The organism is Microbacterium sp. SORGH_AS_1204 (assembly GCF_030818935.1).
Taxonomy (GTDB): Bacteria; Actinomycetota; Actinomycetes; order Actinomycetales; family Microbacteriaceae; genus Microbacterium.
The window spans coordinates 1-57671 of record NZ_JAUTBD010000001.1; the positions used below are offsets into that span (position 1 = coordinate 1).

Here is a 57671-nt window from a genome sequence, read left to right on the forward strand (position 1 = left end):
GCCGCCCGCACCCTCAAGCTCGCCCGCTTCGGCGACAACATGCGCTTCGTCGCGGTCACCGAGGGCGACAAGACCGAGGCCGAGCTGCGTTTCGGCGTGCAGGTCAACACGTGGGGCGTCAACGAACTGGTCGAGGCCGTCGAAGCGGCATCGGATGCCGACATCGATGCGCTCGTGCAGGAGTACGTCGACAGCTACGACGTCGTCGATGAGCTGCTCCCCGGCGGTGCGCGTCACCAGTCGCTGCGCGACGGCGCGGCGATCGAGCTGGGCCTGCGCTCGTTCCTCGAGGAGGGCGGCTTCGGCGCCTTCACCACGTCGTTCGAAGACCTCGGCGCCCTCAAGCAGCTGCCCGGTCTCGCGGTGCAGCGGCTCATGGCCGAGGGCTACGGCTTCGGCGCCGAGGGCGACTGGAAGACGGCGGTCCTCGTGCGCGTCGCGAACGTCATGGGTTCGGGCCTGCCCGGCGGCGCCTCGCTCATGGAGGACTACACCTACGACCTCGTGCCCGGACAGGAGCGCATCCTCGGCGCGCACATGCTCGAGGTCTCTCCCTCGCTCACGACGAAGAAGCCGCGCCTCGAGATCCACGAGCTCGGCATCGGCGGCAAGGACGACCCGGTGCGCCTGGTCTTCACCGCCGACCCCGGTCCCGCCCTCGTCGTCGCGATGAGCGACATGCGCGATCGTTTCCGCCTGACCGCGAACGTCGTCGAGAACGTCGAGGCGCCCGACCTGCCGAAGCTGCCCGTGGGCCGCGCGGTGTGGAAGCCCGCCCCCGACTTCGCCACCTCGGCCGCCTGCTGGCTCGCCGCGGGAGCCGCGCACCACACCGTCATGACGACGGCCGTGGGCATCGAGGTGTTCCGCGACTTCGCCGAGATCGCCAAGACCGAGCTCGTCGTCATCGACGACGACACCACGGTCCGCGGTTTCCAGAGCGAGCTGCGCTGGAACCAGGCCTACTACCGCCTGGCCCAGGGCCTGTAAGAACCCGTCGCCCCGGGCGCCGCACTGCCCCGGGGCGATGCGGCACTCGCGCGTTCCGTTCGCTCGGGACGCGTGCCGTGCGGAGGCGGCAGCCGACGCACGGATCGTGCCCCGGACTCGTGGTGGCGGTGGGCCGCCACAGAGTCTGGGGCACATCTGCGTCCGGGGGCGGGGTTCGCGGCTCGGCCAGTGGTTCGGGGCGGGGTCTGCGGCTCGGGCAGCCGTTTTGGGGCGGGGTCTGCGGCTCGGGCAGCCGTTTGGGGCGGGATTCGCCGTTCGGGGCGCATTTTTCTCGCCCCAAACGGCGGAACTCGCCCCAAACTGCGGGAGGACCTCCGGGTGGAGCGGCGGGGGGCTGCGGCGCAGTGAGAGCGCCTCTCGCCGATGTGGGTTGCAGGGTGCTGCCGTCTCGTCGGGTGGATGCCGTTTCGCGGCGGCGTGGGCGGCTGCGGCGTGCTGAGGCCCGCGGCGCGGGGCGGGCGCTCGGCGCGGGTCGCGAGCCGAGGGGAAGACCCCCGCAGCGGCCCCGGCGAAGGACACAGCCGTCGGCGCCGGGCGCCGCGGCACAGCGCACGACACCGGCACACGCGCGCCGACGCACGGCACCGGCACGCGCGCCGGCACACGACACACGCCGCAAAATGACACAGGCCCCGGTGGAGGGGGATTCCACCGGGGCCTGGGCCGTCACTCGAAGGCGACGGATCGGGGGTCAGCCGCAGGACCTGGCGGCGTAGGCCGCCGTGACCGTCCCCGTCGCCGAACCCTGGGTCACTGCCACCTTCGCCTCGCCGGCCGGAACCGACGCGGAGCGGGTGGCGAAGACCGCGGAGGTGGTGGCGCCCGCGGCGAGGGTCGCGTTCTTCGACCCGTAGGCCGAGGTCATCGCGAGCGAGGCCGAGGCGTCACCCGTGTTGGTCGCCTTGACCGCCAGCTGCACCTTGCCCGCGATGCAGCGGGCCTCGGCCGTGAAGGTCACCTTGACGAGCGAGCGCACGGTGACGGTGGCCTCGACCGGCATGCGCGAGTCGTCCTGCGCGGTGCCCGACACCGTGAAGGTGCCCGGGGTGTTGTACTTCGCGGCATCCACGGCATCCCACTTCACGTCGACCGTCTGCACCGAACCGTCGACCTTGGTCAGGCGGGCCTGGGGCAGCACGGGCGCGGTGCCGGCGTCGGTGGCGACGTCGATGGCATCCACGGTCTTCACCGCGATGTTCGGCGCGTACGCCTCGAGCACCTTCTGGTACTCGGCGCGCGTGACGGGGATCACGGTGCCGTGACGCGGCTTGCCGCCGTCGGCGTTCTGCGGCAGACCCTGACGGAGCTTGCTGCCCAGCGCCTGCCAGCTGCCGGCCTTGTCGAGGTCGTTGGTCCCGAACGGCACGTAGTGGTTGGGTCCGCCGTGGTAGTTGGGCTGGTCGATGAAGAGGAACCAGTCGAGGTCGTTCACGTCGCCCTCATTGGCCGCGAAGATGTTCGCGCCCTCACCGCTGGAGTAGGTGCCACCCGGCTCGCCGTTGGGCAGGCCGCTGGCGACGCGCTCCTCGACGAGGGTCCACTGGTCGGCCGGTCCCGAGGTGCCGGGCAGCGTGCCCGAGATCGTCGCGAGCAGGTCGGTGGACTTCTCGTGGCGGATCGTCATGCTCGCCTCGTCCTTGGTGAAGCGGTGGTAGACACCGTCCTTCTTCGCCACGGTCGAGTCGATGAGGCCCAGGCCGTTGCCGCGACGCACGTCGCTCCACACCTTCGCGTCGGAGAAGGTGACGAAGTCGTCGGTGGTGGCGTACATCATGCGGTTGTAGGTGACACCCGTGCGGTCGGCCACGTTGGTGGTCGGGTAGAGGTTCGACGCCCAGAACACCACGAAGGTGTCGAGCTCCTCGTCCCAGTACGCCTCGGGCGCCCAGGTGTTGCCGGCGAAGTCCGACGACACCTTGACGTGTCGCTGCTCAGACCAGTTGACGAGGTCGTCGGACTCCCAGACCTCGATGTACTTCGAGCCCGAGATCTGCGCTGTGGTGAAGCCGCCGGCGAGTCCCGCGACCTTGAGGTCGGTGGCGATCATGTAGAACTTGTCGCCGTGCGGGGCGCGGATGATGAACGGGTCGCGAAGACCCTCGGTGCCGACGGTGGAGCTAAAGATCGGCTTGCCCTGGTTGAGGGTGTTCCAGCTCAGTGCGTCGTTGCCCTTCGAGGCCGCGATGCTGACGCGCTCGGCGCCGTCGCCCTCGCCGGTGAAGAACGTCCAGAAGTACGCCTCGGTCTCCTGCGATCCTCCCGGCATGGGCTGGATGCGAGCGGTGAAGGTGCGGCTCGAGGTCGCCGAGCCGTTGGTGGCGGTGGCGGTGAGCTCGATGTCGACGGCGGGGGAGCCCGCTGCCGGACGCTTGACCTCGACGGTGCGCGAGTCGTCGCGGACGCCCGCGCGCAGCTCCGCGTTGGCCGCGCCCGCCGGAGCGATCGACCAGGCGATGCTCGAGCCCTCGGCGCCGGTGGTGGGCACCGAGAAGTTGCCGCGGATGTTGTCGAGGTTGCCGATCGACACGGCGGCGAGGTCGCGCGACACCTTCTCGGCGTCGGAGAGCTGCTGCGTGACGAGTACGGGGTAGGTCTGCGTGCGGGTCTCGGAGCCGACGGTGAAGGTCGCGGTGAGGGTCACCGCGGCGTCACCCGCACCGGCGGCCGGACGCGTCACCGTGGCGGTGCCGCCCGTGATGGCGATCGCGGCGTTGTTCGAGGTCCAGCTGACGGTCGCACCGGCGCTGGTGGTGGGAACGGTGAAGTCGGTGAGGGCCGAGGTGGGCACGGTGACGCCGGCGACGGCGCGGTCGAGCGCCTGCGCGCTGTAGAGCGCCTTGACGTCGCTCTCGCTGAGGGCCGAGGCGTAGACGGCGTAGTCGTCGACCAGGCCGTTCCAGCCCGGGTCGTTGTAGGTGGAGCGGCCGAGGTACGACACGAGCGACGACCCGAACGACGAGACGTCGCGCGCGATGGCGTTCTGCGCGATGCGCGTGCCGTTGATGTAGACGCTCAGCTGGCCGGTGGTGCCGCTGATCACCGTCGTGTACAGGCTCAGCCCGGCCGGGGTGCGAGCGCCCGACGTCGCGGCGTTCGTCGCGCCGGGGCCGACCTCGGTGCCCCAGGGGGCGCCCGCGTTGACGGAGTTGGTGACGACCGACTTGACGTAGCCGCTGGGGTTGGCGGGGTTGAGCAGCCAGTAGCCCGACGAGAAGCTCGCGCCCGAGGCGACGGGGGCGCCGATGAAGGCCGCCGCGACGTTGCCGTTGCCCGAGCGCGGCGAGAGCCACGTCGAGATGGTGAGGTCTTTCTTGCCGACGAGGCCCGCGGTGGGGATCTCGAGGTAGGCCGCGGTGCCGCCCGAACCGCCGGGCAGCGACAGGGCGCCGCCCGCGACGGAGCCGCCGCTCTGGCGGAGGGTGGCGGTGTACCCGTTGCCGCTGGAGTCGGTGGTCGTTCCGTCGTCGAAGGAGTAGTGGATGAGCGGCTGCGGCCCGTCGGCCGCGTGGGCGGCCGTGGCGGTCGCGCCCAATCCGGTGAGGGAGACGGCCAGCGCGGCCGTGGTGGCCAGGCCCTTTCTCCACAGGGGCGAACGTGTGCGCGTGCGCATAGGGCGTCCTTGCTCTCGGGTCACGCGATGGAGCGTTCCCGATCCCGGACGGCGACGTCTGGAGCGCCGGGGCACGCGTCTTCGCGGTGTGCTGGTGACCGGTTGTTCGGTCGGAGTGCGCTCATGTTACCGAGAACATTCAGCGCCGACAAGGATCGGCGGGCCCGACGACCCCCGTCATCCGCGAAGCGCAGAACAGGGCTCGAGAACGAAAAGGGTGCGCCCGGACCGCACCGGACGCACCCCTCTTCGCCGACGCTGCTAGCCGCAGCTGCGCGCGGCGTAGTCGGCCGTCACGGCCCCGCCGGAGCCGGCGGCCGTCGCCGTCACCGACCCGGCCGTCAGGGTCGGCGTGCGGGTGGCGAAGGTGACCGACTTCGTCTTGCCCACGGCCAGGCCGGTGACATCCGTGCTGCCGAAGGGGGACGAGACCTTGGCGTCCAGCGCGGCGGTGCCCGTGTTCGTCACCGTCGCGACCAGCGTCGCCTTGCCCGCGATGCACCGGCTCGACGCCGTCAGCTGCACGGTCGGCTTCACGGGTGCGGTGACGGTGACCGTCGCGGTCACCGTACGGTTGGCCGCAGCGAGCCACTCGGCATCCGTCATGTCGAGGATGGGCGTGTCGTCCTGGCGGAAGTAGACCATGCGGATGCCGGAGTCGCGGCTGCCGTTCTGCGTCGCCTTGGCGTGGAAGACGTTGAGCAGGTTGCCGTCGTCGTCGTAGGTGTACGAGTTGTGGCCGGGACCCCAGTTGTTCGCGAAGGCGCCTTCGTAGCTCCAGATCGTGCTGTTGCGGAGGTTCCACGCCGCGGGGTCGAGCAGGTTCGCGCCGGAGGCGGCGGTGAGCAGGCCCACGCCGTACGTCCAGTCGACGCCCGACCCCGAGAAGGTGATCATGACCTTGCCGTCGCGCTGGATGACGAAGGGGCCCTCCACCACCGGGGTGGTGTTGGTCGACCAGCCCTTGTCGGGGAACGCGACCGTCGACCGCTCGCTGGCGAGCTGCCAGCTTCCGGACGCCTTCGTCGTGACCTTCGCGATCTTGAGCACGGCCGGCCCCGTCGAGGGCGCGACCACGCGCTCCGACCACATGACGTAGTCGGTGCCGCCGTCTTCGAAGTGGGTCATGTCGAGCGTGATGCCCTGGCCGTAGGTGGTGAGCGGCTGTCCGGCCTGGTCGACGACGCGCTGCGGGGCCTCCCAGTCGGCGCGCGTCAGCGGGTCACCGCCCGGCTTGAGACGCATCGTGTAGGCCTGCACGCCGGCCCACCAGTTGGCGCTCTCGGCGTTGGCGGCGAACATGATGTACAGGTCGCCGTCGATGACGTGCAGCTCGGGTGCCCACAGCTGCGCGTTGACGCTGTTGCCCGAGAGGCCGGGGCCGAGGATGCGGTTGTCGGCCGCGCTCGAGATCCCGCCGATGGTGTCGGACCGGCGGATGAAGAACTCGTCTTGACCGGCGTCGTCGGTGGCGATGTACAGCCACGTCTTCTGCCCGTTCGGCAGCGTGTAGCGCAACACGTGCGGGTCGGCACGGTTGGCCACGAGCGGGAAGTTGGTGTCGGTGCGCTGCAGCGTTCCGGTGGCCGTATATGTGCCGGGCTTGCTGGTGTCGACCGCCGAGGTGTCCCACGTGACGCCGAAGTCGTGTGTGCCGCCGTCGGAGTAGTCGGCGGTGACCTTCTCGGGCAGTGTCAGCGTGTCGCCGGCGGTGAGGCCGACCGCCTCGGGGGCGCGCACGCCGGTGTTGTGCACGCGTCCGAGCAGATCGGATGCCGAGCGGGCCTCGGCCGCGGTGACCGGGATGGCCGTCGCGTTCTCGGCGTAGGCGACGCCGGTGGTCGCGGAGCGTCCGCCGGGCTGCTGTCCGGCGCCCTGCGCGGTGACGCTCTGGAACGCGGTGGTGGTTCCGGTCAGGGCGGAGCCGGCCGCGCTCGTCCACACCACGCGGTAGGCGTTGACGCGGGCGTCCCATTCGGCCGACACGGCACCGGTCGTGCCCTGACCGGGCAGCGGCAGGAGGCCGCGCTCGGTCCAGGTGACGAGGTCGGGCGAGGTGAACACGAGCGCCCCCGCGGCGTCGGCCGCGCCGGCTGCGTTCGTGCGCCGGGCGATGAGGCCGTACCCCTGGTCGCCTTCGAGACGGAACAGGTAGGGCGACCCGAGGTAGCGGGTCGTGCCGTTGGACTGCTCGGTCATTCCCGTCGAGGTCGCGTAGACGATGCCCGCGCCGCTGTTGAGCGGCGTGTACGTGGTGCCGTCGCTGCTGAGCGCGAGGTGACCGCTTCGGGTGACCTCGGGGTCGTCGCCGCCGCGGGTGTTGCGCGAGGTCGTGTAGGCGGCCAGGCGCGAGGCGCCGGCCTCGGCGATGCGCACCGGGATCTCGGTCGTGGCGGCGTCCGGTCCCGAGCCGACGACGGCCTTGAGAGTGGCGGCGGCGAGACCGGTGGCGGGGGCCGAGGCGATCGCGCCGTTCGCGACCGAGCCGGCGCCCGACACGTGCGACCACGCCACGGGCAGGCCCTGCGCGGTCGTCGGCAGCACATAGCCGTTCTCGAGCACCGATGGCAGCACGAGGGCGGCGGCGGCCTTCGCGGCCTGCTCGGCGGCGCTCGCCGGGGGCAGCACGGTGACGGTGAAGGTGCGGGTGGCGGTCTTGCCGCGCACGGTGGCGGTGGCGGTGAGCGTGACGTCGGTGCGGGTGGCGGGTCGGGTGACCTTGCCGTCCGCGGCGACGATGCCCGAGGGTGACGAGGTCCAGCTCACGCCGCCCGTCGTGGGCAGCGACAGGTCGGTCTCGACGGCCGACAGGTTCTGCGCGTTCGCGCCGGCCAGGTCGATGGATGCCACGACCTCCGACGCCGTGGCGGTGGCATCCGTCGCCGAAGCCGCGGCGATGTCGGTGGCCGACAGGGCCTGGTTGTACACGCGGAACGACGAGACGCCGCCCTGGTAGAGCGAGTCGTCGGTGTAGGCGCTGCGGCCGATGTAGTTCATCGTGTGCGTCGTGAGGTCGCTCAACGCGGTGGTCGAGTCGGTCTTCTGCGCGACGAGGGCACCGTCGATGTAGAGCCTGAGCGTCGAGGTGGCGGCGCCGGCGTTCTTCTCGATGGTGGCCGCCACCGACTGCCAGCGCCCCTCGGCGAGCCTCGTCGACGAGGTGACGGTCTGCTCGCCCGCCCAGTTCGTTTTCGAGATCGCCACGCGGGGCGCGACGGGCTGGATGAAGAACTGGCCCGTCGCGGCGTTGCCGGACCCGCCGATGTTCCACAGGAACTTCGCGCCCGAGAGGGCGGTGGGGCTGGTCTCGATGATGATGGTCGCCGCGCTCTGCCCGGCGAGCAGGCCGTCGGGCAGCTTCACGTGGTTGGCGCCGGTGAACTCCATCGATCCGCCGCGCCACGCGACGCCGCCGACGACCGCGGCGTCGCGGCCGGCGCCGGACGCATCGCGCACGACGGTGCCGCTGGTCTCGGAGAAGTCGTACGAGGCCACGAGCGACGCGGGCTCGGCGGCGCTCGCCGCCGAGACCCCGACGCCGCTGACGACGAGGGCGAAGCCGAGCGCGCTGGAGATCACCCCCGCGCAGCGTCTGCGGAAGGCGCCGCGGGCGGGCGCGCTGGTCTTTCGGTTCACGTCAGTGTCTCCTCTTCGTCGAGATGAGTCGTTCGGTCACTTGCACGAGGTGGCGCGATAGTCGGCGGTCACCGGGGTGGAGGCGCCCTGCACGGTCAGCGTGACGCGGCCCGCGTCGACGGATGCCGCACGGGTGGCGACGGTCTTGGTCACCGACTTGCCGCTCGCGACGCTGCCGGTGCCGACGGTGCCGAAGGCGCTCGACAGGGTCGCGGTGAGCGGTGCGCTCCCGGTGTTGGTGACCGTCGCGAACAGCGACACCTTGCCGGCGACGCAGCGGGTCGTGACGGCCAGCTGCGCGGCCGTCGGGGCGGCCGCCACGACGATGCGCGCGGTCACGGTGCGGTGCGCCGGGGCGACCTCCTGCGCCGCCGTGAGCGAGAGGTCGAGCATGCCGTTGGCGCGGACGTTGACGGCCTTGAACCAGGTGTTGCGGTCGGGGTCGAACAGACCGCCCGCGGCGCTGCCGGTGTGCGGCTCGGGGTACGGACGCGCGTGGTAGGCGAGCACGAGGTTGCCGGCCGGGTCGGTCGCGAAGGAGTTGTGGCCGGGACCGGCCTGGCCCGCGCCGCCGATGCGTCCGTCGGCGGTGTCGGTCGTGGTGAGCACCGGGGAGGGCACCTGCGTCCAGCTCGCGCGGTCCTTCAGGTCGGCGTTCTTCGGGGCACGCAGCATGCCGAGGTCGTAGTACTTGTCGACCGTGCCGCCGGAGTAGGTGAGGTAGATGTAGTCGCCCTGCTCGACCATGAAGGGCGCTTCGACGATGCCCTGGTCGGATCCCTCGTTCGTGTCGGAGGGAGTGGGGGCCTGCTTGCCGTACTCCCACGGCTGGCTGAGCGCGTAGATCTCATTCAGCCCGCCGTCGATCAGCGGCACCGTGCCTTTCGCGCCCATCTTCGCCTTGCCGACCAGCAGTCGGCCGCCGTTGGGCATGACCCAGTAGCCCTGGGTGATGCCGTTCTCCTGACGCTCGAGGTACGACACGTCGAAGGCGGCGCCGTCGAGGATGGTGGGCTCGCCCCAGTTGGCCTGGTCGACGAGTCCGCCGGCTCGCAGGGACTCTTCGGTCCCGATGTAGGGGATGAGCACGGTGTTGTCGCACCAGCCGCCGGTGGGGGCGTAGCCCCGGTTCATGCCGGCGACGATCCACCACTGGCCGTTGATCTTGTGGAACTCCTGGGCCCAGATGTAGCCGCCCCAGCCGTAGAACGTGTTCGGGTACTGGCCCTGCTTGCCTGGGGTGCCGGCGTCGGGATCGATGACGATCTGTTCGGGCGCGTCCTTCAGGCCGGCGATGGTCTTCGCGCGCTTGAGTCCGATCTTGCGGTAGGCGTTGGCGTCGATGAGCTGGCTGTCGGGGGCGTTCGAGGGGATCGAGTAGTGCGAGCCGGTGAGGTACCAGTAGCCGTCGTCCTCATTGAAGAACAGGTGCGGATCGGCCCGTGCGTCGTTGACCATCTGCTCGGCGGTCTGCTGCACCGTACCGGTCACCTCGTACGTGCCGGGCGTGCGCGAGTCGACGGATGCCAGGTCGGCGGCATCCCATGTCACCGGGAGGTTCTTGGTGGAGCCGTCGTTGTAGTCGAGGGTGACGGTGGCGGGGAGGGTGGTGGCATCCACCTTCGCGCCGTTGTCGACCGTGACGTCGCCGATGGCGCGCACCCCGGTGTTGCGGAGGTCGACGTAGTTCTTGTAGAACACGTCGAACTCGGCCTTCGACAGCGAGAACGAGCTCGCCTGCGTCTGTGCGGCGAAGCCGGGCAGGCCCGTGCCGCTCACGCCCAGCGTGCGGGCGTCGGCCTTCGTCGCGGCCGACGGGCTGCTGGTGCCGGTGAGCCCGTCGAGCTGGGCGACGCGGCCCTCGCCGGTGAGGTCGTCGGTCCAGTACGCCTTGTACTTCTGGATCGCGGCGTCGAACTCGATGCGCGGGTTCTTCACGACCGATCCGTCGGAGGCGATCTTGACCGTGCGCTGGTTGCGGAAGGTCGCGCCGTCGGGGGCGTCCCAGACGTAGACGGAGTCGGTGGCGTTGTTCTGCGCCGCGACGGCACCGAGGCTGCCGTCGGCGAAGCGCACCAGGGTGGGGGAGCCGACCTGCGCGTTCGGGTTGGCGGACTGCGAGCCGTTCCACGTCGCGTAGAGGATGGCCTGGGAGCGGTTCAGCGGCTCCCACGCGGTGGCGCCGGACGGGCGGGCCGAGACGTAGAGGGCGTCCGCGCGGCGGTCGTCGTCGTAGGCGAGGGGGTCGTCCTTGACGCCGTTGGTGGTGGTGACCGTTTTGACGTAGGTGGCGATGTCGCCGCCGGCGTCGAGGATCTGCGCCGACGCGGTGACGGGCTGCGCGACGCCGGCGATCGTGGCGGTCAACTCGACCTGGACGGGACCGGATGCCGGGCGCGTGACCTTTCCGTCGGCGGAGACGAGTCCCGCCCCGGCGCCCGTGGCCGACCAGGTCACCGCGTTGCCGAGGACCGATGAGGGCAGATCGCCGGTGATGCGGGAGGGGATGCCGAGGGCGGCGGCCAGATCGCTGGCCGCGGTCGCGAGTCCCAGCTCCGCGGGGGTGAGCGCGCGGTTGTAGATACGCAGGTTGTCGAGCAGGCCCGAGAAGTACTCGCCGCCGCCCCAGTTGGCCTTGCCCAGCTGCAGCACGCCCCCGGAGGCACCGAGGATCTGCGAGAGCGCCGGGCCCGTGGTGTTGGTCGAGACCAGCTTCTTGTCGACGAACAGGCGCGCGGTGGCGCCGGAGATGACGAGGTCGACGTGCTTCCACGCCGCGTTGGCGGCGGTGGAGGCGAGGTTGCCGGCGCTGTCACGGCTGCCGGCGTTGTCGTAGCGCTCGACGATGATGCCGCTGGTGCGGTCGAGGAAGCCGAGGTAGTGCTCCTGCGCGTAGGCCTGCGTCGCGGCGCTGCGCGCGGCGAAGACCGTCCACCCGGTGTTGGCGGTGGAGTCGGGCTTGCTGTCGTACGAGATGGTGACGTCGTCGAGTCCGGCCAGCAGCGGCGAGCCGTTGGTCTTGGCCACGTTCAGCCAGAAGCCGCTGCCGAGCTGCGCCGCGTTGCCGCTGACGCCCGGCACGAGCCCGGCCGTGCCCTGCGTCGTGGCCGTGGCGCCGGCGCCGGTGAAGCTGGTCGTGCCGCTGTCGAACGTGAAGTCGGCGATGAGCGCGTCGTCGGCCCCGGCCGCGTGGGCGGCGCCGGGGGTCAGCAGACTCGCGCACAGCGCGGCCGCGGTGAGGGCGCTCCACGCGGTCGCCGCTCGGCGGCGGGTCTTCGCGGAGTCGGGCGAGGTCGTGAACGGCGTCTCGGCGGGGGCGAGGCGCGTCGAAGGGGCTGCGAAAGGCAGGCGCATGAACCACTCTCCATCGGGTCACCGGCCTCCATTGGCGCAGTGTTATCGCTCACATTATCCGCGCGAATCGGTCTGTGCCAAGAGTCGTGTCGTGATCGTGATCAACCGCGAGCGCGCGGGCCGGCTGCGCGATGCGTTCTTGTCACGCTCGATAGTGAGCGGTAACATCCTCGGAGTCACGCTCTGCGGAGCTTGATCGTCCAGGCAAAGGAGCTCGGAGATGACCGAACGTTTCACCGCCCGCACCGCACCGGCATCCCGGCCCCTGCGGCACCGGCTGCGCACCATTGTGGGAGCAGTCACGGGCACCGCCCTTCTCGTCGGCGGTCTCGTGCCCCTCGCGGCGACCTCCGCCGCCGCCGAGACCGCCGTTCCCACAGCCGGCCTCCGGGCGGAGTACGTCTTCGACGAGACCACCGGCTCGAGCGTCCCCAACAGCGCCTCCACCTCGCTGGGTGCTGCCAGCGTCGTCAACGGCACCGATGCGCTGTGGACCGGATCGTCGCTGGTGTTCACCGGCGGCGACAAGACCAGCCCGACCGCCAGCTGGGTGCGCCTGCCCAACGACGTGCTCGCGGGCGCCCGCTCGGCGACGGTCACGATCGAGACGAAGCTCGACGCCTCGATGAAGAACAACTGGAACTTCCTCTGGAACATCGGCAGCGACTCCCCGACGCGCTCCTACTTCGCCTCCGTGCGCGACAATCCGCGCACCGTCATCACGACGAACGGCGGCGGTGGCGAGGTCAACGCCCGCTCCGGGTCGGCCCTGTCGGCCGACCGGTGGTACAGCCTGACCTCGGTGATCGACGGCGGACGCCTCACCTTCTACGTCGACGGCGAGCAGGTGGCATCCACCCCCACGACGCTGACACCCGCCGACATCACGGATCAGTCGTTCAACGCGATCGGCCGAGCGCCCTACCCCGACCCGATGTACAAGGGCGAGGTGTCGACGTTCCGCGTGTACGACCGGGCGCTGTCGGCGACCGAGGTCGCGAGCGTGTCGACCGCGGACGCCTCGATCCACGCCGCTGCGCACCGCAGTGCCGCTCAGGGCGTGGTCGACGGGCTCGCGGCGGTCACGATCGATGAGACCACCACGACCCTGCCCACCGCGGGCGGCCGCGTGTCGTGGAGCTCGACCGACGCCGGCATCACCGTCGCCGGTGACGGCAAGACGGTCACCACGACGCTGCCCGCCGTCGGGTCCGCGCCCCGGAGCACCACGCTGACGGCGACCGCCACGGTGCGCGGTGTCTCCGCGACGCGGGCTGTGCCCGTCACCATCGAGCCGGCCCGCGCCGCCGACGATGCCTTCGGCTACGCGATGGTGCACTTCGTCGAAGATGCCAACGGCTACGCCGAGAAGATCTACCTCGACGTCTCGCGCGGCGACGACCCCGAGGCGTGGGACCCGCTCAACGGCGGGCAGCCCATCCTGGCCTCGCAGCTGGGCACCACCGGCGTGCGTGACCCGTACCTGACCTACAACCCCGAGACGAAGACGTACTACATCATCGCCACCGACCTGCGCGTGTTCGGCGGCGACCGCGGCACGGGCAGCTGCACCGACTGGTGCTACTGGCAGACGCAGGGCAGCACCAAGCTCAACGTCTGGGAGTCGAAAGACCTGGTCACCTGGAGCGACCTGCGACAGTTCGACGTCGCGCAGTCGCCCGCCGGCAGCAAGGTCGCCGAGCTCGGCATGGCCTGGGCACCCGAAGCGACGTGGGTCCCCGGCTACAACGCCGACGGAAGCGGCGCGTTCGTCCTCTACTGGTCGTCGACGATGTACGACAACACCGCGCACACGGGTTCCAGCTACTCGCGCGTGCTGTGGGGCGCGACCACCGACTTCACGCAGCAGACCTACCGCTACGGCGGCACCATGATCGACACCGGCGGCAACGCCATCGACACCACCGTCATCCAGAACGACGGCAAGACCTACCGCGTCACGAAGGACAACGCGTTCGGTCGCGGCATCTACATGGAGTCGACCACAGCGGCGGACTGGTGGAAGCCGACGACGGCGTGGACGACCGTGCAGGAGCGCATCGGCGCGAACTACGCCGGTGGCAACGCCGGCGGCGTCGAGGGCCCCGCGGGCTTCCAGCGCCACGGTGAAGACGAGTGGTACCTCTACGTCGACGTGATCCCCTCCATCGGGTACCGCCCCATGCAGACGACGAACCTCGACGCCGGGTTCACCCCGCTGGTGTCCGACACGTTCTCGATGGCGCCCAGCACCAAGCACGGCGGGATCGTCCCGCTGACGTTCGGCCAGTACGACGGGATCCGCAAGGCGGATGCGGCGGCGGTCGTCGCGACCGACCTCGGCGACGCCACCGTGACGCAGGGCGCGACCGCCGCCTCCATCACGGCGGCGCTGCCCCGCGAGGCCCAGGTGACACTGGCGTACGGCCGCGGCACGGCCGCCCAGCCGGTGACGTGGAAGCTCGACGGCGTGGATGCCACCCGCCCGGGCACCTACCCGGTCACCGGCACGGTGCGCACGATCGGCGCGAACCTTAACCAGTGGGTGGGCGCGGGCGGATCCACGGCCTGGAACGCCGGCGACCGCCGTCTGTTCAGCTCCACCGTCCTCACCGTCACCGCCGACGTCGTCGTGACCGCCCCGGCGCTCACCGTCACGGCCACCGCCGAGACGCGCTGCGTCGCGGGCAAGCCCATCATCGCCGCGCGCGTCGCGAACGGCGGCACCGAGGCCGTCGCGCTCACGATCGCCTCCCCGCACGGCTCGAAGTCGATCGCCTCGCTGGCGGCGGGCAAGACCGCGAGCGCGACCTTCACCGCGCGGACCACCGCCCTCGCCGCGGGCGAGGTCACCGTCACGGCGAAGGCCGGTTCGGCGACCACCACGGTGACCGCCCCCTACACCGCGACGACCTGCCGCTGACCCGACGAGGCCACCGGGGTCGCCCCCGCCCGCGCGGTGGGCGGCCCCGGGGCACCGAGAATCCCTCACCGATGATCGGTCACCGATGACCAGTCACCGACCACCCCTCCCTGACGATCCCTCACCGCCGAGAAAGAAGTCCATGGTGAAACCGAAAGCCCCTCTTGCGATCCTGGTGGCCGCGAGCCTGACGGCGGGAGCGCTCACGATGGGCGCCGCCCCCGCCGCCGCCGCGATCCCCAGCCCCATCCTGTCGTACGACTTCTCGACCTCTGCGGGCATCGGCTCCGGCGTCGCCGCGGGAGGCGTGATCGCCGACAACGCCGGCACGCACGCCGGAACCGTGCGCGGAGCCGGAGCGACCGTGGTGGCCGGCCCGCGAGGTTCCAGCGACAAGGCACTGCGCCTTCCGGGCGGATCGGCGGGCTCCACGGCGGCGTTCGTCGAGATCGCGCCGGGTCTGACCACGGCCGCCACCACCGACGTGACGATGTCGGCGTGGATGCGCTGGGAGGGCAACCAGAGCTGCGCCTGGGCGTACACGCTGGGCCAGTCGTCCGACCGCTATCTCTTCAGCACCCCCGAGTGCGGCGGCCGGCTGTTCGGCGCCGTCAAAGCCGGCAGCGAGCAGCGCGCCGTCGACGACGCTCCGGCCGCCGTCGGGCGGTGGACGCACGTCGCCGTCGTTCTGCGCAGCGGGGTGAGCGTCTCGACCTATGTCGACGGCGAACTGGCCCAGACCACTCCGACGGGTGCGACCGGGGCCGCGACCGTGGGCACCTCGACGTTCTCGGGTCTGCTCGGCAAGTCGTTCTACGGTCCCGACCCGTTCTTCATCGGCGCGCTCGATGACGTGCACGTCTACGACCAGGCGCTGACCGCCGCGCAGGTGAAGGAAGACGCCGCGCCCGCCGCGGCCGCCATCGCGCGCGCCGACGCCGACGCCGCGCGCCCGCCGGTCTCGGGCACCGTCACCTCCGACATCGCCCTGCCCACCAGGGGCGCGGGCGGATCGACGCTCACCTGGGCCAGCAGCAACCCGGCCGTGATCGACGCCACCGGCAAGGTGACGCGTCCCGCGGCCGGCTCTCCCGACGCCACGGTCACCCTGACGCCCACGGCCGCCTTCGCGGGTGCCACGGCCACCGGTGCGACCGCAACCCTCACCGTGCGCGCCGACAGCGACACCGACGCCGCCGAGCGCCTGCGCGCAGCCCTCGTGGTGCCGCCCGTCGTCGCGTCGGGCACGAGCCTGCCCGAGGCGAGCGGCTACAGCATCCAGTGGAGCGCCGACGGGGCGGACCTCGCGTCGCCCGTGCTCACGAACACCACGGCCTCCGATCAGGTGCGCCAGGTCACGGCGCGCGTGAGCGTGGGGGCGAGCACCGTCGAGAAGACCTTCACGGTGACGGTGCTCAGCGCATCGACCGGCCGCCAGCTGGTCTCGTACACCCGCAACGCCACGGGCGAGCACGACGCCAACCATGACTCGGTGGCGCACAGCCTGCACCTGGCGCTGGGCACGTCGGTCGACGACGCGGCGCCGTTGTACAAGAACGGCGGCGTGGTCTTCGCCGAGGGCGAGTTCTTCGCGGTCGACCGCATCGACCACCGCGGCATCTCGAATCCGTCGCTGTTCACGTTCGCCGACGGAACCATCGGCGTCATCGCGACGCGCGTGCTGCAGGGGGGAGGAGCCGACGGCACCGAATCTTCGAGCGCTCTCGTGTTCAAGGCGCGCGACGCCTCCGCCACCGACTTCGACGAGCTCGGCCTGATCGATCTGGGAACCACCGGCGGCGTCGTCGCCCCTCGCGCGGTCTACGACTCCGCCGAGAAGCGTTACCTCGTCTCGTGGACGGATGCCACGGGCGCGGCGAAGTCGACCACCGTCACCGACCTCGCCCGCACCGAGATGCGCACCGCGCCGTTCTGGCCGGAAGACGGGGGCAAGCGCTCCTGGGTCGTCACCGAGGGCAACCGGGGCGAGGTGCGCTCCGGCAATGCCCTGACCGTGGCATCCCCCGACCTCTCCGGTTTCGCCGGCCGTGTCGCCGACGCCCGGCCCGCCGGCACGCTGGCCGTGTCCGCCGCGACGGCGAAGTCGCTGACCGACCGGCTCGGTCGTGTCGTCAACACGGGAGTGACCGTCGACCCGCAGACCATCGCGCCGGGGGGCACGGCCGCGCTCGCGAAGACGAAGGCGAAGCTGGCGTACTCCGACGGCTCGACGGGACAGCTCGGCATCGACTGGAACAAGGAGCAACTCGACCGTCTCGCCACGGCCGGCCCCGGCACCTACACCCTGTCCGGGACCGTGCGCCAGCGTCAGTACGCGGAGCCCTTCGCCTACAACCGGGCCGACCCGACGATCTACCGGTACGAGCGCGACGGCAAGACGCGCTACCTGTTCATCGCGACCGATGACACCAACAACAACAACATCGCGTCTGCCCACCTGCCGATCCGCGTCGCCGACACGATCGATCAGCTGGCCGACGACAACGGCGGACGCGACCGTGAGGTCGATCTGCTCAACCGCTACACGCGCGGCGACCGCACCACCGACGGTCGTGTGATCGCCGGATGCTACTGGGCCCCGGAGATCCACGAGATCGGCGGCAAGCTGTCGATCCTCTTCGCGCCGTGCTTCAACCCGTCCAACTCGCAGTCGAACGAGGGTGGGCAGTGGTACACGGTGCAGGCGCACATCATGCAGCTGCGCGACGGCGGCGACCCCGGCAACCCCGCCGACTGGTCGAAGCCGGCTGCCATCCTGAAGTCCGACGGCTCGGCGCTGGGCCGCGCGGAGTTCGGGCGCAACATCAGCCTCGACATGACGTACTTCGAGTCGGGTGGCACCGCGTACTACGCGTGGTCGCAGCGGTACACCCCCGAGGGGGCGCCGCTCAGCGACCCGGCGACCTGGATCGCGAAGGTCGACCCGGCCGACCCGACCCGCGTCATCGGCACCCCCGTGCCGATCATCGTGCCGAGCATGTCGTTCGAGGAACGCCTGGCCGAGGGGGCCTTCGCCATCCAGCGCAACGGCCGTATCACCCTGGTCTACTCGAGCGACGGGGTCAGCCCGAAGTACATCGTGGGCGGCGCCTGGGCGGACGAGTCCAGCGACCTGACCGACATCGACAGCTGGCACAAGTACGACATGCCCCTGCTCAAGAGCGAGGCGATGCCGGCGGGCGTGTGGGACTACCGCACCTACGAGCAGGGTCCGGGCCACGGAGCGGTCACGACCGACGAGGACGGCAACGACCTGTACGTCTACCACACGTGGGGCGACGGCGTCGGCGGCAACGGACGCGACACACGCATCACCCGCATCCACTACGCGGCGGGCGACCGACCGATCTTCGACATGACCCGCGACGAAGAGGTGCTGCCCTCCCTGCGCACCGTCACGACGACGGTCACGGTGACCGCCCCGCTGAGCGTCGCGGCCACCGCGGCGACGCGCTGCATCGCGGGGAAGGTGACGCTCGTGACGACCGTGAAGAACACCAGCTCGGTCGGCGTCGATGTCACGCTCGACACGGCCTGGGGCAAGAGGGCGGTGGGTTCCGTCGCCGCCGGTGCCACGACGTCGGTCGCCGTCGCCACCCGTTCCGCCTCGATTGGCGCCGGATCGGTTCGCGTCTCGGCCACGGGTGTGGTCGACGGCGCGTCCGTGTCGACGCAGGCGTCCCCCGCCTACGCGGCGCGAACCTGCGGCTAGGCGGTGAACGGGGAGGGCGGGCGCGATGGTCTTCGCGCCGTCCTCCCCGAGCCGCGCCGTCGCACCGCCCCGAGTGAACCCGCGTCCCGCGCCCGTCCGCCTCGTCTGGGGCGGGCGGGCGCGGCCACGTGGGGAGACAGACTCTGGGCGAGTGCATAGTTAGCGGGAACATCGCCGAGCTAAAATGGAACGAGAACCCCGCCCGTCGGCACAGCTGACGGACACGCACAGGGCTGACGACGTCGTCAGCCCTCCGGAAGGACCCCCCGATGGCCGGACGCCAGATCCTCACACTCCTCGCCCATGGGCTGCTCGCCACTTCGGCCGTCGCCCCCGCGGGCGTGGCTGCGTGGCAGCACCTCGACCTCGACCTCGACAACAGCGCCGTCTCGCTGATCGCCGAGGGCGAGCCCGACCTGCTGTATATCAACGGTCGCGCTTTCGTCATCGAATGACGTCGTACGGCCACGGCCGAAGGGTCGCGACCGACCGCTGCTGATCAGCCCGCACCCCCGCCGCGCTGACCATGCTTCGCGCAGGGCGACGAGCCCTGTTCCGTCGGGCGTCGCGCCTCCGACCATGCTTCGCGCCGGGCGGCGAGCCCTGTTCCGTCGGGCGTCGCGCCTCCGACCATGCTTCGCGCCGGGCGGCGAGCCCTGCTCCGTCGGGCGTCGCGCCCCGGACCCCCGAACTCCCGCGCGCTCGAACCCTGAGCCCTCGAGGCGAGCGTCCGTCCCCCGCTCATCCCGGCCCTCGTGCTCCCACGCCCGCCACCGGTCCGGTGCACTCGATGATCGCGCCTCGCCGCCGAGAACCGCCGCCCGCGGCGCACGAAGAACACCCCGAGACATCCGGGGATGCCTCGGGGCGTTCGGGATTGGATGCCGTGGGCGGCCGCGCGTTCGCGTCAGCCGCCCACGGGCGTCTCAGCTGCAGCTGCGGGCGTCGTACCCCGCCTTCTGCGTCGTGGTGACCGTCTTGCCGTCGACCTGACCGGTCGCCGTCACCGAGACCTCCCCGGCGGGCATCTGCGCCTGCCGCACCGTGAAGGCCTGCGCGGTGCTCTTGCCCGGGGCGACGGACGCGACGGTCTTCTGGCCGTGCGGTGTGGAGATGGCCATCGACACCGTGACCGCGCTGGTGTTCTTCGCCGTGACGGCGAGGGTCACGCGGCCCGCGACGCACCGCGACGTGGCCGACACCTCGGTGGTGAGCGTCGGGGGAGCCGCGGCCCGCACGATCTGGATGCGATACGTCTTGGCCGTCGTGTGGTCCTGCGCCAGCGAACGCAGCGTCAGCGTCGTGGGCGCCCCGTCCGCCGACAGGGACACCGTGCGCTTCTGCGTGTCGTCGATGAGGATGTCGCCGACGTAGACCAGGCCGCTGGGGGTGGCCGGGTCGGCGTCGAACGTCGCCGTCGTGGCATCCCGAGGAACCGTCACGGTGTAGTCGTACGTCCCGTCAGCCAGCTTCGGGCTGAGGGTGCCGCCGTCGAAGGTGAGCGCGTTCAGGTCGGCATCGGTGGCGTAGGTGGTGGTCGTGGTCGTGTAGACCCCGAACACACCGCCGACGTAGCTGGTGCCGTTGCCCTGGAAGCGCACGGTGATGATGGGGATCTTGTTCCCCTTCTCATCGAGCACGTAGTTGCCGGCCTGGTCGCGCTTGTAGCGGTCCTTCGCGGCGATGTCGGCCAGCGCCGAGGCGGGGATCTCGTCGTACTGCACGTAGAACGAGTTCGCCCCGTTGGCGTTGGTGACGCGCTCGGACTTGAACTTCACGTCGTTGATGTAGACGTCGAACGTGCGGCCGTTGTCACCGCCGAAGTACCGCACGCCGAGGTAGTTCTTCGCTGCCGACTGGTCGACGGCCATGTCGTACTGGAAGAACGCCTCGGTCGACATCTCACCGTCGCGGTACTGCTGTCCGAGCCACGTCCCCACCGAGGAGCGGTTGAACTTGTAGTTCTTCCCCGCCTCGCTGTTGTTGTTGTCGAACGAGGTGAGGGCGTCCGTCGTCATCTCGTCGATGCGGAGCTTCTCCTTGTCGCTCTTGATGAGCGCCTGCGCCGCCGCGGAGTCGGGCTGGATGAGGTTCATGTACAGCGCGTACCGGGCGTTGTACATGCTGTAGTACGGCTCGAAGGTCAGCGCAGCGGAGGCGGCGTCGACGTTCTGCAGTGTGAACTTCATCACGGTGCGACCGTTGTTGTCGGCGCCGTTGGCCTGACGGACGAGGTTCTTCTCGATGTCCTTCTTGAAGGCCTCGACGTCGGCCACGCGGACGCTGTTGGTGACCGACTTGTCGGCCACGCTGGTGCGCACCAGGATGCCGGCGGGCGAGGTCGCCTCGACGTTGGTGCGGTTCAGCTCGGCCGAGAGCACGACCGGTCCATAGCGGAACGCGACCCAGTTGGGGTCTTCGGTGCCGGCCTCGACCTGCACCTTGGCGGGGAGCGTGTACGCGATCTCGTCGCCGGCCGAGACCGGCACCACCACGTAGCCCTTGTCGGTGGCGGCGGCGACGTCACGCGTCTGGCCGTTCACCGTGAGGGTGGGGTTCGGCGACCACGACGGCACGCGCAGGCGCAGGGTGGTGCCCTCCGCCAACGTCCCCCCATCGAGAGCGGCGACGGTGAAGGTGGCCGTGTCGGTGTTCGGGATGTCCGCCGTCTGCGTCAGCTTCAGGTTCTGCGGCTTCGACGAGAACTCCGTCGAGCGGAACATGTTCACGTACACCGACTGACCCTTGCGGAAGTAGATCGAGTCACCGAGCTTGGTGAAGCTCTCGGTGGCCGTGCCGTGGTCGCACCAGAACTCGTCCTCTTTGCGACCGAACACCTTGGCGTACCCGGCGGTCTGCGGCTGGAAGTACGTCATCATGCCCGTCTCGGGGTTCTGCGACGCGAGGATGGTGTTGATGTAGGTGTTCTCGTAGTAGTCGGCGTACTTCACGTCGGGGCTCACGCGGAACAGGCCGTGCGTGAGCTTGAGCATGTTGTACTCGTTGCACCCCTCGACCGTCGACTGCTCGCCGTAGCCGGTGGTGATGCCGTTCGTGGCGAACTCGTGCAGGGTCCCGGGCTGCTGGAAGTGCTCCGAGTAGCTGTTGCCGCCGCCGATGTACGAGTGGTCGTTCACCACCATCTGCCAGAAATTCTCGGCCGCCCGACGGTACATGTCGAGGTTCGACTTCTCGGCATCCGTCAGACGGGCGTAGAGCGTCGGGTTGTCGGTGAGGACGGTGTAACGCTTGAGGGCGCCCACGAGCTTCGGGATCGTGGTGTTGGCGTGCTTTCCGGCCAGCACGTCCTGGTTCGCAGCGAGCTGCTGGAACAGCGAGACCTCGTCGAAGAGCTCGGCGGCCTTCTTGTGCTGGTCGTTCTCGGTGATGCTGTACAGCTCGTACAGCGCCTCGTTCATGCCGCCGTACTCGGTGCTGAGCAGCGCGCTGGGGTTGGCCTGACGCGAACCCCAGACGTTCAGCCACGAACCGAAGCCGCTCGCGACCGACAGGGCCTTGTCGGAGACGTCTTTCGGCGCGTACTGGTAAGCGTCGATGAGGCCGGCGAGCACCTTGTGCAGGTTGTAGAACGGCACGATGAGACCATCGGCGCCGTGCGGCAGGTACGACACCGGGAAGGGTGCGACGTACCCGCTGTTGGACGGGTCCTTCTGCGCGTAGGCGGCTTGCGCGGCGGCCAGGCCGTCGACCGCGGTGGTGAGCTTCGCCAGCAGCTGGGCCTTTCGACCCTCGTCGGTCTCGGTCGAGTACGCCTGCGACAGCGCCGACACGAAGTGGCCGAAGAAGTGTCCCTGGAAGCGTGCACCGGTGGTGCGCTCCCACCCGCCGTAGGGCTGTGCGGTGGTGGGGATGCCGGCCAGCTGATCGAACGAGTAGAGGAAGCGCTTCGGGTCGAGGGTGAGCAGCCAGTCCACCATCTTGGCGTTGCTGTTCTGCAGGTAGGGGTCGGTGACGAGGACCTCGTTGAGGTCGGTGTCGTCGACGTAGATCGATGTCGACACGCCCTCCTTCGCGACCTCGACCTGGAAGGTCTTGGTGCGCGGGGTGCTTCCGGCATAGGTCGCCGTGGCGGTGAGGGTGACGGTGGTCGTCGCATCCTTCGGGCGCGTCACCGTCGCCTGGCCGCCGTTGACGGCGATCACGGCGGGAGTCGACGAGGTCCACGTGAAGGCCGTGCCGTTGGAGGCGGCCGTGGTCAGGCCGAAGCTCGCCGAGGCGCTGCCGGGCACCGACAGCTGGTCGAGACCGCGCTGCGCCACCTCGGCCGGGTCGAAGGCGGGGTTGTTGGTCTTCGTGAGGGCGACGACATCGGATGCCGAGGCGACGGCGTTGTAGAGCGTGTAGTCGTCGAGCGCGCCGCGGACGAACGACCCGCCGTAACCCGGGCCGTTGAAGCCGATCGACTTCGTGGTCGTGCTCTCGGAGGTCAGCGCGCCCGTGGCATCCCCACCGGTGGGGACGACGATGGAGGAGACCTGCTGCTCGCCGTTGCGGTAGAAGGTGACCGCCTTGGTGGCCTGGTCGTAGGTGACGGCGACGTGCGTCCACTGACCCGCGGGGAAGAAGGCGTCGCGAGAACCGTTGACGGCGACCTTGTAGGGCTGCCCGCTGGCGGGGCCGATCGACAGGGCCAGCGGGGTGTTCGCGTTCTCCGCGGTGAGGTACCACCCGGCGGAGTTGTAGACGCCCTTGTTCCAGGTGAACACCTGCTCACCGGTGCCCATGGCGCCGTCGGGCTTGAACCAGAACGACAGCGTCAGGTTCTCGGGCTGCAGCAGAGCGCTCGTGCCGAGGCCGACGGCGTCGCCGCCGCGCAGGCTCAGGGCGCGCCCGTGGATGCCGTCGACATAGGCGGCCGATCCGCGCAGCATCGAGGTGGGGATCTTGTGGGGGCCGGCATCGGTGAGCGTGTCGTCGAAGGGCAGGTCGAGGACCTTCGCGGAGTCGAGGGTGGCCGCGCCGGCTGCGGTGTGGGTGATCACCGCCGATCCACTGGCGATGATCATCGCGGTCGCGCCGATGGCGACCGCCTTTCGGAACAGGGGCATCATGGTTCCTTTCTGCGGCACTGCAGAACGTGGGGTGAGCGGCGGCTCGTCCCTCGTCGCCGGGAGTCGGCGACGAGGTCGAGAGCCAGAACTGAATGTTATCGGTAACAGGTGGAAAAGGCGACAGGTTCTCTGCGCAGGACCGCCTGAGATCGAGGCCGCGGCACAGCGTTCACTCCACGGGGAGGAAGACGCGCATGGTGGTCGGCCACCGCTGCGCCCACCGGTGGTAGGGGATCACCGAGACGGGGATCCGCTTGCGGGCGATCGTCGCGCTCGGGGCTCCGTACGGCACCTGGCCGGGAGGGATGGCTCGTGTCATGCGCACACGGACGTCGATCTGGGCGCCGTCCCCGTGGATCCTCGGCGCAGACGTCGTGTCGATCGCGATGTCGTGCAGGTCGATGCCCGGGGGCAGGTCGGTCTGCTCGACGCACAGCACCAGTGGTCCCCGTTCGACCGCCACGCTCGCCCGAACGGCGTCGATGCGGGGGTCCGGCCAGGTGAGGCGCGGTGAGACATCGAGGTGGAGCTCGACGACATCCCCCGCCTCCAGGTCGTCGATGTGCGTCCAGCCGGGGCGCACCTCCCGCGTGCTCCTGCCCGAGACCGCGAGGGACGCCGTGGCACTCCACGGCGGTACCCGCAGGCGCAGCCGTCCGCTCGTCGGTGCCGTCACGACGGTGATGCGGATCCGTCCGTCGACGGGGTACTGCGTGTCGACGTCCATCGTGAATCCGGCGACCGTCACGCGCCCCGCCATGTATTGCAGGAGCACCGCGTCGCCGTCGTCGTCGGCCGCGGAGTACCCGGCCAGACTGGCGAATGTCCGCGCCACGTTGGTGGGGCAGCACGACACGTCGAACCACGGCGCACGGCTGCCGCCTTCCGCCCGGGAGTTCACTCCGTCGGTGGGCTCCGCACCGCGCTCGCGCTGGTGCAGGGGGTTGGCGTAGAAGAAGGCCCGGCCGTCTTCGCTCGGCGAGGTCGCGATGACGTTGAAGAGGGTGCGTTCGATGAGATCGGGATAGCGCACGTCGCCGGTCGCCAGATAGAGCCGCCACGCGAACATCACGGATCCGACCCCGGCGCAGGTCTCGCAGTAGGCCCTGTCGGCGGGCAGCTCGAAATCGTCGCCGAACCCCTCGTCCTGGTGGCGCGATCCCATGCCGCCGGTCAGATAGGTGCGGCGTTCGACGGTGCGCGCCCACTGGGCTTCGAGCGCGTCGACGAAGTCGGGATCGTCGTCGTCGACAGCGGCGTCGACGGCCGCGGCGGAGAGGTAGAGCGCCCGCACGGCGTGTCCGCGCAGGACGGTCGCCGATCTGACGGGCAGATCGTCTTGGAAGTACTCGGCCGACAGCAGCGGACGCACGGGGAGGATGCCGTGACCTCGCCGTTCGAGGAAGAGCGCGGCCTGCCGCACGTACCGGTCGTCTCCCGTGGCGCGCCCGAACTCGATCAGCCCGACCTCGATCTCGGGGTGACCGCAGATCGACGGGCGCCCGTACTCGCCGAACTCCGCCCAGACGTGGTCGGCGGCCTTCTTCGCCGTCTCGACGAGCGCGTCCGTTCCGTGCGTGCGCAGCCGGGCGACGGCGGCCTGCAGGAGGTGCCCGATGTTGTAGAGCTCGTGGCCCATGGCCATGTCGCTGTACCGCGCGGGGAGGCCGGGGTGCCCGAAAGCCGTGTTCAGGTAGCCGTCGGCATCCTGTGCCGCACTCACGCGCTCCACGAGGGCGTCGTAGGTCTGCTGGAGGTCGTCGTCGGGCAGACGCCCGAGCTCCCAGGCCATCGCTTCGAGCAGCTTGTAGACCTCGGAGTCGGAGAACTGCCAGCCGGGGCGGTCGGTGGTGCGCTCGCCGCGGGCGACGCGGTCGAAGTTTTCCACCCATCCCAGCCGCTCCATCCACGACAGGCAGTGCTCCAACGTGGCGCGGCGATTGATGTGCTGCCTGTGTCCCCAGAACCCGGACGGGTCGAGGTGCACCTCGTCGATGCCGACTCCCGCACGGCGCGATCGTGGCGGGACGACCGGTGCCGCGGCATCCCGAGGGTGCGACGTGTGGACGGTGCGATCCGCCCGGGGGCCGGTGATGGTCATGTCAGTCCTTCACTGCTCCAGCGGTGACGCCGGCCGCGACGTAGCGCTGTGCCATCACGAGGAGGATCGCAGCGGGGATGGAGGCGACGACCGCGGTGGCCATGATGGCGTTCCATTGGGTGGTGTTGTTGCCGATGAAGTTGTAGATGCCGAGGGTGATGGGGCGCAGCTGGCTGTTGCGGGCGAGGGTGGAGGCGAAGACGAAGTCCGACCACGCCCAGAGGAACGCGAAGAGCGAGACCGTGAGCACGCTGTTGCGACTCATGGGGAGCACGACCGCGGTGAATGTGCGCCACGCACTCGCGCCGTCGACGCGTGCGGCCTGGAGCAGTTCTCTCGGCAGGCCGCTCATGAAGGCCGTGAACAGCAGCACTCCGAAGGGCACCGCGACGGTGGAGTCGGCGAGGATCAGACCCCAGACGCTGTTGAGCAGTCCGACGCGCACGTAGATGGCGTAGAAACCCATCGCCATCACCACGCCCGGGATCATCTGCGCGACGAGCAGGACGAAGTTCAGCGTGCGGCCGCCGCGCAGGTTCAGCAGCGCGATGGCGTAGGCCGCCGGCGCGGCGATCACGACGGTGAGCACGACGCACCCGAATCCGATGAGCATGCTCGTCGCCAGGTTGGGGAGCTGCGTGCGGAAGACGGCGTCGAAGCCCTCGAATGTGGGGTCGAGGGGGATGACGTGGGGCGGGCTGTCGCGCAGGTCCTGGGTCTTGGTCAGCGAGACGTTGACCATCCAGTAGACGGGGAACAGCATGACGGCGGTGAAGAGGATGCCGAGGGCGACTTTCCACGCCGGGCGTCGGGAGTTCATGAGGTCACCTCGCGGCGCTGGATGCGCAGGTAGAAGAAGCCGAAGACCAACGCGATGAGGATGAGCAGGTTGCCCACGGCCGCGGCGGGGGAGAGGTCGGGCTGGCCGGTGCCGAAGGCCTCGCGGTAGGACCAGATCGCCAGGGTGGTGGACGAGTTGGCGGGCCCGCCGGTGGTCATGATCCAGATGATGTCGACGACCTTCAGGGTGTAGACGAGGCCGAGCAGCAGCGTGATGGCCGACACCGGACGCAACAGCGGGAAGGTGATGCTCCAGAACTGACGCCACGAACCGGCACCGTCGAGGGACGCGGCCTCGTACACATCGGCGGGGATGTTCTGCAGACCCGCGTAGAGGATCACCAGGTTGAAGGGGATCCCGAGCCAGATGTTGGCGATGATGACCGAGGTGAGGGCGGTGTCGGGCGAGGTCAGCCAGTTGATCTGCGGACCGCCGAACGCGGTGATGACCGAGTTGACGATCCCGTTGTCGCTGTTCAGCATCCACGACCAGGTGGAGGCCGAGACGATGAGCGGGAGCAGCCAGGGGACGAGGAAGAGTCCGCGGAGGATGCCCGAGAGGGGGAAGGCGCCGCGGAAGAACACGGCGAGTCCCAGGCCCAGCACGTATTGGAAGAGCAGGGAGATCGCGACAAAGGCAGCGGTGTTCCCCAGCGCCTGGGTGAACAGCGGGGAGCCGATCACGTCGATGTAGTTCTGCAGACCCACGAAGGCGGCGTTGCCCTGCACGAATGCGCGCACGGTGTAGTCGTGCAGGCTCAGATCGACGCTGCGCACCAGGGGGAACGCGTAGAAGATCAAGAGGTACACGATGAGGGGAGCCGCGAACCCGACGGCGATCCAGCGCGAGCCGAGCAGGCCCGACGGCGGTCGCTTCCGCCGGGAAGGGACGGTGACCGAGACGGTGTCGGTCGTGGGGGCGGTGTGGCGGCTGAGCGAAATGGTCATGGAGTGTCCCCTCGGGCCCGGGGCGGGAGCGACGGCTCCCGCCCCGGGCGCTCGGTGGTGGAGTGTTACTTTCCGGTTTCCGCGGCCGCCGCGGTCTGCGCGGCCTCGAGGGCGGCTTCGGGGGTCGCCGCGCCCGACAGGGCACTCTGCACGGCGGTCCACAGCTGCTCGGAGATCAGCGGGTACGTCGTTCCGAGGTTGTCGCTGGTGCGTCCCTTGGCGGCCTGCACGGCCGACACCCAGGTCTCGAGGTCGGGGTGCTCCTCGAGGAGGGCTTCCTGGCCTTCCGCGGTCGGCGGGATGTAGTACGCGAACGTGTTCGCGGTCTCGACGAATCCTTCCGGCGTCGTCATGCACTCGATGATCTGGCGGGTGATGTCGTAGCGGGCGGTGTCCTGCTGGACGGGAGCGATGATGAACTCGCCGCCGTTGGGCGCAGCTGCCGCGCCGCCGTTCTTGGCGGGCAGGGTGATGACACCGGTCTGGAAGGGGGCCTCGGCCGCGCTGTTGACCTGCCAGGTGCCGTTCTCGGCGAAGGCGAACTCGCCGGTCAGGAATTCCTCCCAGACCGTGTTCTGCGAGTTGGTGATGACGGAGTTGGGTGCGTAGCCGCCGTCGACCCAGCCCTTCCACAGCGTGAGGGCCTCGATGGCCTCCGGCGAGTCGAGCTGCGAGAGCTCGGCGCCGGCGCCCCAGAACCAGGGGAGGAACTGGAACGACCCCTCTTCGGTGTTCAGGGCCGAGAAGGTGATACCTCGCTTGCCCGTGCTGGAGACCTTCGCGAGCGCGGCGTCGAGCGAGGCCCAGTCGGTGATGGACGCGGGGTCGACCCCCGCGGCGGCGAGGAGGTCGGCGTTGTAGTAGAGGGCGAGGGTGTTGGCGCCGACGGGGATGCCGTAGGTCTGCCCGTCGAGTTCGCCCGCGGCGAGGAGGTTCGCATCGATGCTCGAGACATCGAGCCCCAGCTCATCGACGGTCGAGACCATGCCCGTCTCCGCGAGGGTGGACACCGCCGGGTTGTCGAGCAGGATGACGTCGGGGGAATTGTTCTCCTGCGCGGCCAGCAGCGCCTGGTTGGTGAGCGCGGTGGTGTCGTACGCCGTGCGCTGGATCGTCACGCCGGCGGCGTCGCCGCAGGCTTGAACGCGGTTGGCCCAGTCCGAACCCTCCTCGTGCTGCGGGTACGGGTCCCACCAGGTGTAGGTGCCGGATTCGGCGTTCGAGTCGCCACCGGAAGGGGTGCTGGAGCAGCCGGCGAGAGCGCCGACGGCGGCGAGGGTGGTGACGAGCGCGATGGGCGCGCGCAGGGATCTGGCGATCATGGTGTTCCTCCTTGAACGGGGTGACTGGTGTCGTGCAGTCGGGGTGACGGCGTCAGCGGACGTCGTGAGGGGGCGGTGGTGCGCCGACGGATCCGCGCTCGGTGATGACGGGCGGGATCAGTTCGACGACGTGGTCGGACGTGTGGTTCTCGATGTGACGGACGAGCTGTTCGACCGCGCGGCGCCCCAGTTCGGCGGCTGCGCTTTCGACAGCGGAATAGGGGAGCGAGAAAGTGCGGGCGAAATCGTCGGAGTACCGGCCGATGACGGAGAGGTCGTCGGGCGCTCGGAGATGACGCGAATGAAGGACACTGGGCAGGGCGGCCGCGGCGGCTTCGTTGTTCACCAGCAGACCCGTGGCGTTCGGGTGCGCGTCGAGGATGCGGTGCAGATCGGCGCCGATCTCGGGTTGAGCGGATGCGCCGCAGTACGCGTGCAGCCGAACCCCGAGCTCCTGCGCGCGAGAGCGTGCGGCGTTCGCGAGACGCCAGACGTAGGCGCCCCCGCGTTCCACGACGTGCTGCGGCTGCGAGACGAGCACCATCTCCCGGTGGCCCAGACCGTAGAGACGGTCGACCATGAGCCGGCCGGCAGCAGCGAAGTCGAGGTCGAAGACGTCGAGACCGTGCGGATCGCTCGGCAGGCCGATCAGCGCTCCCGGTTGGACGGCGCCACGCAACAGCTCCAGCCGCTCGTCGTGTTCGGCCACGTTGAGAAGCACGAAGCCATCGACCATCCGCGAGTCGGAGATGCGCTTGAGCGCCTTCACGCCGTCTTCCTCGGTGACCATCAGGGTGTCGTACCCCAGCTCGCGCGCCCGGTCGGTCACGCCCAGGATGTACTGCAGCATGGCGGGGGCGAACTCGTCGGCGAGGAACTGAGCGAACAACGCGATGACGTTCGTCTGCGACGTGGCCAGGGCGCGCGCGCCGGCGTTCGGCGTGAAGTTCAGGGAGCGGATGACGGCCTCGACCCGCTCGCGCACCTCGGGGGAGATGGACCTTTTCCCCGACAGGGCGTAGGACACGGTGCTGCGCGAGACACCGGCCGCCTTCGCGACATCACGGATGGTGGCCATGCGAACCCCTCTCCGTCGAACCGGTTCTCCTGCGAACCGGTTCGACAATAGGTCACGTGCGTAGGTGCCGCAAGAGATACGTGTCGCGGATGCGTGACGTCGCCGAAGGGGACGTCGACGGAGCGGACCCGTCCGGTGGCGCACTCGCCGGCGGCCCGCGCGGCGAGCCACGTGCGAAAGCGGTCCGTCCCGCAGGAAGCGCTGCCGGTGGAACCGATAGTAGGCTCATCGAACCGGTTCTCCTGAGGGTCTTCCACGGTGTCGTCGGCACGACCTCGGAGCCGCCCGGCGACGTCGCCATGATCGTCGCGCGGGATACGACAGCGAAGTGGAGACCTGCATGACGAGCACCATCCCCGCCTTTGACGTGCGGCATGTCCCCTTCAGCAGGCGCGGCGCCTGGATCAACCTCTCTCCCGTCGTCGCGGCGCACACGACGGTCGAAGATGTCCACCTCGTGTCGCACCGCACGGGCATGCACGCGGTCCTGTCGTTCCGGCCCGCCGGGCCGGATGCCCAAGCCGCGTGGGGGGTCGACGCCGATGCCTCCCGCCTGCGCTGGTCGGACGGCTCCCGGTCCGTCTGCGCCGTGTTCGCGTCCCCCGACGTCGTGCGGGTCCGGGGCGACGCCGGCACGTCCATGCGCGTCGCCGAGGCCGCTGCCGAGCTCACCCCGTTCACCGGCACGTACCTCTTCCGCGATCCGCGCGACGGAAGTGCGGTGTTCACCTCGTACGAGACGGGATGCCGTTATCGCGTGACCCTCCTCCGGGGCGCGCTCGACATCGAGGGTTCGGAATCCCTGGCCGCCGCCACCCGAGCGGTCACGGTGACGAGTGAGGGCACCGGGTGGGAGATCGCGATCGAGGAGTACGAGACCTCACGCCCGCCGTACTCGCCCACGAGCACGTTCGACGCCTGCGTCGACGACGTCGCAGAGGAGTTCGGCGCCTACGCCGACGCGGTCGCGCCGTGGGCCGGCGAGGCAGACGCCCCCTCGTCGGTGCGCGATGCCTCGCTGCTCGCCGCCTACGTCCTGTGGTCCGCCACCGTCTCGCCCGCCGGCTTCTTCGCGCGGGAGTCGGTGCTGATGTCGAAGCACTGGATGGACAAGGTGTGGAGCTGGGATCACTGCTTCAACGCCCTCGCCCTGGCATCCGGTCTTCCCGATCTCGCCCTCGATCAGTTCTTCGTCCCGTTCGACCATCAAGACCCCTCCGGCGCCCTTCCCGATTCGGTCGCACACTCCGAACGGCTGTACAACTTCGTCAAGCCCCCCATCCACGGGTGGGCGTTGCGGCGACTGCGGGAAGAGGGTGTCGAGCTCACTCCCGCCCAGCTGTGGGACGCCTACGACAGGCTCGGCCGGTGGACCCGCTTCTGGCTCGAGCACCGTCGCATCCCGGGGCACGCGCTGCCGCACTACCAGCACGGGAATGACAGTGGGTGGGACAACGCCACCACCTTCGACCGCCATCGCGTCATCGAGTCGCCCGACCTCGCCGGCTTCCTGCTCGTGCAGCTCGAGGTGCTGGCCGACCTCGCCGACGAACTCCACGACGACCCCGCGCCCTGGCGGGCCGAGATGGCGGCGATCTCCGACGGGCTGCAACAGCTCTGGACCGGTGACGGGTACGTGGCCCGCGGGGCCGTCGACGGTGAGGATGCCACGCGCTCGAGCCTGTTGCCCTCGCTCGCCATCGTGGCCGCCGACCACCTCTCCGTCACCGTCCGAGACGCCCTCGCCGACGGCATCCGCCCCTTCGTCACCACCTGGGGGCCGGCCACCGAACGCCCCGACAGTGCGCACTACGCGCGCGACGGCTACTGGCGCGGTCCGATCTGGGCGCCGTCGACCCTGCTGATCGAGGACGGGCTGCGCCGCGCCGGTCGTGACGACCTGGCCGACGAGATCGGCTCGCGCTTCCTGCGGCTGTGCGAGAACGGCGGCTTCGCCGAGAACTTCGACGCCCAGACCGGAGAGGGACTGCGAGACCGCGCCTATACGTGGACGGCTGCGGTGTACCTCATCCTCGCCCGCGACGCGTCGAGGCGTTCCGCGCGATACTGAAGATCGTCGGCGACGGCCTCTTGCGGCGTCGACATACGGTCGTTAGCGTAGTCGAACCAGTTCGATGATGAGGGGTGACGCGTGGTCAACATCGCCGATGTAGCGAAGGCCGCCGGCGTCTCCCGCAGCACCGTCTCGTACGCACTGTCGGGAAACCGGCCGATCTCGCGCGAGACGCGCGAGCGGATCGACGCCGCGATCGCCGATCTGGGGTTCACGGTCAACGCCGGCGCCCGCGCCCTCGCCACCTCGCAGACCATGGTCCTCGGGCTCCTGCTGCAGTTCCACGACGACGAGTTCCCCCCGGCGATGCTGCAGTACATCCTCGCGATCACGACGGCGGCGCGAGAGCTGGGCTACGACATCCTGATGATCACCGACGATCACGGGCCGGAGGCGATCCAGCGGATCACCTCGTCCAACATGGTCGACGGGGTGCTCCTGCTCGACGTCACCCACGAAGACCCGCGCCTCCCGGCGCTGCGGAAGGCGCGGCAGCCCGCCGCGCTCGTCGGCCTCCCGAGGGACACGGACGCGCTCGACGTCTTCGACCTCGACTTCGAGGGAGCGGCCCGGCTTCTCGTCGACCATCTGTACGACCTCGGCCACCGCGAGATCGTCCTCGTGTCTCCGCCTCGCCATGTCTTCGACCGAGGCGGGGCGTACGCCTGGCGTTTCCGCGACGCCGCGCTCGAGCGGGCCGCGCAGCACGGACTGACGGTGCACGCCCATTACGGTGAGTCGCAACAGCCCGCGGTCGAGCGAAGCCTCAACGCCATCCTCGACGCCCACGCGCAGGCCACGGGGGTGATCGTGCACAACGACGCCTCCATCGCCGCCCTCCCCGCGGTCCTGCGCGAGCGGGGCACGGTCGTCCCTCGCGACCTGTCGGTGGTCAGCCTCTACCCGCGCAACTTCGGCCGCACGTTCCTGCTGCCCTACACCGCAGTGGAGACCTCCCCCGACGGGTTGGGCCGAGCGGCGGTTCAGCAGCTGGTGCGCCGGATCAACGATCCGCAGGGCGGGCCGCCCGTCGTGCGTTTCATCGAGCCCGAGCTCACCGACAGGGGGAGCACCGCCTGAGGACGCGGAGCGCACCCGGTTCGTCGCCCATCGTCGAACCGGTTCACTTCATCACCTGAACCCGATACGACCGACGTATCGGACATCCACTCAATGACGAGGACATCCCATGAGGTCATCACCGCGGCTCGCCTCCCGCAAGCCCATCGCAGCCGTGACGGCAGGACTGGCCGTCGCCGCTCTCGCCATCGGCCAACCGGCCCTTCCCGACAGTGCGTCGGCGGCCGCGCCGGCCGCCACCGCCGACCACCTGATCCTGGACTACGACTTCGACGGTGCCGCCGCACTGACCGCGACCATCGAGGACACATCGGGCGACGGACGCGACGGCACGCTCATCAACCCCGGGTCGGCGAAACTCGTCGACCGGCCCGGTGGGGGGAAGGCACTGCGCCTGAGCGGCGGGGAGCGCACTTCCACGACCGCGCCCTATGTCACCGTCCCGGCGGGCCTGTTCAAGGACCTCCAGGGCGCGACGATCTCGTCCTGGGTGAAGTGGGAGGGGAGCGCGGTCTTCGAGTGGCTCTACGTCTTGGGCAAGAACCGCGACAGCGCCACGTTCTACACGCCCAAGTTCGAAGACGGTGTGGCCCGCTCGAGCGCCAAACCGGCGACCAACGGTCAGGAGGTCGGCGCGCGTGCGGCGACGGCCCTCCCCGCCGACGAGTGGCATCTGGTCACCACGACCCTCGACCGTGACAACGTCATCTTCTACCTGGACGGTCTGGAGGTCAGCCGCACCGACGTGGGCATCGACGTGGCCCAGGCACTCTACGGGGCGACGTCGCCGAACTCGGGGTACATCGGGCAACCCTTCTGGACCGGCGCGCACCCCTTCTTCGCCGGCGCGGTCGATGATTTCCAGGTCTACGACACCGTTCTGTCGCCGCAGCAGGTGCGCGATCTCGCCGGCGCGTCGGCGCCCACGATCACCGAACTCCGCGAGACGACGACGCAGACCCGCACCACGGTGGGTACGGCGCCCACCCTGCCCGGCGTGCGTGCGATGTTCAGCGACGGCCAGGAACGCCTGGCGCTCGTCACCTGGGAGGCCGTACCCGCGTCCGCCTACGCCCGGCGCGGCTCGTTCACCGTGAACGGGGTGGTCGATGGAACCACGACTGCCGTCACGGCGACCGTGCGCGTCATCACGCCCGGCGAGCTCTCCATCGACGCCGCCGATCGGACCGGAGCCTTCATGGGCGGTGCGTCGGGAACCCTCTACGGTCTGTACGGGCCGGGCCTGCCGTCGAACAACCTGATAGACGGCATCCAGCTCCGCACCGTCTCGACGAAGGCCCAGGACGGGCCCCAGCATCCCGGTGCCGACGCGCTCGAGGTCGTCAAGCCTCTCGCGGACTCCTCCGACGGTGATGTCTACATCTACATGACGGACATCAACCGCGGTTTCCCGTACCAGGTGCCGGGGAACAACGGCGCGGAGAAGACCGCCTGGTACAAGCAGTCGGTCATCGACCAGGCGAAGCAGGTCGCGCAGCTCCCCGCTGAATACCAGGACAACATCGTCTTCGTGCCGTTCAACGAGCCCGAGGGCAACATGTACGGCGGGGGTACGGAGAACTTCTGGGGCTACAGCTGGCTGGACAACCCCGACAAGTTCTTCGCCGCGTGGGACGACTTCTACCGCGCGATCAAGGCGGAGCTGCCGGATGCCCGCATCGCCGGTCCCAACACCAGCATCCTCTACAACCAGGTCGAGGGGTTCATGAAGCACGCCGTCGCCAACGACACCGTGCCCGAGGTCGTGACGTGGCACGAGCTGAGCGACCCCGCGACGATCCGCTCGAGCGTCGCCCGCTACCGCACCTGGGAGAAGGGCTTCTTCGCCGGCACGAAATGGGAGGGCAAGCAACTGCCCATCAACGTGAACGAGTACGCCTTCAACTACCACACCTCGGTTCCCGCGCAGATGATCCAATGGATCTCCGCGGTCGAAGACAGCAAGATCGACGCCGACATCGCCTACTGGAACATCGACGGCAACCTCTCCGACTCCGCCGTCGAAGCCAACCGCGGCAACGGCCAGTGGTGGCTGCTGAACGCGTACGGCAACATGACCGGCGACACCGTGCGGGTCACGCCCCCGCAGCCCGACGTCAGCTACACCCTCCAGGGCGTCGCGACGATCGACGACACCACGCAGCAGGTCAAGGCCCTCATCGGCGGATCGACCGGCGCGCAGAAGGTCTTCATCGACAACCTGCCGTCGTATGTCGGGAGCGCCGCCCACGTGCTGATCCGCGACATCCGCTGGACGGGGCAGATCGGCGATTCCGCCGAACCGCAGACCGTCAAGGAGTACGACGCCCCGGTCGAGAACGGCACGCTCGAGCTGGGCTTCGGCGAGGGCGACCTGCCCGCGCTCGGCAAGGACTCGGCCTACGAGATCGTCGTGACGCCGGGCACCGACACGACCTCGCCCTCGGTCCCGTCCGTGTCATGGCGCGGTGTCTACGAAGCCGAGGCAGCCCCCCACACGGGCGCGCCGTACTACAACAACGGTCCCGAAGGATCGCCCCGCGACGTGGCGAAGTTCTACACGTCGGGAGAGCGCAACGTCGGCGGCATCGAGACCGATTCGACCCTCGCGTTGAACTTCGAGGTCGACGTCCCCCAGGCCGGTACCTACGACCTGAGCGTGCTGGCCAACGCCTACAACAAGGAAGCCCGCAACGAAGCGCAGGGTCCGGTCAACATGTTCCTCCGGGTCAACGGGGCGGCCGAGCAGGAGATCTACGCCGACCTGGGCTACAAGTGGGTCGTGTGGGACCACACCGACACCGAAGTCGCCCTGAACGCGGGTAAGAACACCATCACCCTCGCCGCGCGCAGTCTCGACGGCACGAAGGCGACCACGGGCGCGGCCATCATCGACAAGATCGATGTGACCCTGCCCAATGCCGCCTACACGCCGCTCTACGAGGCCGAGAACGCGGTGCTCCGCGGCGCGGCACCGGCGTACGACCGCGGTGGCGTCTCCGGGTCGGGCTACGTCGCCGTGGGCGCGGACCAGTCCGCCACCTTCTGGGTCTACAACAAGGACGACTCGGAGAAGTCGCTCGAGGTGAGAACGCTGGGTGGCGGCACCGCGAAGGTCACGGTCAACGGCGTCGAACTCGGCCAGGTCACCGACACCGCCACGATTCCGGCGTTCCTGATCGGAGGGATCAACAAGGTCGAGATCGTCGGCGGCAGCGGAACCCTCGCCCTGGATCGCATCTCCATCGGCGCATCGGGCGGAAAGCTCGCCGCGCAGACGATCGAAGCCGAGGCCGGCGTGCTGGCCGGCACGACGAAGGTGCAGAACCTCTCGCTCGCGAGCGGCGGCAAAGCGGTCGTCGCAATCGGCGGGGCCCAGAACAACGGCAACACCCTCACCCACACGGTGACGGTCGCGCAGGCGGGTATGTACGCGATGACGGTGCGCTACTCGAACGAGGAGCAGTCCCCGGCGTCGCACTACAACCCCGACCCGGTCGCGCGCCGCGCCGACGTGTCGGTGAACGGCGGTCCCGTCCAGCGGGTGCTCTTCCCGCAGAGCTACAACGCGAACCAGTTCTGGGACCTGACCGTTCCCGTGCAGCTGAAAGCCGGCGCCAACACCGTCTCGTTCGCGTCGAAGGAGGCGCCGGACTTCAACGGCACCACCTTCATCTCGCAGCGCTTCCCCACCCTGGGGCTGCGCTCGCAGTGGGCACCCAACCTCGACAAGCTGACCTTCACCGCGATGAAGCCGGCGGCGCCGGCGCCCGCCCTGAAAGTGGATGCCACGGCATCCTCCCGCAAGATCGCGGGCAAGGCGTACGTCGCCGTCACCGCCGTCAACCGGTCGGCGGTGCCGGTGCGGATCGACATCGTCACGGCCTACGGCAAGAAGACCTTCGCCGAGGTCCGGCCCGGCCAGACCGTCAGCGCGATCGTCAACTCCACGAGGGCGACGATCCCCGCCGGCACGGCCACCGTGACGGCCACGGCAACGGTCGACGGAACGAAGACCACGTCGACCGTCGAGGCGCCGTACAACGCACAGAACTGATCACCGTGGGGAGGGGGCCGTCGACGCCCTCTCCCCACCGATCCTGCGCGGCCGCTGGACGACGTGTCACGGTCGCTCGCCGACGCGTGACGTGGACCGGGGGTCCGGTCGGCGAGCGCGATCATCTCCTTTCGCCGACGCGACGTCGAATCGATTACCCCGCATGACAGGTCGTTACCGGCCGTAACGCCTCGACTTCGGCATCCGCCCCGCCCATGATGATGTGGAGCCATGACTTCACGCCGCACCGCACGCCTGGCCACGATCCTCGGCGCCTCCACCGCAGCCCTCCTTCTCGCCCTGACCGGGTGCGCCGGGGGAGCGGCATCCGATGACTCGACCCGCATCGTCCTCGGCGCCGACGACGGCAACGAGGCGCACTGGACGGTGCTGAAGCAGAAGCTCGCCGACGAGGGCATCGAGCTCGAGGTGCGCACGATCAACGACGGCGTGCAGCTCAACCAGGGCGTGCAGGACGGCGAGCTCGACGTGAACCTCTTCCAGCACCTGATCTACCTCTCGCAGTTCAACGTCGAGAACAACGGCACGCTCGTGCCCGTCGGAGCCACCGCGGTCTACCCCCTCGCGCTGTACTCGGAGCAGTACACCGACGTGAAGGACCTCCCCGAGGGCGCGACCGTCGCCATTCCGAACAACCCCACCAACCTCGCGCGCGGTCTGCTGAACCTCCAGACCGCGGGTCTGCTGACGCTGAAGGACGGCGGCACCGCCCTCTCGACGCCCGCCGACATCGAGACCACCAAGATCAAGCTGCTGCAGGTCGACACCAACCAGACCGTCACCGCGCTCAAGGACGGCAGCGCCCAGGCCGCGATCGTCAACAACACGCAGGCGCAGAAGGGCGGGCTCGGCGACGAGCTCATCATCTTCAAGGAAGACCTCGACAACCCGCAGCTCGCGCCGTACATCAACGCCTTCGTCACCCGTGACGACAAGAAGGACGACCCCCGCTGGGCGAAGCTCGTCGCCGCCTACCACTCGCCCGAGGTCGAGGCCGCGGTCACCGAGCTGAACCAGGGCAACCTGCAGTTCAAGACGGAATGGACCGGCGCGCAGCTGCAGGACGAGCTGACCAGCCTCGAAGACGCCCTCAAGGCCCAGAACGGATGACCGCGGTCATCGAGCTGCGGGGGGTCACGAAGAGCTTCCGCACCGATCGCCGCACCTCCTCCACCGCTGTCGACGACGTGTCGCTGACGGTGGAGGAGGGGTCGATCGTCGGGGTCATCGGCTACTCCGGCGCCGGCAAGTCCACGCTCGTGCGCTTGCTCAACGGCCTCGAGCAGCCCACATCGGGCACCGTCGAGGTGCTGGGCGTGAACGTGGGGGATGCCACCGAGGCGAAGCTGCGCGACCTGCGGCGCCGCGTCGGCATGATCTTCCAGCAGTTCAATCTCTTCTCGTCGCGCACGGTCGCGGCGAACGTCGCGTACCCGCTGAAGGTCGCCGGCTGGAAGAAGGCCGACCGCGACAAGCGGGTCGCCGAGCTGCTCGACTTCGTCGGCATCGGCGACAAGGCGAAACAGTACCCGCGGCGCCTGTCGGGCGGCCAGAAGCAGCGCGTCGGCATCGCCCGAGCGATCGCCACCGACCCGCGCATCCTGCTCGCCGACGAGGCGACGAGCGCGCTCGACCCGCAGACCACGGCCGAGGTACTCGACCTGCTGCGCGAGATCAACCGACGCCTCGGCATCACCATCGTCGTGATCACGCATCAGATCTCGATCGTGCACGAGCTGTGCGACCAGGTCATCGTGATGGAGGGCGGCCGCGTCGTCGACAGCGGCGACACGTATCGCGTCTTCGCGCACCCGCGCGCCGAGCTGACCAAGCGTTTCGTCGCCGCCGTGACCCAGGGCGTGCCGTCGGGCGAGGCACTGACGGCGCTCGCCGCGGGCGGCGGCGACCTCGTCAGCGTCGAGGTGAACGAGTTCACGAGCGAGGACGTCTCCGAGGTGTTCCACCGCCACGGCGCGCGCCACTCCGTCGTCTACGGCGGGGTCACCGACGTGCTCGGCAAGCAGCTCGGCACCCTCACCTACCGCGTGCACGCCGAGAACCTGGACGCCATCGTGGCCGAGCTGCGCGCCCACACCGACGTCGTGCTTCCCAACGCCGCGGAGGTGCGCGCGTGAACAAGTGGGACACCCTCACCCCGGTGCTGCTGCAGTCCATCGGCGAGACGGTCTACATGGTGGCCGTGTCGCTGCTCATCTCGGGCGTCGCGGGTCTCGTCATCGGCGCACTGCTCTACGCCACCCGGCCCGGCAACCTGTTCGAGAACCGCGTGGTCTTTGCCGTCGCGAACCTCGTGATCAACGTCATCCGCCCGATCCCGTTCATCATCTTCCTCACCGCCGTGGCCCCGGTCACGCGCGCGGTGACCGGGACGACCCTGGGGACGGATGCCGCGATCGTGCCGATCACGATCATGGCCACGGTCGTGATCGCCCGCGTCGTCGAGCAGAATCTCGTCGCGGTCGATCCGGGCACCGTCGAGGCCGCCCGGGCCGTGGGGGCCCGCCGCATCGGCGTGCTGTTCGGCGTCGTCATCCCGGAGGCTCTGGCACCGCTCATCCTCGGCTACACGTTCATGTTCATCGCGGTGGTCGACATGTCGGCGATGGCGGGCTACATCGGCGGCGGCGGGCTCGGCAACTTCGCCATCATCTACGGGTACCAGCAGTTCAATCAGCAGGCGACGTGGGTGACCGTGGCGATCATCGTCGTGATCGTGCAGGCCGGCCAGCTGCTCGGCAACGCCCTGGCCCACCGCATCCTGCGCCGCTGACCTCTCGTGCGGGGGACGTTCAGGGGCACCTGTATGGGGCGTCCTGCCGGTGTCGGGGGTCTGTGTCATACTCAGGCGACGATTCTGGGAGGTGGGCCGCGGTGTCGTTTTCGATCGAGCTCGCCGCAACGCTGTCGGGTGCTTCTGTCGCGCAACTCCGCCGTTGGCGTGCCACCGATCTCCTCCGCCCTGAGATCCATGACAGTCGTCCCGCGGTGTATTCGTTCCGGGATGTTGTCGCCTTGCGCTCGTTCGTTCGGCTACGCGATGCGGTCCCCCTTCAGAGGATCCGCAAGGCCATCGGAAACCTTACGAGCGTAGATGAGCTCACGGAACATCCCGGTTCGTACACGTTCGGGACGGACGGTCAAACGGTTGCCGTCCTGACTGAGGATGGCTTGATCGATCTCGTGAAGAAGCCCGGGCAGTCCGTTGTCGCTTCGCTTGCCGAGATCTTTCAGCCGTTCACAACGGTGCGAGGCCGCGACGTTCCGGACTTCCTGCGCCCTCGTGACCACCTCTCAGTCGATCCTCGTCGGGCCGGGGGCTTCCGACGATTGCGGGGACGCGACTGCCTTACGAGAATGTGGCTGCTCTTGTACGCACGGGTCAGGTGCCATACGACCAGGTCGAGCGTTTCTACCCCGGCGTGACGCCGGACGCAGTGCAGGATGCGGTCGATTTCGACCGCTCCGTCCGGAGCCATCTCCGCGCCTCATGAAGTTCTTCCTCGATGAGAACTTTCCCCCTCTCGTGGCGGAAGCGCTTGTCGCGGTTTATGGGACGCTTCACGAGTTCGCCTCCGCTTATAGCGACCGCGCACGCTATGTCTCCGTTCTCGACCCCGAGCTCATGCCGATGGTCAGCGAAGCCGGGTTTCACGCCATAGTGACCTTGGACCGGCAGCAGCTACGGAGGCACGAGGAGAGAAAGGCCATCTTCGACGCCAGGCTTCACTGGATCGGTCTCACGATGAACGGGCCTGCGGGGCCGGATGGCATCGCTTGGCTCACCTCTTCCCTGCTCGCCGCGTTGCCACACTTGCTTGATCACTATCCGAGCGGTCCTCAGGTCTATCGCCTGAAAGGTGCACCGAACCAGGCCGGTCAAGTGATGAAGGCCACCCCGGTCTGGAACGACCAGCTAGAGCGTCTCTACGGAGCCGGCTGAGATCTCAGTCGTTCGGTGCGCTCACCGACGGTCTCCGGGGCGGGCGTAAGGGGCAACCGCATCGTCGACAGGTGACGGCTGCGCCCCCGGCATCCCCGCCTACCCTCAGAGGGTGAGCATCGTCCGCACCCTCGCCCGCTGGCTGCTCGGTGCCGCGCTGGTGTTCACCGGCACCGCGCACCTCACCTTCGCGCGCGACGATTTCGTCGCTCAGGTGCCGTCATGGCTCCCGTTTCCGGTCGACGTCACCGTCGTGGCATCCGGGGTCGTCGAGATCGCGCTCGGCCTCGCCCTCCTCGTGCTCGGTCGCTTCCGTGTGGCGGTGGGCTGGATCGTCGCGGCCTTCTTCGTCGCGATCTTCCCCGGCAACATCGAGCAATTCGTGCGGGGGACCGACGCCTTCGGCCTCGACACCGATCTCGCCCGCGGCATCCGTCTGCTCTTCCAGCCCCTGCTGATGATCTGGGCGTTGTGGTCGACCGGGGCGTGGAAGGCGTGGCGGGGGCGACGACGAGCCCGCGGGCGCTGAGCCGCGGCCGTGCGCTGATCTGCGCGGCAGCGGACGCCGAGGGCCCCGGGCGCTGATCCGCGCGGCGTTTCACGCTGCGGGCGCCGACAGCTGAACTGCGCGGCGGTCGACGCCGCGGGTGCCGACGGCGAGATGTCGATTCGCCCACGCCGGTGTCGGCGCCGGCCGCCCACCGCGTGGCGGGGAGGGCGTCTTGCTGAGAACATCGTTTGGCTTGCCGGCTGAGTTTGAGAACGATTATCACCAGCGTTACGGTTGCTCCCATGACCCGTCGCATTCTCGCCCCCGTCGCCCTCGGGGCCGCCTCCGTTCTCGCGCTCGCCGGTTGCGCCGGCGGCGCCCCCGCAGCCACCAGCTCCGACGCGTCCGGCGCCGACAAGGTCACCGTCGTGGCATCCACCGACGTCTACGGCTCGATCGCCGAAGCGATCGGTGGCGACTTCGTCGCCGTCACCTCGATCATCACCTCGCCCACGCAAGACCCGCACGAGTACGAGGCGAGCGCGCAAGACCAGCTCACGCTCAAAGACGCCGGACTCGTCATCGAGAACGGCGGCGGGTACGACTCGTTCATGGAGTCGCTCGTCGAGGCCAGCGGCACCACCGCGCCGGTCATCACCGCCGTGGAGTTCAATCACGACTACCCCGGTGCCGCGTCGCACGACGAGGCGCACGGCGACGAGGCGACCCCCGCGCCGAGCGAGAGCGCCGCAGAAGACGGCCACGACCACGCCGAGGGCGAGGGCCACGATCACATCGAGGGCTTCAACGAGCACGTCTGGTACGACCCGCACACCGTCGAAGACCTCGCGAACGATATCGCCGCGCGCCTCGGCGAGCTCGCGCCCGACCACGCGGCCGACTTCTCGGCGAACGCCGAGGCCTTCCTCGGCGAGATCGCCGGTCTCGAGGATTCCCTCGGGCAGATCGAGGCCAAGGATGCCGGTGCCAAGGTCTTCGTGACCGAGCCGGTGCCCGTGTACCTCATCGAGGCCGCCGGGCTCGACAACGCGACCCCCAACGAGTTCAGCGAGTCGGTCGAGGAGGGTCAGGACGTCCCGCCCGCCACCCTGCTCGAGGCGCTGCAGCTGCTCGATTCGGGCGCGATCAAGGTCATGATCGTCAACCCGCAGACCGGCGGCGCCGAGGTCACGCAGGTCGAGGACGAAGCCAAGGCCAAGAACATCCCGGTGATCGAGTTCACCGAAACGCTCCCCGAGGGTCAGACTTACATCTCGTGGATGCAGAGCAACATCACGGCGCTGTCCGACGCGCTGGCGGCGTGACCGCCGCAGCCCCGCTGCGCATCCGCGGCGCCGCCCTCGAGCGGGGCGGCAGAGAGCTCTGGGCCGGGCTCGACCTCGAGGTCGAGCCCGGCGAGCTCGTCGCGGTGCTCGGGCCCAGCGGCTCGGGCAAGACGACGCTGCTGCGTTCGATCCTCGGCCTCGAGCGGCTGAGCGCCGGCTCCATCGAGGCGCTCGGTTCGCCGGTGCGTCGCGCGGGCAATCGCCGCATCGGCTACATCCCCCAGCAGCGACCCCTGCCGCGCGAAACCCCCCTGCGTGGCCGCGACATCGTCGGCCTCGGCGTCGACGGGCACCGGCTGGGGCTCCCGCTCTCGCGCAGGAAAGACCGCGCGCGCATCGACGAACTCCTCGAGGCCGTGGGCGCCACCGCCTTCGGAGACCGCCCCGTCGGGCTTCTCTCCGGCGGTGAGCAGCAGCGCCTCCGCGTCGGTCAGGCCCTGGCCGACGACCCCGCCCTGTTGCTGTGCGACGAGCCGCTGACCAGCCTCGACCTCGCGAACCAACAGGCCGTCGTGCGCCTCATCGACAGGCACCGTCGCGAGCGCGACGCGGCCGTGCTGTTGGTCACGCACGACATCAACCCCGTGCTCTCGCGGGTCGACCGCATCCTCTACATCGCGCACGGCCGCTTCACCCTCGGCACGCCCGACGAGGTGCTGACCACCGAGACGTTGAGTGCCCTCTACGGCGCCCCGGTGTTCGTCGTGCGCGCCGGGGGCCAGCTCATCGTCGTCGGAGCACCGGATGCCGACGAGGCCCACCACCATCACCACGACGAGGACGACGCATGAACTGGTCCGACGTCGGCGACGCGCTGTTCGGCGGGGTCAGCCAGTACGGCGCGATCCTCGAACTGGTGCAGAACTCCGTCTATGCCGGGGCCGTACTGGGCCTGGTCGGCGGACTCATCGGCGTCTTCGTCATGCAGCGCGACATGGCTTTCGCCGTGCACGGCATCAGCGAGCTGTCGTTCGCCGGCGCCGCGGTGGCCCTGCTCGTCGGCGTCGACGTCGTCTCGGGCTCCATCGTCGGCTCGCTCATCGCGGCGGCCCTGATCGGCCTGCTCGGCGCGCGCGCCCGCGACCGCAATTCGATCATCGGCGTGCTCATGCCGTTCGGCCTGGGTGTCGGCATCCTCTGCCTCTCCCTCTACAACGGCCGCAGCGCCACACGGTTCAGCCTGCTGACCGGGCAGATCGTGTCGGTGCAGAGCGCGCAGCTCGGGTGGCTCGTCGTCATCGGCGTGGCCGTGCTGGCGGCGCTTCTGCTGATCTGGCGCCCCCTGCGCTTCGACTCGCTCGACCCGCAGTCCGCCGCCGCCCGCGGGGTGCCCACCACCGCGGTGTCGCTGGCGTTCATGCTGCTGCTCGGGCTCATCGTCGCCGTCGCCGTGCACATCATCGGCGCCCTCCTGGTCATGGCGCTGCTGGTGACCCCGGCCGCGGCCGCGATGCGCGTGGCATCCGGTCCGCTGTCGGTGCCGCTGCTGGCGGCCCTGTTCGGCTTCGTCTCGGCCGTGGGCGGGGTGCTGCTCGCCGTCGCCGGAACCCTGCCGGTCAGCCCCTACATCACCACGATCTCGTTCGTGATCTACCTCGTGTGCCGTCTGGTGGGTGCGCGGCGCGACCGCACCACCCGCGCGCTCTGACGTCGACCGGCGGCGGCACGCCCCGGGTGCGGGCGGGAGGCGAGGCGCCGCGGCGCGAGGCGGATGCGCGAGGCCGTCGACGGCGACCGCGTAACCCCCAGCCGATTCACCGGACGCCTCGCTAGACTCGCCGGCATGGTCCAGCGCAACACGTGGCAGCGCGAGCGCGTGCGCGAAGCCCTGTCGGGAGCCGGCGGGTTCGTCAGCGCGCAGACCCTGCACGCCACCCTGCGCGACGAGAACACCGGCATCGGTCTGGCCACCGTGTATCGCACGCTGGCGGGGCTGGCGGCGCAGGGCGACGCCGACTCCCTGCAGAGCCCCGAGGGCGAGAACCTCTTCCGCGCGTGCGAGACCCGCGGTCACCACCACCACCTGATCTGCCGCTCGTGCGGCAAGGCGGTCGAGATCGCGGCCACCGACGTCGAGGAGTGGGCCCAGCGCACCGCGGCACAGCACGGCTTCAGCGAGGCCGAGCACGTCGTCGACATCTTCGGTATCTGCACCGATTGCGCCCGTGCCCGGGCTCGCGAGCGTGGCGACGAGTAGTCGCCTCACGGCACCTTCGCCGCAACGTTCGGGTGCCTCGCGCACCCTCGTCGCGCTCGGCCTGGGTGTCGTCGTGGTCACGGCGCTGTTCCTCGTCGACGCGCTCGCCCCGGCCGTCTTCGCCCAGTCGCTGCCCACTCGCGCGCAGGACGGGCTCACCCTGGCGCTCAGCGTGCTCATCGAGTCGCTGCCGTTCGTCGTACTGGGCGTGGTGCTGTCGATCATCGTGCAGGTGTGGGTGCCGCCGGGGGCGATCGAGAGATGGATGCCGCGCGCGCCGTGGGCGCGCCGGGCGGTGCTGTCGCTTCTGGGCATGTTCATCCCCGTCTGCGAGTGCGGCAACGTGCCCTTCGCCCGCGGCCTGCTCATGCGGGGCTTCGGTGTCTCCGACACGCTGACGTTCCTCGTGGCGGCGCCGATCGTGAACCCGATCGTGATCATCTCCACGCACGCCGCATTCGGCTTCAGCGACGGCATCCTCGTGGCGCGCCTCATCGGCGGCTACCTCGTCGCCAACCTCATCGGGTGGCTGTACAGCCGGCATCCCGATCCCGACAGACTGCTCACCGAGCGCTTCCTCGAGACGTGCGAGATCGTCGTGCAAGAGCGCGGCGACCGCGGGCGGCGCACCCTGGCGCAGTTCGTCGTCGAACTGCGCTCGGTCATGCCGGCCCTGATCATCGGCTCGCTGCTGGCGGGGGCGGTGCAGGTGCTCGTTCCGCGCAGCGCTCTGCTGGCAATCGGCTCCGACCCCGCGCTGTCGATCGCCGCCATGATGCTGCTCGCGGTCGTGGTGTCGCTGTGCTCGAACGTCGACGCGTTCTTCGCGCTGTCGTTCGCCTCCACCTTCACACCGGGGTCGATCGTGGCGTTCCTCGTGGTGGGGCCGATCATCGACCTGAAGATGATGGCGCTGCTGCGCACGACCTTCACCACGCGTGTGCTCGTCGGGATGACGGTCGTCGTCGTGCTGTTCGCCTTCGCCCTCGGAACGGTGGTGAACCTCGTTGTCTAGAACGGGTGCCCTCGCGACGCGGTGGCTGGGCGTGGGGCTCGCGACCTGCCTGTCGATCACCACGATCACGTTGTGGATCACGGGCCGCATGTCGCTGTACATCAACCCCGACTCGGCGTGGTTCGCCGTCGGCATGTCGATCGTTCTGCTGATCGGCGCCGTGGCCTCGTTCGCGCTGCCGCTGGGGGCCGAGGCCGACCACGGCCACGACCACGAGCACGGCCATGCCGCCGCCGCCGCGTCCGCTCGTCGCGAGGCGTTCGCGCACGCCGATCACGAGCACAGCGACCCGCTCGACGACCACGACCACGCCGCTCACGAGCACCTCGCCGCCCGCCCACGGCTGACGCCCTCAGGCATCGCGGCCTTCACCGGCGGCGTGCTCGCGTCCGGCGCGGTGATCGCCGTGCTGCTGACTCCGGCCACGTCGCTGTCGACCGAGCTCGCCGTCTCGCGCGACATCGGTGCGCCGCCGCTGTTCGCGGGGTCCGACGTGGTGACCCTGGCGGCCTCGGGCGACACCTCGCAGTTCGGCATCGGCGACTGGTCGGCCGTGTTCGCCCACGCCACCAACCCCGAGACCTTCGACGGCAAGCCCGTCACCCTCACCGGGTTCATCACTCCGGCGAGCGACGGCTCGAGCTTCGACCTCACCCGTCTCGTGATCACGCACTGCGTGATCGACGCGCAGACCGCGCGCCTGCCGATCGCGGCATCCGGTTCCGCTCCCGCCACCGGGCAGTGGGTCACGGTCACCGGCACGGTGCGCTCCAGCGGCGACGGCGCGCTCGAGGTGCGGGCCGAGCAGGTGGCATCCATCGACGAACCGGCGGACCCGTATGAGTACTGACTCCCGCCGGTCCCGCTCGCGCACGCGCCGGGGGCGCGCCTTCGCGGTCGCCTTCGCCGCGGTGCTCGTGGGCCTGGTGGTCGTGGGCGGCGTCGGTGGTGTCGTCGCCGTAGCCCAGGGGCCGCGGGTGACCGACGTGCAGGTCGATCCGGCGGCTGCGATCGCGGCATCCGGTTCCCGCGTGATCCTGACCACGACGCAGTCGCTCGAGAGCGTCGACGCGTCACAGGTGTCGGTGGAGCCGGCGACGCCGTTCACCGTGGACACCGCGGGCCGGAGCGTCGGCGTGCGCTTCTCGCTGCCGCTGCGCGACGACACCGACTACCGCATCACCATCGACGACGTGAACGGGCTCGGCGCGGGTCCCGCCTCGACGCTGACCGAGACGTTCCACACCCCGCCCCTGCAGGCGTACCTGATGCAGCGCGGTACCCCCGAGGGCGACACGATCTTCCGCACGGACCTGCAGGGCGAGGCGGGGTTGCCCGTCTTCGTGCATCCCCACATCGAAGACTTCCGCGCCACGGCGAACCACCTCGTCGTCTCGGTGCGCGACGGCGACACCGCGCGGGTCATCGTGACCGACCCCGACGGGCAGAACGCGCGCGACATCGCCCTCCCGGGGCCCGGCTTCGTGAACAACCTGCAGTCGGCCGACCGCGGCGAGCGGATCGGCTTCACCTTCTCGGATGCCGACCTGAGCGCCGCCGGGGGCCGCGAGAGCCGTCTGTTCACCGCCTCGGCGGCCGATGACGCCCCGCCTACGGAGGTCGGCCTGAACGGCGGCGACGTGCGCATCGCCGACTACCGGTTCGTGCCCGACACCGACAGCATGCTCGTGCTGACCTTCGATTCGCGTCTGCTGCTGACCGACGCCGAGGGCGGCAATGCCGCGCCGCTGGGCAGTGCCGTGTCGATCGACGGCATCGCCCGCGGCTCGTCGGTCGCGATCGTGGAGCGTCTCGAGGGCATCCGCGAGATCGACCTCACCGACGGCTCGGAGCAGGCTCTGGTGCAACCGGTCGATCCGCCGGGGCTGGCCGGTCGAGCGACCCCCGTGCCCGGAACGGATGCCGGCACGATCCGCTCCTTCGCCGACATCAGCACCGACGGCGTCTCACGCTCCACCACGGTCGCCCACGTCGAGACCGACGGCACGGTGCGCCCGTTGCTCGAGGTGCCCGGCTCCGACACGGTGCTGCAGACGTGCGTCTCGCCGAGCGGGCGGTACGCCGCGGTGCTCATCGCCCCGCGCGCCGTCGACAACCCGTTCGACCGGTATCAGCTGCCGCTGCCCGAGCGCCTCTTGACCCATCTGGTCGAGGTCGACACCGGCCAGGAGGTCGTGGCGCTCCAGGGCTTCGACCTGTCGTGGTGCCAGGTGCCGCCGCAGTGATGCGTCCGGCGACGCGAGACGACCTGGCGGCGCTTCCCGTCGAGGTCGCGCCGCGACTGCTGGGTGGGGTGCTCGAGACCGTCGTCGCCGGGGAGCGCGTCCTCGCGCGGCTCACCGAGGTCGAGGCGTACCACGGCCGGGGCACGGGCGACCGGCCCGACCCCGGCTCGCACGCGCGCGGGGGTCCGACGGCGCGCAACGCCACCATGTGGGGCGAACCCGGGCACCTGTACGTGTACCTGAGTCATGGCATCCACTCGTGCGTCAATGTCGTGTGCGGCCCCGAGGGGGTCGCCGGCGGTGTGCTGCTGCGCGCGGGCGAGATCGTCGAAGGGGCCGAGGTGGCCGAGCGGCGGCGGCTCGAGCGGCGTGGAGCCGTGCGTGCGCCGCGCGACCTCGCCCGGGGGCCGGGGCGATTCGGCGATGCGGTGGGGCTTCGGCACCCGGTGCACGACGGCATCGACGCGGTGACGGGCTCCGAGCAGGCCGGGGCGGTGGCGCGCCTGTGGCTGCCGACGGAGCCCGCGGGCCCCATCGCGACGGGACCGCGGGTCGGCGTCGCGGGCATTGCGGGGACCGATGCCTTTCCCTGGCGGTTCTGGATCGAGGGGGATGCCACGGTCTCGGCGTTCCGCTGGGGTCGCGGGGCCGCGGAGGCGGCGGGGTCTTGAGGCGGGGCGCTGAGGGGTGTGTTCAGCCGGCGGCACCGCCGCAGCGTGCGCATGTCCCGAATGGTGCGGGTGGGTGCCCCCGAAGTCGCACGAAGTGGGACATGGTCTGCAAGGAGTGGGACATCGTCGGGGAGGCGGAGTCCCCGCCGGCGATGGCCCCCGTCAAGCCGACACGCCGCCCGTGCTAGACTGACCCCTTGTCTGCGCGCACTCCCAGCACGCAGTTCGCATCCCACCATCTGATCTTGGCCTTCCGCCGTGCTCAGACGGGGTGCAGACAAGGGATCTTGGGTGGCACCGTCCGGTGTCACGGTACAGAAGGAGACATCACCATGGCAGCAGTGTGCCAGGTGACTGGAGCGGTTCCCGGCTTCGGTCACAACATCTCGCACTCGCACCGCCGGACGAAGCGCCGCTTCGACCCGAACGTGCAGAAGAAGACCTACTTCGTTCCGTCGCTGGGTCGCAACATCAAGCTCAACGTTTCGGCGAAGGGCATCAAGGTCATCGACGCTCGCGGCATCGAGTCCGTCGTCCGTGACCTGCAGGCGAAGGGCGTGAAGCTGTAATGGCGAAGAAGGCTCAGGACGTTCGTCCGATCATCAAGCTGCGTTCGACCGCCGGCACGGGGTACACCTACGTGACGCGCAAGAACCGCCGCAACAACCCCGACCGCATCGTGCTCAAGAAGTACGACCCCGTGGTCCGCAAGCACGTCGACTTCCGAGAGGAGCGCTAAGCACATGGCTAAGAAGAGCAAGATCGCGCGCAACGAGCAGCGCAAGGTCGTCGTCGAGCGCTACGCCGCGAAGCGCGCCGAGCTGAAGAAGACCCTGGTCGACCCCAACGCGACCGACGAGGCCCGTGAGGCCGCGCGCGTGGGTCTGCAGAAGCTCCCCCGCAACGCGTCGCCCGCGCGCGTGCGCAGCCGCGACGTCATCGACGGCCGTCCCCGTGGCGTCCTCACGAAGTTCGGCGTCTCGCGCGTCCGCTTCCGTGACATGGCTCACCGTGGCGAGCTGCCCGGTGTGACCAAGTCGAGCTGGTAAGCACCAGACACCCGCACGAGAGGCGGGGGTTCCGAACGGAACCCCCGCCTCTCGTCGTTGTCACGCGTCGACGGGGGCGGGGGTTCCGAGAGGAGCCCCGCCCTTCGTCATCGTCACGTGTCACGCGACGCCAGAAGCTCGACCGCTTCCGCACGGCCGCCCACGCCGAGCTTCTGGTAGATCGAGCGCACCTGACTCTTGACCGTGTTGAGCGAGACGCCCCGCTCCCGCGCGATCTCCACGAGGCTCAGCGAGCGCAGAAGCAACTCGGCCGTCGCCGCCTCGGTCGGGGTCAGGCGGGCCGCGGCCAGGGGCGAGGAGGCCTCGGCATCCGGCGTCGCCACGCGTGCCAGCGCCGCGCGCAGGTAGGGGATGATGTCGGCGAGCTCCGGGTCCCGGGCGGCGACGGCATCCATCAACGACCGGGTCTCCTCATGCGGCAGCATGAGGAACGGCGTCGCCGACGACCCGGTACGGGTGATGAGGTGCAACGCCGCCTCCATGCTCTGGTGCGCCCGCCGGGTGTAACCGAGCCGGTTCAGCGAAAGGGCTCGTCGCACCAGTAGGGGGGTCAGCGTGCGGAGGCAGTGATCGGCTCCGGATGCCACGCACGCATCGGTCTCGAGCAGGAGTTCCCGTTCGCGCCCCAGGCGAAGCAGGGCGGCGGAGCGCTGCATCGAGAAACAGACGCCGTGACCCTCGGGGGTCTCGAACGGTTCGAGGACCGAGAGGGCCTCGCGATACTCGCCCTGCGCGACGAGGATGTCCGAGAGCACGCTGACGAGGAAGTACCGCATCATGCGGTGGCTGCTGAGTCGACGGCTGCCGTGCAGGAGCCGACGGGCTTCGGCCCGGCCCGCACCGAGGTCGCGGCGGAACATCATGGACATGACCTCGATGGCTCTGGCGGAGTAGCCCCAATAGGGGTCGTCCGGCTGCGTGCGCCTCATCGCGTCGGCGGCCTCGAGCAGGCGGGGGACATCCAGACGGGCGGAGGCGACCAGCGCCTCGGCGAGAAGGAGCAGGTACGCGGTCTCCGCGGTGTCCCAGCCCTGAGCCCGGAACAGCTCGTTCGCGGCGACCCGAGCTGCTTCGGCGGAGATGTACTCGCCGTTGAGGGCGTAGCCCAGAGCTTTGACGGACAGGGCGCGATAACTCGTGGCGTCGGTGTCGGCGAACAGGAGCGCTTCGGCGCCGAATCGTGCGCCCACCTGCGGCCACCCGATCGCGTTGCAGTACTCACCGACGCTCGCGTACAGCTGCGAGCGCGCTCCCGACGACAGGGAGGCGGGGCGGATCAGCCGTACGTCCTGGAAGTAGCGTGCGACGGCGTCGGCTCCTTCGGCGAGGGCGTCGCGCCGCGCGCGGGCGGCGAAGAGCGACGCGAGCGAGAGGGCCGTCGTGTCGGTCCATACGATGGGCGGGTCGGGAAACTCCGCTTCGGAGAGCAGGGCGAGGTGGCGCGCCACGGCGACACCGTGGCCGGGGCACAGCCGCTGGGCGGTCGTCGCTGCCGCGACGCGCAATGCAGCGCGTGCCTCGATCGAGGCGGGCGTACCCGGCATGGTCCCTCCCCGGTCATGCACCGCCAGCGGGTGGAAACACCGCTGTCACGAGGCCCCGGCTGCTATTTCGGTCATCATAGTTGCGCTTTGTTGGCGCCCAGGCGGGTGAGGACGAGCCCGCGGAGAACTCCCGGAAAAACGGATGGAGGATCGCCCGCCGAGCCCTCCGACTTCACCCGGCGACGCGCCGTCGGCACGGCCCCGGAGGCGCCGGGCGGGCCGGACCGTCCCACGGCGTCGGCCGCGGTCGCGCACGCTCGATCCCGTCCGCGTTGCGACACGCCGCGGCCTCAGGACCCAAAACCGTCAAGATCCGCGTGATTCCGCGGTTCGGTTGATACTGTCGAGGCGGTCTCCCGACCACCGAGGAGAATTCCTCCTCGTCCGAGTAACGAGAGACGGCTTCGTCGCCGTCTGGAGGACAACCATGGCCGACAAGTCCATCACCAAGACCGAGCTCGTCGCGAGCATCGCCAGCGCGACCGGGCAGAGCCAGTCCGCCGTGTCGGGCGTGCTCGACTCCCTCTTCTCCACCGTCTCCGAGGCGGTCGCCAAGGGCAGCAAGGTCTCGATCCCCGGGTGGATCGCCTTCGAGCAGGTCGCGACGTCGGCTCGCACCGGGCGCAACCCGCAGACGGGCGAGGAGATCTCCATCCCCGCCGGCAAGCGCGTCAAGGTTACCGCGGGCTCCAAGCTCAAGGCCGCCGTCAAGTAAGACGGTCTCGAACCATCGGAGGGGGGATGCCACGGCATCCCCCCTCCGATCTTTCCCGGCGACGTAGGCTTGTCGGGTGAATCCCCGACTTCTGCGCGTCGCGGGGCCCGTCATCCTGGTCGCGGTCTCGATCATCGCCGTCGTCGCCGGACTCGCCTTCGGCGGGGGAGCGGCCCCCGGGCGTCTCGCCGACGCGGGCCCCGTGGTGCGCTGGGGGCTGCCGATCGCCACGGTGATGGTCAACCTCGCCGCGGCCACCATGATCGGCTCGCTGGTGCTGGCGTTGTTCGCCCTCCCCGCGGGAGAACGACCCTTCGAGATCGCGCTCGACACCGCCTCCATCGGTGCGGCCCTCTTCACCGTGGCCGCAGCGGTCACGGGGTACATGACGTTCCTCAACGTCCTCAACGCCACCCCCACCCTCGACGCCGTCTTCGGGCAGCAGCTCGGACGCTTCCTCGTCGAGAGTCCGCCCGGTCAGGCCTGGCTCATCACCACCATCGCCGGCGCGGTCCTCACGGTTCTCACCTTCGCGGTGCGCTCCTGGATCCCGACGCTGATCGTGGCGATCCTCGCGATCGCCTCGCTCATCCCCATGGGCACGCAGGGCCACTCCGGCACCGAGGCCAGCCACGACGCCGCGGTCACCTCGCTGGTGCTGCACATCATCGCCGCCGCCGCCTGGCTCGGTGGCCTCATCCTGCTCGTCGTCGTGCGACCCGCGATGTCGCGCGGGCAGCTGCAGACCACCCTGCTGCGGTATTCCTCGATCGCACTCGTGGCGTTCATCGTCGTCGCGGTCTCGGGCACGGTGCGCGCCTCGATCGGCCTGCTCGGTCTTGAGAACCTCTGGTCGGCGTACGGGGTGCTCGTGCTGGTCAAGGTGGTCGCGCTCGTGGCCATGGGCGTCTTGGGCGCCTGGTACCGCCGTCGCCTCATCTCGCGCATGGCCGACGAGCCCGGCTCGGCGCGGTTCTGGGGCGTCGTCAGCCTGGAGCTGGTCTTCATGGGCATCGCCAGTGGTGTCGCCGCGGCGCTGGCGCGCACACCCCCGCCCGCCGAGGCGCCCCTGGTCGGCACCACCCCGGCCGAGGTGCTCACCGGTGCGCCCCTGCCCCCCGAGCTGACCCTCGAGCGCTGGTTCACCGCCTGGAACGTCGACCTGCTGTGGACGCTGCTCGTGGCGTTCGGCCTGTTCTTCTACCTCGCCGGTGTCTGGCGACTCCTTCGCCGCGGCGACACGTGGCCCATCCACCGCACGGTGCTGTGGTGCCTCGGCTTGTTCGGGGTGTTCTGGGTCACGTCGGGACCGATCAACGTGTACCAGGACTACCTGTTCAGCATGCACATGATCGGGCACATGCTGCTGTCGATGGCCATCCCGCTCATGCTCGTGTTCGGCGCCCCGGTGTCGCTCGCGGCCCGCGCGATCCGCAAGCGCGACGACGGCTCGCGCGGCGGCCGCGAGTGGATCCTGTGGGCGGTGCACAATCCGGTCGCCTCGGTGCTGACCAATCCCTACGTCGCGGCCGGCCTGTTCATCGGATCGCTTTGGGCGTTCTACTACACCGACCTGTTCCGGTGGTCGCTGTACGACCACGTCGGGCACATCTGGATGGTCGCGCACTTCCTCGTCACCGGGTATCTGTTCGTGCTCAGCCTCGTCGGGACCGACCCCGTGCCGTTCCGCCTGCCCTACCCGATGCGCCTGCTCGTGCTCATCGCGATCATGGCGATGCACGCGTTCTTCGGCATCGCGATCATGATGAACTCCGGTCTGATGGTCTCGGAGTGGTTCGGGGCGATGGGCCGCACGTGGGGAGCGACCCCCTTGGAAGACCAGTACGTCGGCGGCGGCGTGGCCTGGTCGGTCGGTGAGATCCCCACCCTCATCCTCGCCATCACGGTCGCGATCCAGTGGAGCCGCAGCGACGAGCGCCAGCAGAAGCGCCGCGACCGCCACGTCGACCGTGTCGGCGACCTCGAGCTCGACGCCTACAACGAAGAATTGGCGCGCCTCGCCGCCCGCGACGCACGCGTGGCCGCCCGCGGGGGCAGCTGAGCCGAGGCGGTGCCGCCGCCCGCGGCACTTTCGTCGTGCACAACGGCGGAGAACGGGGGCGACACGCGGGCGGTGAATGCCGGGCGGCGGCGTGTCGTCGAAAAGATCCGCCGTTGTGCCCGCGGCATCCGCCCGCCGGGGCCTCCCGCGGCATCCGCCGGGGCCACGCGCCGGGGCGACCGCCGTCTCAGTCGGAGGAGCCGCCGATGAGGATGGATGCCGAGCCGTCGGGTTCGACGGTGATGCGGCCGTCGACGGTGAACTCGACGTCTTCTTCGACCGTGCGGACGCTGCCGTCGAAGATCGAACGGATGTCGACCTCGATGTGGGCGACCGCGGGGGCCGACGGGATGCGCCAGCCGGCGCCGTCGGGCTCGACCGTGACCTGCGGCTGCTCGACGATCGACCACGAGGGGGCGTCGTCGATACGGTTGCGCACGGTGAAGCCGAACGGGCACCCGGTGGGCTGCAGCACCTCCTGCTCCGCGCAGGCGGAGAGGAAGTCCTCGACCTTCTGCTGCACGACCCCGAGGAATTCCTCGGTCGGCTGCGCTTCGACGTCGACGGGGATGCCGGCCAGCGGCGCATCGGCGAGCACGGCGACGCCGGGGGTCGCCGAGATGGCCGTGTCGACCGACACCGAGTACAGACCCGGCGAGAAGACCAGCAGCGGGAGGGCGGCGGTGGGATCGACGTCGGACCCCTCGATCGAGACCTGACGCTTGTCGACCTCGAAGCCGTTCACCGCGAACCGCATGGACCCCTCGACCGAGAGGTTCATCACCGACAGCGGGCTGCGGGCGAAGCGCCAGCGGGGCAGCAGGGAACTGCCGGTGTCGGCGGTCACGTCGAACGTGGTCGAGCCCGCGTATCCGCCCACGTTGTAGCTGACGCTGACACGCGTGCGGTCACCGCTGACGCTCTCACCGGTGACCACGGCGTCGGTCACCGCCTGCAGCGAATCGGGGCGCAGCAACGCTTCGGAGGCGGTGGCGGGGAGCCCCGCCGCCTCGAGCTCGGCGGAGTCGACGACGACGCCGGGCACGGCGAGGGCCTCGGCGGCGCGGCGCTCCTGCAGCAGCTCGAGGTAGTGCAGCACGAACGCGCGAGGGCTGTAGAACTCGCGGTACAGCGACGCCGCCCCCGCGCCGAGTGCGGCGAGGAGCAGTACGCCGATCAGGACCATCGCCGGGATCTCGAGTCGCCGGCGCGCGCGCACGCCGCGGACACCCTCGGGCGTCGCGGGGCCCCCGCCGGCGTTGCTCACGTCCCCAGTCTAGAAAGGAGTCCTGTGGGGGCGCCGCGTGCGTTACGCCACGAGTGACTGCACCACGGCGACGGCCGCGAGTTGTCCCCCCGCGATGGCCGCCGCGAGCGAGAACATCGGCCCCGGCAGGTGGTCGGGCTGGGCGATGTCACCGACCGCGTAGACGCCCTCGACGCTCGTACGTCCGAACGGGTCGGTGCGGATGGCGCCCGAGTCCTGGCGTTCGAGACCGAGCGCATCGACGAACGCGCCGCGCACGGTCCACGTCGGCGCGACGAAGGCGCCGGCCACCTCGAGCGCGGTCCCGTCGCCCAGCCGAAGGCGGAGTCCGTCGTGACTGCCCGAGACCTCGCTCACGTCATCGGGGGCCACGACGTGCACCTCGGATGCCACCGGCTCCAGCATGCGCGCCAGGACGGCGGCGTGCGGCGAGGCGTTGACGACGGCGACGGGGCGGCCGGCGAACTCGTGGCCGTGGCAGAACGGGCAGTTGGCGACCGTGTCTCCCCAGTGCTCGGCGAGGCCGGCGATCGGGGGGAGCTCGTCGGCCACGCCGCTCGCGAGGATCACCGCGTGAGCGCGGAGGGTGTCGCCGTCCACCGTCACCGTCAGGGCGTCGCCGTCGCGCACGACCTCGGTGGCGACGGCATCCCGGATCTCCACGGCGTCGTACGCGGCGATCTCGCCTCGGGCGATGCGGCGGAGCTCCGCCGGGTCGCGGCCGTCGTTGGTGAGCAGGTTGTGCGCGTGCCGGACGGTACCGTTGCGGTATCCGCCCGAGTCGAGCAGCAGGGTGCGCCGGTGCATCCGGCCGAGTGTGAGCGCCGCCTGCAGGCCCGCGGGGCCGCCTCCGATGATGATCGCGTCGTACACGATGGGCTCCTTCCGCTTGTGTTCGCGTCCATCGTGTGACTTCATGTCGACATGAAGTCAAGCGGTGAGTCCATCGGCGAAGCGGCGGCGCGATTCGGGCTCGACACCCACGTGCTGCGTCACTGGGAGGACGCGGGGCTGCTGCACCCTGCCCGCGATCCAGCCGGGCGCAGACGCTTCGGCGACGACGACGCCGTGCGCATCGCGGTGATCCTGCGCAACAAGGCGGCGGGGCTCTCGCTCGATCAGATCCGTGTACTGCTCGACGACGACGCCCCCGACCGGCATCGGGTGCTCGAGGAGCACGTCGCCGAGCTCGACCGTCGCGCCGCCGAGATCGCCGAGGCGCGCGCGATGACCGAGCACGCGCTGCGGTGCCGGTCGCACGACATCACGCAGTGCCCGCGGTTCCGCAGCCACGTCGCCGACGTGCTCTCGGGCGAAGCGCGCTGGCTGCTCCTCCACACCGAGCCGGCGGCCGGCCCTGTCGGCTCGTCTCCGCCCCGTCGCGATCACGCGAACTAGCATGGGCCGGTGACCACGCCGCCCCTCTCCGCCGAACAGCAGGCGCTGTTCCGGCTGATCGAGGACACCCGCGAGCACGTCTTCGTCACCGGCCGCGCCGGTACCGGCAAGTCGACTCTGCTGCAGCACCTGGCGTGGAACACGAAGAAGCAGATCGCGGTGTGCGCGCCGACGGGCGTGGCGGCGCTGAACGTCGAGGGGCAGACGATCCACTCGCTGTTCCGGCTGCCGATCGGGCTCATCGCGAACGGCGACATCGACCAGAACGACGCCACCCGCAAGATCCTCAACGCCATCGACACCCTGGTCATCGACGAGATCTCGATGGTCAACGCCGATCTGATGGATGCCATCGACCGCTCGCTCCGCCAGGCCCGGGGCCGGCGCTCCGAGCCGTTCGGCGGCACGCAGATCGTCATGTTCGGCGACCCGTACCAGCTGGCGCCCGTCCCGCCGCGGGGCGATGAGATGCGCTACATCCGCGACCACTACCGCTCCTTCTGGTTCTTCGACGCGAAGGTGTGGTCGGGTGAGGCGACCGGCGACGGGCTCATCGACATCGGGCGCCACGGCGCCGATCTGCACGTGAACGAACTGGTCGAGATCCACCGCCAGTCCGACCCCGGGTTCAAGACGCTGCTCAACGCGGTGCGCTACGGGCGCGTGACCGCTGAGATGGCCGGCATCCTGAACACCGCCGGGGCGCGGACGCCGCCGCATCCCGCCGACGGCGAGCACCCGGTCATCACACTCGCCACCCGCAACGACCGCGTGAACACCATCAACCGCAAGCACCTCGACGAACTCGTCGGGCGCACGCAGACGGCGA

The 57671-nt window shown here is 69.9% G+C and carries 40 protein-coding genes and 1 pseudogene (1 of these 41 running past the window's edge); 29 read left to right on the top strand and 12 right to left on the bottom strand.

Annotation, left to right across the window (positions count from 1 at the left end; all coding sequences use genetic code 11):
• Positions 1 to 990, top strand: a 990-nt coding sequence (locus QE410_RS00005) for an L-arabinose isomerase (protein ID WP_307326446.1), incomplete at its 5' end; no start/stop codon positions are given.
• Between the two features lie 712 nt (positions 991 to 1702).
• On the opposite strand, the gene QE410_RS00010 is transcribed toward QE410_RS00005, so the two are convergent.
• The 3 genes from QE410_RS00010 to QE410_RS00020 form a co-directional block, all read right to left on the bottom strand.
• Positions 1703 to 4621: an immunoglobulin-like domain-containing protein gene (locus QE410_RS00010; RefSeq protein ID WP_307326448.1), complete on the bottom strand. Its 2919-nt coding sequence runs from the start codon at positions 4619 to 4621 to the stop codon at positions 1703 to 1705.
• 261 nt (positions 4622 to 4882) lie between these two features.
• A complete protein-coding gene (locus QE410_RS00015; protein ID WP_307326450.1) occupies positions 4883 to 8257 on the bottom strand; it encodes a family 43 glycosylhydrolase in 3375 nt (1124 codons plus the stop codon).
• 36 nt (positions 8258 to 8293) lie between these two features.
• Positions 8294 to 11611, bottom strand: coding sequence for a LamG-like jellyroll fold domain-containing protein (locus tag QE410_RS00020; RefSeq protein WP_307326452.1), 3318 nt, complete (start codon positions 11609 to 11611; stop codon positions 8294 to 8296).
• A 220-nt stretch (positions 11612 to 11831) separates the two neighbouring features.
• Between QE410_RS00020 and QE410_RS00025 the strand changes: the two genes are divergently transcribed.
• The 3 genes from QE410_RS00025 (at position 11832) to QE410_RS00035 (ending at position 18722) form a co-directional block, all read left to right on the top strand.
• The gene (locus QE410_RS00025; protein WP_307326454.1) at positions 11832 to 14534 is read left to right on the top strand and encodes a LamG-like jellyroll fold domain-containing protein; all 2703 of its coding nucleotides are present in this window, start codon (positions 11832 to 11834) and stop codon (positions 14532 to 14534) included.
• A 142-nt stretch (positions 14535 to 14676) separates the two neighbouring features.
• Positions 14677 to 18267 (top strand): LamG-like jellyroll fold domain-containing protein, encoded by a 3591-nt coding sequence (locus QE410_RS00030; RefSeq protein WP_307326456.1) that lies wholly within the window; start codon positions 14677 to 14679, stop codon positions 18265 to 18267.
• A 269-nt stretch (positions 18268 to 18536) separates the two neighbouring features.
• Entirely contained in the window at positions 18537 to 18722 is a 186-nt protein-coding gene (locus tag QE410_RS00035; RefSeq protein ID WP_307326458.1) for a hypothetical protein, read from the top strand.
• 471 nt (positions 18723 to 19193) lie between these two features.
• Here QE410_RS00035 and QE410_RS00040 read toward each other — a convergent pair whose 3' ends face one another.
• The 6 genes from QE410_RS00040 to QE410_RS00065 all read right to left on the bottom strand — a co-directional run bounded on the left by QE410_RS00040 (position 19194) and on the right by QE410_RS00065 (position 29628).
• A complete protein-coding gene (locus tag QE410_RS00040) occupies positions 19194 to 23336 on the bottom strand; it encodes a beta-L-arabinofuranosidase domain-containing protein (protein WP_307326460.1) in 4143 nt (1380 codons plus the stop codon).
• Positions 23337 to 23508: 172 nt separating this feature from the next.
• Positions 23509 to 25440, bottom strand: a complete 1932-nt coding sequence (locus QE410_RS00045; protein ID WP_307326462.1) for a glycoside hydrolase family 127 protein — start codon at positions 25438 to 25440, stop codon at positions 23509 to 23511.
• A 1-nt stretch (position 25441) separates the two neighbouring features.
• Positions 25442 to 26260 (bottom strand): carbohydrate ABC transporter permease, encoded by an 819-nt coding sequence (locus QE410_RS00050; protein WP_307326464.1) that lies wholly within the window; start codon positions 26258 to 26260, stop codon positions 25442 to 25444.
• On the bottom strand, positions 26257 to 27228 hold the full coding sequence (locus tag QE410_RS00055) for a carbohydrate ABC transporter permease (protein ID WP_307326466.1): 972 nt from the start codon (positions 27226 to 27228) through the stop codon (positions 26257 to 26259). Before QE410_RS00055 ends, QE410_RS00050 begins: the two co-directional genes overlap by 4 nt.
• 65 nt (positions 27229 to 27293) lie before the next feature.
• Complete coding sequence (locus tag QE410_RS00060) at positions 27294 to 28550, bottom strand: extracellular solute-binding protein (RefSeq protein ID WP_307326468.1); 1257 nt, start codon at positions 28548 to 28550, stop codon at positions 27294 to 27296.
• A gap of 52 nt (positions 28551 to 28602) precedes the next feature.
• Entirely contained in the window at positions 28603 to 29628 is a 1026-nt protein-coding gene (locus QE410_RS00065; RefSeq protein WP_307326470.1) for a LacI family DNA-binding transcriptional regulator, read from the bottom strand.
• A 340-nt stretch (positions 29629 to 29968) separates the two neighbouring features.
• On the opposite strand from QE410_RS00065, the gene QE410_RS00070 reads away from it, so the two are divergent.
• From QE410_RS00070 to rpsN, 21 genes and pseudogenes are all read left to right on the top strand, one after another.
• On the top strand, positions 29969 to 31699 hold the full coding sequence (locus QE410_RS00070) for an amylo-alpha-1,6-glucosidase (RefSeq protein WP_307326473.1): 1731 nt from the start codon (positions 29969 to 29971) through the stop codon (positions 31697 to 31699).
• An 81-nt stretch (positions 31700 to 31780) separates the two neighbouring features.
• Positions 31781 to 32782: a LacI family DNA-binding transcriptional regulator gene (locus tag QE410_RS00075; RefSeq protein WP_307326475.1), complete on the top strand. Its 1002-nt coding sequence runs from the start codon at positions 31781 to 31783 to the stop codon at positions 32780 to 32782.
• Positions 32783 to 32891: 109 nt separating this feature from the next.
• A complete protein-coding gene (locus tag QE410_RS00080; RefSeq protein WP_307326477.1) occupies positions 32892 to 36839 on the top strand; it encodes a LamG-like jellyroll fold domain-containing protein in 3948 nt (1315 codons plus the stop codon).
• 231 nt (positions 36840 to 37070) lie between these two features.
• A complete protein-coding gene (locus QE410_RS00085; protein ID WP_307326479.1) occupies positions 37071 to 37970 on the top strand; it encodes a MetQ/NlpA family ABC transporter substrate-binding protein in 900 nt (299 codons plus the stop codon).
• On the top strand, positions 37967 to 38995 hold the full coding sequence (locus QE410_RS00090) for a methionine ABC transporter ATP-binding protein (protein ID WP_307326481.1): 1029 nt from the start codon (positions 37967 to 37969) through the stop codon (positions 38993 to 38995). The genes QE410_RS00085 and QE410_RS00090 overlap by 4 nt, the downstream gene beginning before the upstream one ends.
• Positions 38992 to 39651 carry a methionine ABC transporter permease gene (locus QE410_RS00095; RefSeq protein WP_307326483.1) on the top strand — a complete coding sequence of 220 codons (660 nt, stop codon included), beginning with the start codon at positions 38992 to 38994 and terminating at the stop codon, positions 39649 to 39651. The genes QE410_RS00090 and QE410_RS00095 overlap by 4 nt, the downstream gene beginning before the upstream one ends.
• A gap of 101 nt (positions 39652 to 39752) precedes the next feature.
• Positions 39753 to 39932 (top strand): annotated as a pseudogene (locus QE410_RS17055) (MerR family transcriptional regulator); the annotation flags it as partial.
• 275 nt (positions 39933 to 40207) lie between these two features.
• Positions 40208 to 40372 carry a DUF433 domain-containing protein gene (locus QE410_RS17060; RefSeq protein ID WP_373459358.1) on the top strand — a complete coding sequence of 55 codons (165 nt, stop codon included), beginning with the start codon at positions 40208 to 40210 and terminating at the stop codon, positions 40370 to 40372.
• Positions 40369 to 40821 carry a hypothetical protein gene (locus tag QE410_RS00100; protein ID WP_307326486.1) on the top strand — a complete coding sequence of 151 codons (453 nt, stop codon included), beginning with the start codon at positions 40369 to 40371 and terminating at the stop codon, positions 40819 to 40821. The genes QE410_RS17060 and QE410_RS00100 overlap by 4 nt, the downstream gene beginning before the upstream one ends.
• Before the next feature lie 112 nt (positions 40822 to 40933).
• Complete coding sequence (locus QE410_RS00105) at positions 40934 to 41350, top strand: hypothetical protein (RefSeq protein ID WP_307326488.1); 417 nt, start codon at positions 40934 to 40936, stop codon at positions 41348 to 41350.
• A 263-nt stretch (positions 41351 to 41613) separates the two neighbouring features.
• Positions 41614 to 42636 carry a metal ABC transporter solute-binding protein, Zn/Mn family gene (locus tag QE410_RS00110; protein WP_307326490.1) on the top strand — a complete coding sequence of 341 codons (1023 nt, stop codon included), beginning with the start codon at positions 41614 to 41616 and terminating at the stop codon, positions 42634 to 42636.
• Positions 42633 to 43448 carry a metal ABC transporter ATP-binding protein gene (locus tag QE410_RS00115; protein WP_307326492.1) on the top strand — a complete coding sequence of 272 codons (816 nt, stop codon included), beginning with the start codon at positions 42633 to 42635 and terminating at the stop codon, positions 43446 to 43448. The genes QE410_RS00110 and QE410_RS00115 overlap by 4 nt, the downstream gene beginning before the upstream one ends.
• Complete coding sequence (locus tag QE410_RS00120) at positions 43445 to 44305, top strand: metal ABC transporter permease (protein ID WP_307326494.1); 861 nt, start codon at positions 43445 to 43447, stop codon at positions 44303 to 44305. The genes QE410_RS00115 and QE410_RS00120 overlap by 4 nt, the downstream gene beginning before the upstream one ends.
• A gap of 135 nt (positions 44306 to 44440) precedes the next feature.
• A complete protein-coding gene (locus QE410_RS00125) occupies positions 44441 to 44854 on the top strand; it encodes a Fur family transcriptional regulator (protein ID WP_307326496.1) in 414 nt (137 codons plus the stop codon).
• The gene (locus QE410_RS00130; RefSeq protein WP_307326498.1) at positions 44823 to 45869 is read left to right on the top strand and encodes a permease; all 1047 of its coding nucleotides are present in this window, start codon (positions 44823 to 44825) and stop codon (positions 45867 to 45869) included. The genes QE410_RS00125 and QE410_RS00130 overlap by 32 nt, the downstream gene beginning before the upstream one ends.
• Entirely contained in the window at positions 45862 to 46719 is an 858-nt protein-coding gene (locus QE410_RS00135; RefSeq protein ID WP_307326500.1) for a TIGR03943 family protein, read from the top strand. The genes QE410_RS00130 and QE410_RS00135 overlap by 8 nt, the downstream gene beginning before the upstream one ends.
• Positions 46709 to 48115, top strand: a complete 1407-nt coding sequence (locus tag QE410_RS00140; RefSeq protein WP_307326503.1) for a hypothetical protein — start codon at positions 46709 to 46711, stop codon at positions 48113 to 48115. Before QE410_RS00135 ends, QE410_RS00140 begins: the two co-directional genes overlap by 11 nt.
• A complete protein-coding gene (locus QE410_RS00145) occupies positions 48115 to 48786 on the top strand; it encodes a DNA-3-methyladenine glycosylase (RefSeq protein WP_307326505.1) in 672 nt (223 codons plus the stop codon). The genes QE410_RS00140 and QE410_RS00145 overlap by 1 nt, the downstream gene beginning before the upstream one ends.
• A gap of 332 nt (positions 48787 to 49118) precedes the next feature.
• Positions 49119 to 49355: a 50S ribosomal protein L28 gene (gene rpmB, locus QE410_RS00150; RefSeq protein ID WP_055832508.1), complete on the top strand. Its 237-nt coding sequence runs from the start codon at positions 49119 to 49121 to the stop codon at positions 49353 to 49355.
• Entirely contained in the window at positions 49355 to 49525 is a 171-nt protein-coding gene (gene rpmG / locus QE410_RS00155) for a 50S ribosomal protein L33 (RefSeq protein WP_013584775.1), read from the top strand. Before rpmB ends, rpmG begins: the two co-directional genes overlap by 1 nt.
• A 4-nt stretch (positions 49526 to 49529) precedes the next feature.
• Positions 49530 to 49835, top strand: a complete 306-nt coding sequence (gene rpsN, locus QE410_RS00160; RefSeq protein WP_022878196.1) for a 30S ribosomal protein S14 — start codon at positions 49530 to 49532, stop codon at positions 49833 to 49835.
• 113 nt (positions 49836 to 49948) lie between these two features.
• Here the strand turns inward: rpsN and QE410_RS00165 are convergent, their stop codons facing one another.
• Entirely contained in the window at positions 49949 to 51400 is a 1452-nt protein-coding gene (locus tag QE410_RS00165) for a LuxR family transcriptional regulator (protein WP_307326508.1), read from the bottom strand.
• A 427-nt stretch (positions 51401 to 51827) separates the two neighbouring features.
• On the opposite strand from QE410_RS00165, the gene QE410_RS00170 reads away from it, so the two are divergent.
• A complete protein-coding gene (locus QE410_RS00170) occupies positions 51828 to 52115 on the top strand; it encodes an HU family DNA-binding protein (protein WP_013584778.1) in 288 nt (95 codons plus the stop codon).
• 76 nt (positions 52116 to 52191) lie between these two features.
• Entirely contained in the window at positions 52192 to 54177 is a 1986-nt protein-coding gene (locus tag QE410_RS00175) for a cytochrome c oxidase assembly protein (protein ID WP_307326510.1), read from the top strand.
• A 187-nt stretch (positions 54178 to 54364) separates the two neighbouring features.
• Here the strand turns inward: QE410_RS00175 and QE410_RS00180 are convergent, their stop codons facing one another.
• The gene (locus QE410_RS00180; protein ID WP_307326512.1) at positions 54365 to 55444 is read right to left on the bottom strand and encodes a hypothetical protein; all 1080 of its coding nucleotides are present in this window, start codon (positions 55442 to 55444) and stop codon (positions 54365 to 54367) included.
• A gap of 42 nt (positions 55445 to 55486) precedes the next feature.
• Positions 55487 to 56362, bottom strand: coding sequence for an NAD(P)/FAD-dependent oxidoreductase (locus tag QE410_RS00185; RefSeq protein ID WP_307326514.1), 876 nt, complete (start codon positions 56360 to 56362; stop codon positions 55487 to 55489).
• 6 nt (positions 56363 to 56368) lie between these two features.
• Here QE410_RS00185 and QE410_RS00190 point away from each other — a divergent pair, with 6 nt between their 5' ends.
• Positions 56369 to 56842, top strand: a complete 474-nt coding sequence (locus QE410_RS00190; protein WP_307326516.1) for a MerR family transcriptional regulator — start codon at positions 56369 to 56371, stop codon at positions 56840 to 56842.
• A 9-nt stretch (positions 56843 to 56851) separates the two neighbouring features.
• A protein-coding gene (locus QE410_RS00195) for an ATP-dependent RecD-like DNA helicase (RefSeq protein WP_307326518.1) crosses the window boundary here: on the top strand, positions 56852 to 57671 show its 5' portion. The gene runs 563 nt beyond the window's last position; 820 of the gene's 1383 nt are visible here — the first part of the coding sequence; it begins with the start codon at positions 56852 to 56854; the stop codon falls past the right edge of the window.

What these genes read in the sequence shown, in the direction of transcription:
- QE410_RS00010 (WP_307326448.1), bottom strand. Translation starts at nt 4,621, where the DNA reads ATGCGCACGCGCACACGTTCGCCCCTGTGGAGAAAGGGCCTGGCCACC.
- QE410_RS00020 (WP_307326452.1), bottom strand. Translation starts at nt 11,611, where the DNA reads ATGCGCCTGCCTTTCGCAGCCCCTTCGACGCGCCTCGCCCCCGCCGAG.
- QE410_RS00025 (WP_307326454.1), top strand. Translation starts at nt 11,832, where the DNA reads ATGACCGAACGTTTCACCGCCCGCACCGCACCGGCATCCCGGCCCCTG.
- QE410_RS00030 (WP_307326456.1), top strand. Translation starts at nt 14,677, where the DNA reads ATGGTGAAACCGAAAGCCCCTCTTGCGATCCTGGTGGCCGCGAGCCTG.
- QE410_RS00035 (WP_307326458.1), top strand. Translation starts at nt 18,537, where the DNA reads ATGGCCGGACGCCAGATCCTCACACTCCTCGCCCATGGGCTGCTCGCC.
- QE410_RS00040 (WP_307326460.1), bottom strand. Translation starts at nt 23,336, where the DNA reads ATGCCCCTGTTCCGAAAGGCGGTCGCCATCGGCGCGACCGCGATGATC.
- QE410_RS00045 (WP_307326462.1), bottom strand. Translation starts at nt 25,440, where the DNA reads ATGACCATCACCGGCCCCCGGGCGGATCGCACCGTCCACACGTCGCAC.
- QE410_RS00050 (WP_307326464.1), bottom strand. Translation starts at nt 26,260, where the DNA reads ATGAACTCCCGACGCCCGGCGTGGAAAGTCGCCCTCGGCATCCTCTTC.
- QE410_RS00055 (WP_307326466.1), bottom strand. Translation starts at nt 27,228, where the DNA reads ATGACCATTTCGCTCAGCCGCCACACCGCCCCCACGACCGACACCGTC.
- QE410_RS00060 (WP_307326468.1), bottom strand. Translation starts at nt 28,550, where the DNA reads ATGATCGCCAGATCCCTGCGCGCGCCCATCGCGCTCGTCACCACCCTC.
- QE410_RS00065 (WP_307326470.1), bottom strand. Translation starts at nt 29,628, where the DNA reads ATGGCCACCATCCGTGATGTCGCGAAGGCGGCCGGTGTCTCGCGCAGC.
- QE410_RS00070 (WP_307326473.1), top strand. Translation starts at nt 29,969, where the DNA reads ATGACGAGCACCATCCCCGCCTTTGACGTGCGGCATGTCCCCTTCAGC.
- QE410_RS00080 (WP_307326477.1), top strand. Translation starts at nt 32,892, where the DNA reads ATGAGGTCATCACCGCGGCTCGCCTCCCGCAAGCCCATCGCAGCCGTG.
- QE410_RS00085 (WP_307326479.1), top strand. Translation starts at nt 37,071, where the DNA reads ATGACTTCACGCCGCACCGCACGCCTGGCCACGATCCTCGGCGCCTCC.
- QE410_RS00090 (WP_307326481.1), top strand. Translation starts at nt 37,967, where the DNA reads ATGACCGCGGTCATCGAGCTGCGGGGGGTCACGAAGAGCTTCCGCACC.
- QE410_RS00100 (WP_307326486.1), top strand. Translation starts at nt 40,369, where the DNA reads ATGAAGTTCTTCCTCGATGAGAACTTTCCCCCTCTCGTGGCGGAAGCG.
- QE410_RS00110 (WP_307326490.1), top strand. Translation starts at nt 41,614, where the DNA reads ATGACCCGTCGCATTCTCGCCCCCGTCGCCCTCGGGGCCGCCTCCGTT.
- QE410_RS00120 (WP_307326494.1), top strand. Translation starts at nt 43,445, where the DNA reads ATGAACTGGTCCGACGTCGGCGACGCGCTGTTCGGCGGGGTCAGCCAG.
- QE410_RS00125 (WP_307326496.1), top strand. Translation starts at nt 44,441, where the DNA reads ATGGTCCAGCGCAACACGTGGCAGCGCGAGCGCGTGCGCGAAGCCCTG.
- QE410_RS00140 (WP_307326503.1), top strand. Translation starts at nt 46,709, where the DNA reads ATGAGTACTGACTCCCGCCGGTCCCGCTCGCGCACGCGCCGGGGGCGC.
- QE410_RS00145 (WP_307326505.1), top strand. Translation starts at nt 48,115, where the DNA reads ATGCGTCCGGCGACGCGAGACGACCTGGCGGCGCTTCCCGTCGAGGTC.
- rpmB (WP_055832508.1), top strand. Translation starts at nt 49,119, where the DNA reads ATGGCAGCAGTGTGCCAGGTGACTGGAGCGGTTCCCGGCTTCGGTCAC.
- rpmG (WP_013584775.1), top strand. Translation starts at nt 49,355, where the DNA reads ATGGCGAAGAAGGCTCAGGACGTTCGTCCGATCATCAAGCTGCGTTCG.
- rpsN (WP_022878196.1), top strand. Translation starts at nt 49,530, where the DNA reads ATGGCTAAGAAGAGCAAGATCGCGCGCAACGAGCAGCGCAAGGTCGTC.
- QE410_RS00165 (WP_307326508.1), bottom strand. Translation starts at nt 51,400, where the DNA reads ATGCCGGGTACGCCCGCCTCGATCGAGGCACGCGCTGCATTGCGCGTC.
- QE410_RS00170 (WP_013584778.1), top strand. Translation starts at nt 51,828, where the DNA reads ATGGCCGACAAGTCCATCACCAAGACCGAGCTCGTCGCGAGCATCGCC.
- QE410_RS00185 (WP_307326514.1), bottom strand. Translation starts at nt 56,362, where the DNA reads ATGAAGTCACACGATGGACGCGAACACAAGCGGAAGGAGCCCATCGTG.
- QE410_RS00190 (WP_307326516.1), top strand. Translation starts at nt 56,369, where the DNA reads ATGAAGTCAAGCGGTGAGTCCATCGGCGAAGCGGCGGCGCGATTCGGG.